At 72.0% G+C, this 57,671-nt stretch carries 49 protein-coding genes (1 of these 49 only partly in view); 14 read left to right on the top strand and 35 right to left on the bottom strand.

Translation table 11 applies throughout. The features are described 5' to 3' along the window. The 7 genes from SM447_RS07430 to SM447_RS07460 all read right to left on the bottom strand — a co-directional run. Positions 1 to 1,628 (bottom strand): lipopolysaccharide biosynthesis protein (locus tag SM447_RS07430; RefSeq protein WP_474571994.1); only part of this gene is annotated, 1,628 nt, incomplete at its 3' end. After that, positions 1,625 to 2,959 (bottom strand): O-antigen ligase family protein, encoded by a 1,335-nt coding sequence (locus SM447_RS07435; protein ID WP_474571995.1) that lies wholly within the window; start codon positions 2,957 to 2,959, stop codon positions 1,625 to 1,627. The genes SM447_RS07430 and SM447_RS07435, both read right to left, overlap by 4 nt. Positions 2,960 to 2,962: 3 nt before the next feature. Continuing rightward, a complete protein-coding gene (locus SM447_RS07440; protein ID WP_474571996.1) occupies positions 2,963 to 4,564 on the bottom strand; it encodes a lipopolysaccharide biosynthesis protein in 1,602 nt (533 codons plus the stop codon). Continuing rightward, positions 4,557 to 5,099 (bottom strand): acyltransferase, encoded by a 543-nt coding sequence (locus SM447_RS07445; RefSeq protein ID WP_474571997.1) that lies wholly within the window; start codon positions 5,097 to 5,099, stop codon positions 4,557 to 4,559. The genes SM447_RS07440 and SM447_RS07445 overlap by 8 nt, the downstream gene beginning before the upstream one ends. 94 nt (positions 5,100 to 5,193) lie before the next feature. Beyond that, complete coding sequence (locus SM447_RS07450) at positions 5,194 to 7,194, bottom strand: hypothetical protein (protein WP_474571998.1); 2,001 nt, start codon at positions 7,192 to 7,194, stop codon at positions 5,194 to 5,196. A gap of 168 nt (positions 7,195 to 7,362) precedes the next feature. Next, positions 7,363 to 9,066 carry a glycosyl hydrolase gene (locus SM447_RS07455; RefSeq protein ID WP_474571999.1) on the bottom strand — a complete coding sequence of 568 codons (1,704 nt, stop codon included), beginning with the start codon at positions 9,064 to 9,066 and terminating at the stop codon, positions 7,363 to 7,365. A 202-nt stretch (positions 9,067 to 9,268) separates the two neighbouring features. Next, positions 9,269 to 10,114, bottom strand: coding sequence for a shikimate dehydrogenase (locus tag SM447_RS07460; RefSeq protein WP_474572358.1), 846 nt, complete (start codon positions 10,112 to 10,114; stop codon positions 9,269 to 9,271). A gap of 132 nt (positions 10,115 to 10,246) precedes the next feature. On the opposite strand from SM447_RS07460, the gene SM447_RS07465 reads away from it, so the two are divergent. Next, on the top strand, positions 10,247 to 11,512 hold the full coding sequence (locus SM447_RS07465; protein WP_474572000.1) for an endo-1,4-beta-xylanase: 1,266 nt from the start codon (positions 10,247 to 10,249) through the stop codon (positions 11,510 to 11,512). Between the two features lie 69 nt (positions 11,513 to 11,581). Here SM447_RS07465 and mltG read toward each other — a convergent pair whose 3' ends face one another. The 8 genes from mltG to SM447_RS07505 all read right to left on the bottom strand — a co-directional run bounded on the left by mltG (position 11,582) and on the right by SM447_RS07505 (position 21,903). Further along, a complete protein-coding gene (gene mltG / locus SM447_RS07470) occupies positions 11,582 to 12,778 on the bottom strand; it encodes an endolytic transglycosylase MltG (RefSeq protein ID WP_474572001.1) in 1,197 nt (398 codons plus the stop codon). Beyond that, entirely contained in the window at positions 12,775 to 13,236 is a 462-nt protein-coding gene (ruvX, locus tag SM447_RS07475) for a Holliday junction resolvase RuvX (protein ID WP_474572002.1), read from the bottom strand. The genes mltG and ruvX overlap by 4 nt, the downstream gene beginning before the upstream one ends. A 73-nt stretch (positions 13,237 to 13,309) precedes the next feature. Beyond that, positions 13,310 to 15,988 (bottom strand): alanine--tRNA ligase, encoded by a 2,679-nt coding sequence (gene alaS / locus SM447_RS07480; RefSeq protein WP_474572003.1) that lies wholly within the window; start codon positions 15,986 to 15,988, stop codon positions 13,310 to 13,312. Beyond that, the gene (locus SM447_RS07485) at positions 15,985 to 16,290 is read right to left on the bottom strand and encodes a hypothetical protein (protein WP_474572004.1); all 306 of its coding nucleotides are present in this window, start codon (positions 16,288 to 16,290) and stop codon (positions 15,985 to 15,987) included. The genes alaS and SM447_RS07485 overlap by 4 nt, the downstream gene beginning before the upstream one ends. 24 nt (positions 16,291 to 16,314) lie before the next feature. Beyond that, complete coding sequence (locus SM447_RS07490; RefSeq protein WP_474572005.1) at positions 16,315 to 16,776, bottom strand: DUF948 domain-containing protein; 462 nt, start codon at positions 16,774 to 16,776, stop codon at positions 16,315 to 16,317. A 136-nt stretch (positions 16,777 to 16,912) separates the two neighbouring features. Continuing rightward, entirely contained in the window at positions 16,913 to 17,521 is a 609-nt protein-coding gene (locus SM447_RS07495; RefSeq protein WP_474572359.1) for a hypothetical protein, read from the bottom strand. Between the two features lie 2,576 nt (positions 17,522 to 20,097). After that, on the bottom strand, positions 20,098 to 21,618 hold the full coding sequence (locus tag SM447_RS07500) for a replication-associated recombination protein A (RefSeq protein ID WP_474572006.1): 1,521 nt from the start codon (positions 21,616 to 21,618) through the stop codon (positions 20,098 to 20,100). A 75-nt stretch (positions 21,619 to 21,693) separates the two neighbouring features. After that, positions 21,694 to 21,903 carry a hypothetical protein gene (locus tag SM447_RS07505; protein ID WP_474572007.1) on the bottom strand — a complete coding sequence of 70 codons (210 nt, stop codon included), beginning with the start codon at positions 21,901 to 21,903 and terminating at the stop codon, positions 21,694 to 21,696. 128 nt (positions 21,904 to 22,031) lie between these two features. On the opposite strand from SM447_RS07505, the gene SM447_RS07510 reads away from it, so the two are divergent. After that, the gene (locus SM447_RS07510) at positions 22,032 to 22,766 is read left to right on the top strand and encodes a GNAT family N-acetyltransferase (protein WP_474572008.1); all 735 of its coding nucleotides are present in this window, start codon (positions 22,032 to 22,034) and stop codon (positions 22,764 to 22,766) included. Here SM447_RS07510 and SM447_RS07515 read toward each other — a convergent pair. The 6 genes from SM447_RS07515 to SM447_RS07540 form a co-directional block, all read right to left on the bottom strand. After that, entirely contained in the window at positions 22,724 to 24,052 is a 1,329-nt protein-coding gene (locus tag SM447_RS07515; RefSeq protein ID WP_474572009.1) for an MFS transporter, read from the bottom strand. The two genes, SM447_RS07510 and SM447_RS07515, sit on opposite strands and share 43 nt — an antisense overlap. Then, on the bottom strand, positions 24,049 to 24,648 hold the full coding sequence (locus tag SM447_RS07520; protein WP_474572010.1) for a helix-turn-helix domain-containing protein: 600 nt from the start codon (positions 24,646 to 24,648) through the stop codon (positions 24,049 to 24,051). The genes SM447_RS07515 and SM447_RS07520 overlap by 4 nt, the downstream gene beginning before the upstream one ends. A 94-nt stretch (positions 24,649 to 24,742) precedes the next feature. Continuing rightward, positions 24,743 to 25,552: an SDR family oxidoreductase gene (locus SM447_RS07525; RefSeq protein ID WP_474572360.1), complete on the bottom strand. Its 810-nt coding sequence runs from the start codon at positions 25,550 to 25,552 to the stop codon at positions 24,743 to 24,745. Between the two features lie 135 nt (positions 25,553 to 25,687). Further along, positions 25,688 to 27,490: an aspartate--tRNA ligase gene (gene aspS / locus SM447_RS07530; RefSeq protein ID WP_474572011.1), complete on the bottom strand. Its 1,803-nt coding sequence runs from the start codon at positions 27,488 to 27,490 to the stop codon at positions 25,688 to 25,690. A 119-nt stretch (positions 27,491 to 27,609) separates the two neighbouring features. Further along, positions 27,610 to 28,239 carry a hypothetical protein gene (locus SM447_RS07535; RefSeq protein ID WP_474572012.1) on the bottom strand — a complete coding sequence of 210 codons (630 nt, stop codon included), beginning with the start codon at positions 28,237 to 28,239 and terminating at the stop codon, positions 27,610 to 27,612. 136 nt (positions 28,240 to 28,375) lie between these two features. Further along, positions 28,376 to 29,428 (bottom strand): S1 family peptidase, encoded by a 1,053-nt coding sequence (locus SM447_RS07540; RefSeq protein ID WP_474572013.1) that lies wholly within the window; start codon positions 29,426 to 29,428, stop codon positions 28,376 to 28,378. Positions 29,429 to 29,674: 246 nt separating this feature from the next. On the opposite strand from SM447_RS07540, the gene SM447_RS07545 reads away from it, so the two are divergent. After that, positions 29,675 to 30,505: an SGNH/GDSL hydrolase family protein gene (locus SM447_RS07545; RefSeq protein ID WP_474572014.1), complete on the top strand. Its 831-nt coding sequence runs from the start codon at positions 29,675 to 29,677 to the stop codon at positions 30,503 to 30,505. A gap of 108 nt (positions 30,506 to 30,613) precedes the next feature. On the opposite strand, the gene hisS is transcribed toward SM447_RS07545, so the two are convergent. Together hisS and SM447_RS07555 are read right to left on the bottom strand one after the other, a co-directional pair. Further along, entirely contained in the window at positions 30,614 to 31,945 is a 1,332-nt protein-coding gene (gene hisS / locus SM447_RS07550) for a histidine--tRNA ligase (protein ID WP_474572015.1), read from the bottom strand. Between the two features lie 53 nt (positions 31,946 to 31,998). Next, the gene (locus tag SM447_RS07555) at positions 31,999 to 32,718 is read right to left on the bottom strand and encodes an MBL fold metallo-hydrolase (RefSeq protein ID WP_474572016.1); all 720 of its coding nucleotides are present in this window, start codon (positions 32,716 to 32,718) and stop codon (positions 31,999 to 32,001) included. Positions 32,719 to 32,964: 246 nt separating this feature from the next. Here SM447_RS07555 and SM447_RS07560 point away from each other — a divergent pair, with 246 nt between their 5' ends. Next, complete coding sequence (locus SM447_RS07560; RefSeq protein ID WP_474572017.1) at positions 32,965 to 33,882, top strand: peptidylprolyl isomerase; 918 nt, start codon at positions 32,965 to 32,967, stop codon at positions 33,880 to 33,882. A gap of 65 nt (positions 33,883 to 33,947) precedes the next feature. Then, entirely contained in the window at positions 33,948 to 34,781 is an 834-nt protein-coding gene (locus tag SM447_RS07565; protein ID WP_474572018.1) for a peptidylprolyl isomerase, read from the top strand. Between the two features lie 193 nt (positions 34,782 to 34,974). On the opposite strand, the gene SM447_RS07570 is transcribed toward SM447_RS07565, so the two are convergent. The 8 genes from SM447_RS07570 to ruvC all read right to left on the bottom strand — a co-directional run bounded on the left by SM447_RS07570 (position 34,975) and on the right by ruvC (position 44,367). Next, positions 34,975 to 37,413 (bottom strand): RelA/SpoT family protein, encoded by a 2,439-nt coding sequence (locus tag SM447_RS07570; protein WP_474572361.1) that lies wholly within the window; start codon positions 37,411 to 37,413, stop codon positions 34,975 to 34,977. A gap of 196 nt (positions 37,414 to 37,609) precedes the next feature. Then, positions 37,610 to 38,176 (bottom strand): adenine phosphoribosyltransferase, encoded by a 567-nt coding sequence (locus tag SM447_RS07575; protein ID WP_474572019.1) that lies wholly within the window; start codon positions 38,174 to 38,176, stop codon positions 37,610 to 37,612. Positions 38,177 to 38,281: 105 nt separating this feature from the next. Beyond that, positions 38,282 to 39,478 (bottom strand): protein translocase subunit SecF, encoded by a 1,197-nt coding sequence (secF, locus tag SM447_RS07580; RefSeq protein WP_474572020.1) that lies wholly within the window; start codon positions 39,476 to 39,478, stop codon positions 38,282 to 38,284. Position 39,479: 1 nt separating this feature from the next. Beyond that, entirely contained in the window at positions 39,480 to 41,354 is a 1,875-nt protein-coding gene (gene secD, locus SM447_RS07585) for a protein translocase subunit SecD (RefSeq protein WP_474572021.1), read from the bottom strand. 283 nt (positions 41,355 to 41,637) lie between these two features. After that, positions 41,638 to 41,976, bottom strand: a complete 339-nt coding sequence (gene yajC, locus SM447_RS07590) for a preprotein translocase subunit YajC (protein ID WP_474572022.1) — start codon at positions 41,974 to 41,976, stop codon at positions 41,638 to 41,640. A 138-nt stretch (positions 41,977 to 42,114) separates the two neighbouring features. Continuing rightward, entirely contained in the window at positions 42,115 to 43,185 is a 1,071-nt protein-coding gene (gene ruvB / locus SM447_RS07595; RefSeq protein ID WP_474572023.1) for a Holliday junction branch migration DNA helicase RuvB, read from the bottom strand. A 55-nt stretch (positions 43,186 to 43,240) separates the two neighbouring features. Further along, positions 43,241 to 43,843, bottom strand: coding sequence for a Holliday junction branch migration protein RuvA (ruvA, locus tag SM447_RS07600; protein ID WP_474572024.1), 603 nt, complete (start codon positions 43,841 to 43,843; stop codon positions 43,241 to 43,243). After that, on the bottom strand, positions 43,840 to 44,367 hold the full coding sequence (gene ruvC, locus SM447_RS07605; RefSeq protein WP_269738820.1) for a crossover junction endodeoxyribonuclease RuvC: 528 nt from the start codon (positions 44,365 to 44,367) through the stop codon (positions 43,840 to 43,842). The genes ruvA and ruvC overlap by 4 nt, the downstream gene beginning before the upstream one ends. A gap of 189 nt (positions 44,368 to 44,556) precedes the next feature. Between ruvC and SM447_RS07610 the strand changes: the two genes are divergently transcribed. Together SM447_RS07610 and SM447_RS07615 are read left to right on the top strand one after the other, a co-directional pair. Further along, positions 44,557 to 45,339 carry a 3-hydroxybutyrate dehydrogenase gene (locus SM447_RS07610; RefSeq protein WP_474572025.1) on the top strand — a complete coding sequence of 261 codons (783 nt, stop codon included), beginning with the start codon at positions 44,557 to 44,559 and terminating at the stop codon, positions 45,337 to 45,339. Between the two features lie 17 nt (positions 45,340 to 45,356). Next, complete coding sequence (locus SM447_RS07615) at positions 45,357 to 47,276, top strand: helix-turn-helix domain-containing protein (protein WP_474572026.1); 1,920 nt, start codon at positions 45,357 to 45,359, stop codon at positions 47,274 to 47,276. Between the two features lie 42 nt (positions 47,277 to 47,318). Here the strand turns inward: SM447_RS07615 and SM447_RS07620 are convergent, their stop codons facing one another. Next, entirely contained in the window at positions 47,319 to 47,918 is a 600-nt protein-coding gene (locus SM447_RS07620; RefSeq protein ID WP_474572027.1) for a TetR/AcrR family transcriptional regulator, read from the bottom strand. A 19-nt stretch (positions 47,919 to 47,937) separates the two neighbouring features. Further along, the gene (locus SM447_RS07625) at positions 47,938 to 49,500 is read right to left on the bottom strand and encodes an MFS transporter (protein ID WP_474572028.1); all 1,563 of its coding nucleotides are present in this window, start codon (positions 49,498 to 49,500) and stop codon (positions 47,938 to 47,940) included. 226 nt (positions 49,501 to 49,726) lie between these two features. Here SM447_RS07625 and SM447_RS07630 point away from each other — a divergent pair, with 226 nt between their 5' ends. From SM447_RS07630 to SM447_RS07660, 7 genes are all read left to right on the top strand, one after another. Further along, positions 49,727 to 49,960 carry a hypothetical protein gene (locus SM447_RS07630; RefSeq protein ID WP_474572029.1) on the top strand — a complete coding sequence of 78 codons (234 nt, stop codon included), beginning with the start codon at positions 49,727 to 49,729 and terminating at the stop codon, positions 49,958 to 49,960. Between the two features lie 78 nt (positions 49,961 to 50,038). Beyond that, a complete protein-coding gene (locus SM447_RS07635) occupies positions 50,039 to 50,470 on the top strand; it encodes a phage holin family protein (RefSeq protein WP_474572030.1) in 432 nt (143 codons plus the stop codon). After that, on the top strand, positions 50,467 to 50,922 hold the full coding sequence (locus tag SM447_RS07640) for a DUF3618 domain-containing protein (RefSeq protein ID WP_474572031.1): 456 nt from the start codon (positions 50,467 to 50,469) through the stop codon (positions 50,920 to 50,922). The genes SM447_RS07635 and SM447_RS07640 overlap by 4 nt, the downstream gene beginning before the upstream one ends. A gap of 178 nt (positions 50,923 to 51,100) precedes the next feature. After that, entirely contained in the window at positions 51,101 to 51,781 is a 681-nt protein-coding gene (locus SM447_RS07645) for a hypothetical protein (RefSeq protein WP_474572032.1), read from the top strand. Further along, entirely contained in the window at positions 51,778 to 52,179 is a 402-nt protein-coding gene (locus tag SM447_RS07650; protein ID WP_474572033.1) for a phage holin family protein, read from the top strand. Before SM447_RS07645 ends, SM447_RS07650 begins: the two co-directional genes overlap by 4 nt. Before the next feature lie 16 nt (positions 52,180 to 52,195). Beyond that, positions 52,196 to 52,894 carry a DUF3618 domain-containing protein gene (locus SM447_RS07655; protein WP_474572034.1) on the top strand — a complete coding sequence of 233 codons (699 nt, stop codon included), beginning with the start codon at positions 52,196 to 52,198 and terminating at the stop codon, positions 52,892 to 52,894. Positions 52,895 to 53,038: 144 nt separating this feature from the next. Next, a complete protein-coding gene (locus SM447_RS07660) occupies positions 53,039 to 53,896 on the top strand; it encodes an SPFH domain-containing protein (RefSeq protein ID WP_474572035.1) in 858 nt (285 codons plus the stop codon). Positions 53,897 to 54,032: 136 nt separating this feature from the next. Here SM447_RS07660 and SM447_RS07665 read toward each other — a convergent pair whose 3' ends face one another. Then, on the bottom strand, positions 54,033 to 55,070 hold the full coding sequence (locus SM447_RS07665; RefSeq protein WP_474572036.1) for an aminotransferase class V-fold PLP-dependent enzyme: 1,038 nt from the start codon (positions 55,068 to 55,070) through the stop codon (positions 54,033 to 54,035). Positions 55,071 to 55,196: 126 nt separating this feature from the next. Beyond that, positions 55,197 to 57,671: the 3' portion of a DNA polymerase III subunit alpha gene (gene dnaE, locus SM447_RS07670; RefSeq protein ID WP_474572037.1), read on the bottom strand. The gene runs 1,059 nt beyond the window's last position; the window shows 2,475 of its 3,534 coding nt (coding positions 1,060–3,534); the start codon falls outside the window, past its right edge — the gene reads right to left on this strand; the stop codon is at positions 55,197 to 55,199.

Below are 57,671 nucleotides of genomic sequence, written 5' to 3' on the forward strand. Positions count from 1 at the left end.
GTCCTCACGCCCCCCCCCCCCCCCCCCGCCCCGTCCGGCGGCGGGGGGGGCCCCCCCCCCCCCCCCCCCCCACGGATCTGCACCATGGTCACCCGGATGCCGCGCCGCACCCGGGGCAACGTCAACAAGCCGACGCAGCCGGTGGCGAGCACGGCGACCGCCGTCACCAGCCCCGCGATACCGCGTCCGCCGACCGTCAGGCCGGCCACCGCGGCCAACCCGACCCCGGCCACGGTGACCGCCGCCGCGGCCAGCATCCGGGCGTCCGCCAACCGCTCGCGCACCACCAGCCGGGCGAAGGTGGCCGCGCCGAGGTTCTCGGTGACGATGCCCGCGGCCCACGCCACCGCCGCGCCGGTCGCGCCGTGGGCGGGGATCAGCACCAGTCCACCACCGACGGTGACCACGAGCCCGGCCACCGCCGCGGCCAGGTGCAGCCCGCTGCGCCCGCCCATCAGCAGCATGCTCTGCACGTTGCCGACCCCGGTGTTGACCAGCATCGCCAGCGCGAGCACGGTCATCGCGGCGGCACCGGTGGTGAACTCCGGGCCGAACAACGCCAGGAAGGCCGGCGCGAAGACGGCGAGCAGCAGGTACACCGGCCAGGAGAGCACCAGCCCCCAGCGGGTCAGCTGCCGGTGCACGGCCGCGGCGGCGGCCCGCTCCCCCCGGCCGAGCAACCGCGACAGCTGCGGGGAGACCGCCACCCGTAGCCCCTGCATCGCCAGTTGACCGGCGAGGACGTAACGACCGACGGCACCGAAGACACCGGCGTCGGCGGGGTCAGCCAGGGCCGAGGTGAGCAGCACGCCGATCCACATGCTGCCGGCGTCGATCGCCGCCGAGGCGGCGCGGGGCAGCGCGAAGCGCCAGAACGTGGACCAGTCGCCGCGCTGCGGACGCAACCGGGCACCGGCGCCCACCCCGAGCGGCCCGGCGACCAGGATCAGGCACACCAGCAGCGCCACGGCGGCGGGCACCAGCCAGCCCGTCATCCCCGCCAGCAGTCCGCCGCCGGCGAGCACCGCCGCACCGACCAGCAACGGTCGGGCGATCGGCAGCAGCAGGAACTGCACCGAGACGTAGGCCCGCACCGGACGCACGCAGCGGACGACGGCCAGCAGCAGGTTCATCGCGACGACCACCGGTACCGCCGCGAAGGTCACCACGAGCAGCGGTTCACCCGCCGGTCCCAGGAGCCGACCGGCGAGCGGCCCGGCGACCAGTGCCCCGCCCGCCGCGACCAGCGCGGCGACCAGCAGCGGCGGCACCAGGGCGACCGGCAGCACCCGAGCGCCGTCGCCGGTCGCGCCGACCCGCCGCCTTGGCAGGGCCCACATCAGCCCGGTCTCCGCACCGAGCGTGCAGACCGCGGCGGCGACGGTGACCACGCCGATGGCGGCGAAGAACGCACCGGATCCGGCGGTGCCGTAACCGCGGGTGATGACCACCGCGAGCACGAAGCCGAACAGCCCGCTGGTCGCCGCGCCGAGCAGCCCGGCCACTCCGCTACGGGCACTGCGCCGGGTCTCCGCCGTGCCGTCCATCCGCGCGGGGCCGGCATCGACGACGGCACCGGGCGTACGCCCGGGCCCCTCCCCCGCCGCAGGGCTGGTGGTCGCCGTCACGCCGACATCACCGCCGTCCGTCGCGGCCGGCCGCGTCGCTCCCGCTCGGTGAGGGCCATCGCGAAGGCCACCGCGAAGAAGGCCACGGTGAGGTTCTGGTTGGCCATCCCGTAGAAGGGCACCTGCACCAGGCAGACCACCGGCACGACGGAGAGCCACTGACCGGCCGCCGAGGTGGCCCGGGCACAGACCAGCGCGGCGGCGGCGAACCAGGCCAGGAAGCACAGCAGCGCCGGTACGCCGTGGCTGAACAACACCATCCACAGCTGCCCCTGGGTGCCGATCGGCGCGTCGGCGGAGACGGTGTCCACCTCCATCGGAGCGCCGTAGCCCAGCCAGGGCGAGTCACCCACCCGGCGCAGCACCTCGGAGTAGAGCGAGAGCCGGTCGGTGTTGGTGTCACTGGATTCGACCCGGTTGCCGATCAGCTCGGCGACCGGGATGAACAGGCTGGCGACGCCGCCGAGCACCACCACTCCACCGATGGAGGCGGCCACCCGGGTGTTGCCACGCAGCGCCGCCCGCACCCCGAGCACCGCCAGACCGACACCGAGACTGAGGAACATCGCCCGGTTGAGCGTGAGGAACGCCGGGACCAGCGACACCGGCAGTGACGCCAGCACCGCCCACCGCAGCAGACCCCGACGGCGCAGCATGGTGTACGCGACGACGCACGGCAGGGTCATCGCGTACGCGCTGCCGTAGTTGTTCGTGTACGCGTACGGTGCCGCCGGGCGGTAGATCGGGTTGAGCGACCGGGTGCTGTACTCCGCGGTGTTCAAGTGGACCATGTCGGCGATGAACGGAACGCGCGCCACTGCGGCGGGCAGCAGCGCCTCGACCGGAGTGGTCAGTTCGAAACGGGGGATCAGCACGCCCAGCCAGCCGAGGGCGACCAGTCCGAACCAGAACGCGCAGAGCGGCACCAGCACGACGGCCTGGTCGGGGCGCTCGCGGGCGACCGTGTAGACGTACACCGCGACGATCAGCGCGGTCAGGTAGAACGTCAGCCGCAGCACGAAGGTGGGCAGCGAGGACGGCGACGCCAGCCGCGTCGCGCTGGCCACCACGATGGCCAGGAACAGCAGCCAGATTGCGGTGCCGGGCGGCAGCGGAAGGCGCCCCCGGGTGGCCAGCAGCGTGAACAGCAGCGCACCCAGCAGCGGCCAACCGAGGTAGAAGCCGCCCACCACCCACCAGAGCGGGACCAGCCCGAACATCGCCGCCAGCGGCCACAGCGGCAGTCGGGGCGGCAGGACCGGCGCGGGCTGGGCGGGCGCGCTGGCCGGCCGGGGCGGCTCGGTGGTCGCCGGGGCGCGGGTGACCGGCACGCCTCAGCTCCGCCCGCCGCGGCACAGCACGAACCCGAGCGGGTTGACCCCGGCCGCCCGCAGCCGCTCGGCGAGCCGGCGCAGGTCGGCCTGGCGGGTGCGGTCGCGCTCGACCACGACCACGGCGGTGCCCTGCCGGGCCACCGCCACTCCCCGCTCGTCGGCCTCGGCCGGCGGTGCGTTGTAGAGCACGAGACGCTGGTCGGCACCCTGTCGCCAGGTGCCGAACCGCACGCTGCCGGCACCCACCACCACCCGCTCGGGGCCGGTCACCCGACCGTTGTCGGCACCGCCGACCGTCTTGGCGACGCGGGGCAGGGTGAGCGTGGCCTCCGGGTCGGTCGAGGGTCGCGCACCGACCGGGTGTGGAGAGGGTCGTCGGGTGATGACCTCGGTGGGGCCGTCGTCGTTGTCCGGAGCGGCGGCTCGCGGTTTCGGCACGGCGGGTCGGGTCGGGTCGATGCCGGCCGGCAACCGGTCCCGGTCGGTGAGCACCGCGGCGCGCAGTCGATCGGTCCGACCGCTGTCGTCGGCGACGAACACCTCCCGTCCGGCCACGGCCAGGGCCACCGCGAGCCCGGCGGTGATGGCGGTGGCGTCCTCGCGGGCGGTCACCACGGCGACCCGGGCGGGTTGGCGTACCCGCTCGGCGACGGCCATCGCGACGTAGCGGACGTCGGCGTCGACCGCCCGACCGCGCAGTCCGCTACGACGCACGGTGCCCAGCAGCGGCAGACCGGTGCTGTCCCGCGCGTCGGCCACGCTGCGGATCCGCCGGTCCACCGACTCCCACACGAAGGCGAGTACCAGCCCGATCAGGGTCCCGCCGAGCAGCCCGCCGGCCACCAGCAGCGACGGGTTGCCGGCCGTCGTGGTCAGCGCCCGCTCGGCGCTGCGGGTGACCCAGCCGGGGTTCACGTCCACCGCGGCGATCTCCGTGCGGGCGGAACTGAGCTGGGTGAGCTGGTTGTTGATGCCGCCGAGCTCGGCGACAGCGGCGTTGGCGGCGGTGGTGTCCCGGGCGTTGTTGATCCGCCGCTGCACCGCGTTGCGCTGGGCGACGATCTTCTCGATGCTCTCGTCGTACGAGCGCAGCATCTCCTCGCGTTGCTTCTCGTACATTCCCCGTCGGACGTCCAGGTAGCCCTGCGCGGCCAGGTTGGCACCGGCCACCGCCCGGTCGGCGTCGCCGGCCTGGTAGACGAAGCGCAGGATCTGACCGCCGGCGGGCACCTCGACCTCGAGGGAGTCGCGAACCGTGCGTTGGTCAGAGCCGAACGTCTCCGCCAGCTTCCCGATGACCTCGGTGCCGGTGGCGATCCCGCTCTCCACGTTCATGTTCACCGCCCGGTCGGCGGCGGCCCCGCTGGGTGTGAACGCGTCGGTGACCACCGGCCGGACCGCCACCACCGCGTTCGCCGTCACGGTGGCCGGAGCCACCAGCACGTAGCCGACCGCGCCGAGCAGCCCGCAGACCGCCACCGCCGCGACCAGCCGGATCCGGTGCAGCGGCACCCGCACCACGTCGGTGATGGTGACGGTACGCGACGACGAGGCGGCGGCGGTGCCGTCGCCGGTCCAGGTGCTGGGCGCGGCCTCAGTCATGGAACTTCTTCGCTATCTGTTGTGGGTTGCCGATCACCACGACCCCCGGCGGCACGTCGGTGCGGACCACCGCCGCCGCGCCCACCACGCTGTCCCGGCCGATCCGCACACCCTTCATGACCAGGGCGTGCGCGCCGATCCACACGTTGTCCTCGATGGTGATCGGAGCCCGGGTGGCCGCCGTGGGCGGGTCGTGGCGGCGATCGGGGGTGAGGTTGTGGAAGTCGTTGTCGAGGAGTTCACAGTCCGACAGCAGGCACCGGTCGCCGATGGTCACCGACGTCCAGGTGCCGATCCAGGTCGCGTTGAGCAGACAGTTCGCACCGACCCGCACCTCGCCGGGCCCGGCGAAGCGGACCAGCTTGTTCACTCGGGTGTGCTCGCCGATGCTGACCCGTACGCCGCGCCGCAACCGGATCCGGCCGCGGATCTCCACGCCCTCGCCCAGGTGCAGGCGCGGGTAGCGCAGCCGGTACCAGCCACGCTTGACCGCGAAGACGGTACGCACGACGAGTCCACGCCGGATGCCGGTCAACGAGCCTCCCCCACCTTTCTCGGACCGGTGGCGGGTGTCCCGCCACCGACCCGAGGTGAACAAACTACCGGTGATTCGTTACGAACGGTGAACGCTACTGCACGGAAAAGAACATCGACGCGGTCGACCAGCTCAGCTCCGGCGTCGCCGCCGCGATGAGGGTCGAGTCGGCACCGGTGACCACGGCGGCGGGAGCCAGGGTCGGGTCGAACGGCACGCTGCGCAGCGACCCGTTGGTCGCCCCGTAGACGATCCGCCCGTCCACCCAGGCCATCCCGCGCACCGCCGACCAGGTCACCCCCGTCGTCGGGAGGGTGAACTCGGTGGCACCCAGGTAGCCGCCGTCGATCTCGAAGTAGCGGTAGTAGAGGTTGTTGGCGCCGCTGCGGGTGTAGTACAGCCGGCCGTCCAGGAAGAACGCACCGGTCAACAGCGCCGGGTTGTACCAGTCGTTGTAGCCGGACGCCTCCCAGGGCGCGCCGATCGCGGCGCCGTTGAAGAGTGAGATGTCGATCCGGCTGCCGGTCGGGGTGCCGGCGACCACATGCGACCAGAAGATCCGGTCGTCGACCCGCCAGGTCGCGCCGGCACCGGTGTAGTTCGGCTGGCTCACCACGGTGACGTTGTCGGTGTCCAGGGACGTGCCGTCGAAGGGCACCTTCGCCACTTCACCGGCGGCGACGTTCAGGTAGAGGTGACCGCTGCTCTCCGTGGGCGGGTTCTTGGGTTGGATGGTGCGTCCGCCCTGGAGCGGGAACATGCCGAGCCGGCCGTGGTACTCGTTGCCCATGCCGTCGGAGTTGTGTCCGAAGTAGAGGCCGTCGCTGCCGCGCCACAACACCGGCACCGACGATCCCCACGAGCTGGCGCCGGAGGGCAGCGCGGAGCCGCCGCTGCGACGCGGATTCCAGTTCACCGGCATGCCGGTGGCCGGGGTGACCGCGCCGATGCCGAGCCGGTCGATGGCGCCGTTGCCGGCCCGGTCGCTGGCGTTCGGGTTGTTCAGCCAGCGGAAGTGCCCGCCCAGGTAGATGATGTTGTCGGCCACCTCGACCGAGGTGATGGTGTCGTTGCCGGTGAAGTTGACCCAGGTGGCGAGCTGGTTGGGCCCCCGGGCGGCGGTCTCGAACCGGACCAGGGCGTCGCAGTACGCCGCCGGCCAGCCGGAGCCGCCGTTGGTGCCCACCACGAACCAGCTGCCGTCACCGCCGAAGCGCACGTCCTGCACGTAGTGCACGAACGTCGCCGGGTTGGCGCACGGTGGCACGAACCGCTCGGTACTCCAGTCGATCACGCTCGGCGTGCCGGTGAGGTCGACCAACGCCATCTGGTTGCGGGGCAGGTCGTTGACGTAGAGGAAGTTGCCGCCCACGGCGAGGGTGCCGCCGTCCGGTGAGACGTCGATGGTCCAGACGTACATGCTGGTGCCGTGCCGCCCCACGCTGGTGTTGATGTTGAAGGTGGGATCGATGGCCCCGGTCGTCGCGTTCAGCCGGCCGAGTCCGGCGTGTGCGGTGCCGTTGAGCCAGTTGAAGGCACCGGCCACGTAGAGCCAGTTGCCGTGCAGCACCAGGTCGCGCACGGTGCCGCCGTCGGAACGACCGACCCAGCTGTCGATGATCATGCCGGTGGCGGGGTCGAGCGCCACCAGGTTGCGCCTGGCCACCCCGTTGACGTTCTTGAAGGCCCCGCCGACGATCAGGGTTCCGCCGGGGCCGGCGATGAGGGAGTTGACCGCACCGTCGAGCACCGGCAGGAACGCCGTCGAGATCGTCCCGCTGGTCCGGTCGTACGCGAAGAGATAGGGGCGGGCGGTCCACGCCGAGCCGACCGTCTGGCGGATCTGGGTGAAACTGCCGCCGACGAAGATCGTGTTGCCTATTTCCGCGAAGGCGCGAGCCTCACCGTCGCGGGCGTGCGGGGTCTGGTCGGCCGGGTTGGCCGACACCAGGGTCGCCGGTTCGGGAACCGGTACGACGGCCGCGGACGTCGCGGTGGGCACGGCCAGTACGGCCGCGACGGTCACCAGCGCGACAGTTGCGACCCGGGCTCGATGCCGCCGGGTGGTACGCCACGACAAGGAGAATCTGGGCACGCTGCGCCTCCAGAGTGGACGAGAATGCACGTAGCGTGCCCGCTCCACGCTGGAGGGCGACATCCGCCGATTGGGCGGTCGGTGGATCAGTAAACGGACAACCTCGTCGACCGTCGGATTTCCGACAGTCGACGGGCTGGCCTGTTTCGCGGATCAGCTCACCTCAGTTCAGCGGCCACCTCCGGTCGGTTGCCGCAGGTAGCTGTCCCGTCCGGCGGCGGCGAATCCGGCCACCGCCGCCGCGTCCTGGTTCATGGTCATGTTGCAGGTGTTGGTGGTCTTCGTCATGCCCGGCGAGTTGAAGTAGATCGCCGCCTTGATCTTCGGGTGGGCCTTCAGCGCCGCCGGGAACTCCTCGAACCACCGCCGCTTGGCGTTCGGGTCGGCGGCGTCGAAGTTGGTACCGAACTCCGCCAGCATCCGGGGCTTGCCCGCACCGATGCCGTTCTCGTCGAGCCACCGGTAGAAGGAGCCGATCGTCGTGGCCGGGCTCTTCCAGAGCGTGCTGCCGTTGCAGACGTGGAAGTTGTACGGGTCCCAGGCCACCCAGTCGACGTAGCGGTCACCGGGGTAGAGCCCGGCGTATCGGTGGTAGTGGCCGGACCAGCCCATCATCGTCCACACCCAGACGGCGTTGTCGACCTTGGCGTTGGCGAACCGGTCGTGGATGTACCGCCAGGCCCGGACGAAGTCGGCGTCACTGCCCTTGGCCGGCTCGTCCTCCGGCTCGTGGTCGAAGCCCATGAAGACCGGCTGGCCCACCGCGCGGATCCGACCCGCGACCGCGTCGATGGTCGAGTCGTACCGCCCGCTGTAGACGTCCTTCCAGGTCAACACCGTGCCCGAGGAGAAGACCCGACTCTCCCAGGCGAAGAACATCAACCGTCCCTCGCGCATCTGCTGCTGCTGGAACTCGTCCGGGAAGGCGCCGTTGCTGCCGGCGTTGGAGAAGTCGTGGTAGCGGTGGACGATGTCGAAGGTCCGGCCAACCTGCTTCTCCACGTCGGTGATCGACTTACCGTGGTCCCACCCGGTCGACGCACTGGACGGCGAGTACATCCCCCACCAGGCCCCACAACCGGGGACCAGCTTCGCCGAGACCGTCCCGCACTTGCCCGACTCGGGCGGCGGCGGGGTCGTGGGGCTGGGCCGGGCGGGCGTCGGGCTCACGCTGGGCGACACGGTCGGCGTCGCCGCCGGGCGGCTGGGACTGGCCGACGGCGTCGGCGCGGCGCTGGGCGAGGCGGACGGCGGCCGGGCACCCACGCCGTAGCTGAGCGCCAGGCGGGGACGCAGGTCGGCGTTGCGGTGCTCACCGGAGGCCCAGTAGATGCGGGTGTCCAGGCCGGCCTGCGCCAGGGACAGGGTCCAGATGCCGTTTCCGGTCACCAGACCCGAGACGTCCCACTCGTTGAATCCCTTGGCGACGCCGCTGACCGTGTCCAGCGCCGCGCCGACCGGCGTAGGCGCTGGACGGGCCGCCCGGGCGTCCAGCCGGGACTCGTGCGCGGTCACCGTCGCGTCGAACTTCTGCCAGGCGTGCACCCGCAACGTCGCCCGCACGTTCACCGCGTTCGCCGGCAGGGAGGCGACCAGGAAGGTGAGCACCGCCTCGCGGGCCCCACGCGGGTTACCGTCGCAGGGCGCGGGACAGGTCGCCAGCGTCGTCTTGACGCTGTTGTCGCCGTCCTGCGGCACCGCCGTGGCGGTGGTGTCGGCCACCACCGGAATCGACAGGTCGTCATCGGCGAGCAACGGCACCATGGTCGCGCCGAGACCCAGCACCACCGTGGTGCCGATGACGCCGAGCACCAGGGCCTTTCGCCGGGGGCCGCGGTGCGGGATCAGGCGGTGCAGTCCGCGACTGGTCACGGATACTCCTCGTGTCTAAAACGATGACGCTGAGCAGCGTATCGATGTACACAACAGAGCGTGGGGATGACCGCAGGACCTAAGCGCGTCTTAAAGGTCGCCTAAGCCCCACCCAACTCACGCGCCCCTCGTCCCGACCTGGGCCGCAACGAATCTGGAGCGAAACCGCCCTGCCGGGGGCGCTTTCGTTCCACGATCCTTGCTAGGAGCGGGTGGCGGTGGTCAGGGCGGCGGCCATTGCCGGGCGGGGGGCGGGAACGCCGGTGAACTGCTCGAACTGGCCGATCGCCTGGGCCAGCAGCAGGTCCAGCCCGGAGACGATCCGGCAGCCGGCGGACGCGGCGGACGCGGCCAGGGCGGTCGGCCACGGATCGTAGATGGCGTCGAAGACCACCGTGCCCGCCCGCCAGCGCACCGTCGCGGCCAACTCGTCGGCGGCCCCCTTGGGCACGGTGGAGATCAGCACGTCGACGCCGTCGAGCGGAGACGCCGCGGACCGCGGTGCCGCCGGTCGCGAAGGCTCGGACCACGACGCTCCCGGCCACGGCTCGCTCGCCATCGCCAAGCCCAGAGCCGCCGCCACCGGCTCCAGCTCGGCGACCGCCGCCGGGCGGCGGGCCAGCACGGTGACCCCGGCCGCGTGCAGCCGAGCGGCCGCCGCGAGGGCGGCCCGCGCGGTACCGCCCGCGCCGAGCACCATGACGGTGGCGCCGGGGCGTACGCCCGCCTCGGTCAGCACCTCGACCATGCCGGTGACGTCGGTGTTGTCGGCGTACCAGGAGCCGTCGGGGCGGCGTACCAGCGTGTTGGCCGCGCCCACGGCGGCGGCGACCGGCGAGACCTCGGCGGCCACCGTGAGCGCCGCCTCCTTGCCGGGCATGGTCACCGACAGCCCGGCCCATTCCGGGCCGAGACCGGCGACCAGGGCCGGCAGCTCGGCCGCCGCGCACTCGATCCTGGTGTACGACCACCCGGTCAGGCCGGCGGCGGCGTAACCCGCGTTGTGGATCACCGGTGAGAGCGAGTGCGCAATCGGTTTGCCCAGCACCGCCGCCCTACGCACCGACGCTCCCGTTGCCGACGCCCCGGGTGCCGAAGCCGCAGGGGCTGACGCCGCGCTCCCTGACTCAGCCAACATCGCTCCTCAGCAGCAGGCACACCTGTCACCTAACATCCAACAATGTCTGACAGCAGTCTGCGCCACCGCAAGGGCGAGATCACCCTCACCGTCCGGAGTTCCGCCGGGGAGCCGCTCGCCGATCAGGTGGTGACGGTCGCCCAGCATCGGCACGCCTTCGCGTTCGGCAACATCGGCTTCGACTTCGTCGACCTGGTCGGCGGTCCCGGCCCGGAGGGCAGCACGGACGTCGAGAGCTTCGGCCGGACCAGCCACCTGGACCTGGACCGGCTCGGTGAGCTGTGGCTGGACGTGTTCAACACCGCGACGCTGCCGTTCTACTGGGGCCGCTACGAGCCCAAACGCGGCGCACCCGACACCGAACGCCTCACCGCCACGGCGCGGTGGCTGGCCGAGCGGGGCGCCACCGTCAAGGGTCATCCGCTGGTCTGGCACACCGTGCAGCCGTCGTGGCTGCTCGACCTCGACCTCGACGAGGTCGAGCGGCTGTTGCGGGCCCGGATCCGCGACCTGGTCGGCGGGTTCGCCGGCCTCATCGACACCTGGGACGCGATCAACGAGGCGGTCATCATGCCCGTCTTCGACAACGGCGACAACGCGATCACCCCGCTGGCCCGGGCGCGGGGCCGCATCCACATGGTGCGGCTGGCCTTCGAGGAGGCCCGGGCGGCCAACCCGGCGGCCACCCTGGTGCTCAACGACTTCGACCTCAGCTCGGCCTACGAATGTCTCATCGAGGGCGTCCTCGAAGCCGGCGTACGCGTCGACGCGATCGGGTTGCAGACCCACATGCACCAGGGCTACCGGGGCGAGGAGTACATGCAGCAGATGCTCGACCGGTTCGCCCGGTACGGGCTGCCGCTGCACCTGACCGAGACCACCCTGGTCTCCGGCCACCTCATGTCGCCCGAGATCGAGGACCTCAACGACTACCAGATCCCGGACTGGCCGAGCACCCCCGAGGGCGAGGCCCGGCAGGCCGAGGAGATCGAGCGGCACTACCGGTCGCTGGTCGCCCACCCGTCGGTCCAGTCGATCAACTACTGGGGGATCACCGACCGCGGCGCGTGGCTCGGTGCTCCGGCCGGCCTGGTCCGCACCGACGGCAGCCCGAAGCCGTCGTACGACGCCCTGAAGGCGCTCGTCAAGGGCGAGTGGTGGCTGCCGCCGACGGAGATGCGCACCGACGCGGACGGCACCGTCACCGTGCAGGGGTTTCTCGGCGACTACACCGTCACCGCTGCCGGCCATACCGCCCGCTTCACCATCGACGCCCCCGACACCACCGCGACGGTCGACCTGTCCTGACGATGAACTGAAGCGGCGACGGGGGTGGAGACCTGGTCTCCACCCCCGCCGTTCGTTGGCTTCCCACGATCAGATGATGCCGGCCTCCCGGGCCTTGGCCTCGTTCTTGAGATGATCCTGGTAGGTCTCGGCGAACGCCGAGTTACCTTCCTTGTCGATGGCCACGAAGAAGAGCCACCCGCCCTTGGGCGGATCCATGGCGCCCTCGAGAGCGTCCTTGCCCGGATTGTTGATCGGAGTGGGGATCATGCCGCGCAGCTTGCGGCTGTACGGGTTCTTGGTGTCGAGTAGCTCGTCCCGGGTCATCTCGGCCGACGTCTTCGTCTTCTGGCCGGTCAACTCCAGGTAGTAGTTGACCGTGACGTCCATCTCCAGGCACCCGCAGTCGAAGGTCTGCGAGTAGACCCGGTTGTACGCCACCCGGGCGACCTTGCCGAGGTCCTCCTTGGTGCCGGCCTCGGCCTGGGCGAGCGACGCCACGATCAGCGCCTCGTACGGGCTGATCCCGCCGCGTTCCTTCTGCACCCGATCGGCGAACTCCATCTCGCCGGTCACGGTGAGGAAGTGGTCGACCATCTGGCCGAGGATGGCCTCGGCGGTGCTGTCCGGCGGGATCTCGTAGGTGTCCGGGAAGAGGAAGCCCTCGATCGACTTCTTGGGCTTCTTGCCGTCCTCGCGCTTGAACCACCAGTCCGGTACGCCGAGCTTCTCCGGGTCCTTCGCGGCGGCCTCGAACTCCTTGACCGGGATCTTGGTGTGGTCGCTGAGCAGCTTGAAGATGCTCTTCGCGGTGCGCCCCTCGGGGATGGTGAGCCCGTTGACGACCCGGTTCTTCGGGTCGAGCATCGCCGCGAGGGCCAGTTCACCGCTCATCTGCTTGCGCAGCTTGTAGGTGCCGGGCTGGATGTTGCGGCTGCGGGAGTTGTCGTTCGCCGCCTCGATGAACGCCTTGGTGCTCTTGATCACCCCGGCGTCGTACAGCGCCACCGCCATGTCGGCGAGGAAGGCGCCCTGCGGGATCTGGACGGTCACGTCCTCGCTGCCCGCGCCGTCATAGTCCGGGGTGACGAAGTAGTTCTGGATCCGGTCGAAGCCGTAGAAGGCACCACCGCCGATGCCGCCGAGCAGCAGCACCGCCAGCAGCAGGGCGAAGATCGTCTTGCCCCGCCCACCGCCGGACCGGCCGCCCTTACGGCGCCCCCGGCGGTGCTTGCCCTTCTCCCCCCGCTCCTGCTCGTCGAACCCGAGGTCCAGATCGTCCATCATTGCGTCCGCCTCCGCTGCGCATCCAGCCAGCTCTGCAGAATCTCCACCGCGGCGGCCTGGTCGACCACCGCCCGTTGTCTCTTCCCCCGGACACCACGCTCGGCCAGCCTACGGCTCGCCACGACCGTGGACATCCTCTCGTCGGTGAGCGTCACCGGGACGGGAGTTATCACACCAGCCAGTTGTCGAGCGTACGCCTTCACGTGTTCCGCCGCCGGGCCATGTTTGCCGGCCAGGTTCACCGGAAGGCCCACCACCACCTCGACGGCCTCGTGCTCGGCGACCAGCGCCGCGAGTTCGGTGACATCCGACGGTACCGCCTCTGGCCTGGGCTTCTGTTCCCGCGCGAGGGTGACCAGCGGGGTGGCCAGCACGCCGTGCGGGTCGGACCGGGAGACCCCGATCCGCACCTGCCCGACGTCCACTCCCAGCCGTACCCCCCGGGGCGAGTCACTCACGCCGCGTCACCTTCCCCGACAGACGGGTCAGGGCGGACCGACCCGGTCCGCCCTGATCCGCAGTGCTGACGACTCACGCCTCGGCGACCGCCCGCTCGACCGTGAGCAGGAGCCGCGGCACCTCCGACTCCGGCAGCCCGCCACCCTGCGCCAGCTCGGGGCTGCCGCCGCCGCGCCCGGAGAACGCGGCCTTGACCAGGTCGTTCGCGGCGATCCCCCGGCTGCGCGCGGCCGGGTTGACCGCCACCACCAGGGACGCCTTGCCGTTGGCCCGGGCGGCCACCGCGACCACTCCCGGCCGGGACGGATCGATCCGGCCCCGGATCTCCTGGGCGAGCGTGCGTACGTCGTTGCCGGCCGCTCCCTCGGGCGCCTCGGTGCCCACGAAGGCCACCCCCTGCACGTCCTTGGCCTGGGCGGCGAGCGCCGCCGCACCGCCGAGCACCAGCTGCGCCCGCAGCTTCTCCAGCTCCTTCTCGGCGTCGCGCAGCTGGGTGACCGTCTGCTCCACCCGGTCGGCGACCTGCTCGGAGGGGACCCGGTACAGCTCGGCGAGCCGGGCGACCAGCAGGTGCTCGCGGGCCAGGAAGTTGAACGCGTCCATCCCGACGAGCGCCTCGACCCGGCGCACGCCGGAACCGATGGACGACTCGGAGAGGATCTTGACCAGGCCGAGCTGGCCGGAACGGGCCACGTGGGTGCCGCCGCACAGTTCGCGGGCGTAGTCACCGACCTCGACCACCCGGACCTGCTCGCCGTACTTCTCGCCGAAGAGGGCCATGGCACCGATCCGCCGCGCCTCGTCCAGCGAGGTGATGAAGGCGTGCACCTCCAGGTCGGCCAGGAGCACCTCGTTGACCTGCTGCTCCACGTCGCGCAGCACGCTCGGCGCCACCCCGGTGGCGGTGTTGAAGTCGAACCGCAGCCGACCCGGGGCGTTCAGCGAACCGGCCTGGGTCGCCGACTCGCCGAGGAAGTTGCGCATCGTCTGGTGCACCAGGTGGGTGGCGGTGTGCGACCGGGAGATGGCGCGCCGACGGCTGGTGTCGATCTCGGCGTAACCGGTCTCCCCCGCGCGCACCTCGCCCCGCAGCACCCGGGCCCGGTGCACGATCAGGCCGGGCACCGGCTGCTGCACGTCGAGCACCTCGACCTGGCCGCCGCCCACCGTGATCATCCCGAGGTCGGGCTGCTGACCACCGCCCTCGGCGTAGAACGGGGTGGTGTCGAGCACCAGCTCGACGGTGTCACCCTCGACCGCCGCCGCGCGCGGACCGTCGGTGCCGAGCACCGCGCGGACCGTCGACTCGCGGGCCACCTCGGTGTACCCGGTGAAGGTCACCGGACCACCGGCGTCGAGCACCGACCGGTACGCCGACAGGTCGGTGTGCCCGGTCTTGCGGGCCTGCGCGTCGGCCTTGGCCCGGGCCCGCTGGTCGGCCATCAGCCGGCGGAAGCCCTCCTGGTCGACGGTGAGCCCCTGCTCGGCGGCGATCTCCAGGGTCAGGTCGATCGGGAAGCCGTACGTGTCGTGCAGCTGGAACGCCTGCTCTCCGGAGAGCGCGCTGCCCCCGGCGGTACGGGTCTGCGTGATCGCGGTGTCCAGGATCGTCGTACCGGCCCGCAACGTGGCCAGGAACGCGTCCTCCTCGGCGTACGCGTACGCCGAGATCCGGTCGAAGTCCGCCGCCAGTTCCGGGTACGACGGGGCCATGCAGTCCCGGGCCACGGGCAGCAGCTCCGGCAGCGCCCGCTCCTGCCAGCCGAGCAACCGCACCGCCCGGATCGCCCGACGCATGATCCGCCGCAGCACGTACCCGCGGCCCTCGTTGGACGGGGTCACCCCGTCGCCGATCAGCATCAGCGCGGTCCGCACGTGGTCGGCGATCACCCGCAGCCGCACGTCGTCGGGGTGCGACTGGTTGGCGGCGTGACCCGAGTGCGCGCCGTACCGCTTGCCGGTCAGCTCCGCCGCCCGGTCCAGGATCGGGCGGACCTCGTCGATCTCGTAGAGGTTGTCGACACCCTGCAGGATCGACGCCATCCGCTCCAGGCCCATGCCGGTGTCGATGTTCTTCGCCGGCAACTCACCCAGGATCGGGAAGTTCTCCTTGTCGGTGCCCGGGCCCCGCTCGAACTGCATGAACACGAGGTTCCAGAACTCCAGGTACCGGTCCTCGTCGACCTCCGGGCCACCCTCGGCGCCGTAGGCCGGGCCCCGGTCGTAGTACAGCTCCGAGCACGGGCCGCACGGTCCGGGGATGCCCATCGACCAGAAGTTGTCCTTCTTGCCCCGACGCACGATGCGCTCGTCGGGCACCCCGGTACGCCGCCAGATCTCGTACGCCTCGTCGTCGTCGAGGTAGACCGTCGCCCAGATCCGCTCCGGGTCCAGCCCGAACCCACCGGCGTCGACCGACTTGGTGGCCAGGTCCCAGGCGAGCGGGATCGCCCCGTCCTTGAAGTAGTCGCCGAACGAGAAGTTCCCGTTCATCTGGAAGAACGTGCCGTGCCGGCTGGTCTTGCCCACCTCGTCGATGTCCGGCGTACGGATGCACTTCTGCACACTCACCGCACGCTGGTACGGCGGCGTCTGCTGGCCCAGGAAGTAGGGGACGAACTGCACCATGCCGGCGTTGACGAACAGCAGGTTCGGGTCGCTGATGGCGGGCAGCGGAGCGGACGGCACCACGGCATGACCGTTCGCCTCGAAGTGGGCGAGATACCGCCGCTTGATCTCCGCCGTCTTCATCGCTGGTGTTCCTCCGGAAAGATCTGTCGGTCGCCGAGGCGCGGGTCCTCCCGCAGCTCTGCGAACTGGTCGTCGAACGCCTCGCCGTGAGCGAACGCCTCGTGGATCTCCTGCTCCCGCTCGGCCATTCCGGCGCGCACGTCCGCCACGAAGCTACGCAGTTCCTCGACCAGGCCGCCAGCGGATTGCGACAGGTTGTCGGCGATGCCGGCCGGGGTGTACGCGTGGGCGGCCCGGGTCGCCTTGCGCACCACCACGACACCGACGGCCAGCCCGATACCCAGCCAGAAAAGTCGCCTCATGCTCGTACCTCCCGGTGGGTCGGGTCAGCGGTTCCCGCGCCGGGCGGCGCGTCGCTGGGCCTTGATGGTGTCCCGTACCTCGCGCTCGGTCTCGGCGTGCCGGCGGGCGGCGGCTGCCTTGCGCACGCCGTAGCCGAAGGCGGCCACCTTGACCAGCGGGTTGGCCGCGGCGGCGGAGACCACGGTGACCAGGTTGGCGACGTTGGCGGAGATGTTCTGCGCGTGGCCGGTCATGGTGTCGACCTTGGCCAGTTGGAGGTTCACACCGTCGAGCGAGGTCTGCACCTGCTCCAGCGTCACGTTGACGTTGCGGACCGTCGTGTTGACCTCACCGAGCAAGGGCGCCGTCCGGTCGTTGAGGTCGTTGATCATCCGGGTGGTGGCGTCCACGGTGTGCCGCAGCCGCAGGATGGGCAGCGTCAGGATCAGCACCAGCATCGCGAACGCGATCGCCGCGATCAGCGCCGCGACCTCCAAAAAGCCCACGCCTGTCCTCCTCAAACAGTGCCTTCGGGGAGCAGTCCCCGAGCCGCACGACCGTCTCGCCCACGTCAACGCCGGTGCCCGGCCGACGACCGGTCACCACCAGCACCTGACCCTACCGTCCGTGATGACGATCGGCTCAGGACGGTGGTGACGGCGTCAGTTCGCCCAACGGGTCGTCGGTCAATGTCGGGAAGGGATCCTCACCGGTCAGTGACGGATCGGTGCTCGGCTGTGGCCGCGTCCGCTCGTCGTCGATCGCGTTGCGCACCTTCACCGAGACCAACGATCCGGGACAGTCCTGCGCCGCGGCGGAGGGGTCGGGTGCCGGCACCACCGCGGGTTCGCCGTCCACGGGTGGCGGCACACAGGTCCGTTCCCGCACCCAGAGGTCGAGAGTGAGCTCGTCCCGCCGCCAGCACGTGTAGCTGCCCTTCTCCTCCTGTTCGGGGCAGTAGTTGGGCGTCCACCGCTGCCAACCGTCGCGGATCAGCGCGGCCTCGTACGCCTGCGCCGTCTCCTCCGGCGACCGGTCGGAGGTGACGGTGCGCTCCCGCAACCGGCAGTCGAGCAGGCACCACTGGCTGCCGCTGACGTCGTCGACCGGATCGACCGCAGCCCAGGTCGGCACCTCCAGATCGTCGAGCGAGGCGAAGACCGGGTCCCGGTTCATGGTCTGCAGACCGAAGAACGCCGGCAGGACACCGAGCAGGAGCACGCTGGCCAGTACCAGGATGGCGGTGCGCAGTCGCGGGGAACCGGGCGGCTGCCGGTGCGGCTCGCCGCCGTCTCCGGTCGGGTCGTCCTCAGCCCGGTCGACCCCGGTGAACTCCGGCTCGCCCGAACGTCGGACCGCCGGTTCTCCCCCGGGACGGGACCCGCCCGGGTCCACCGGTGCCACGGCAGCCGCGGCGCGGGCCACCGCGGGCACCTCGCCGGACCGCGTCGGCGGCACCGGCGGCACGCCGGAGGGTTCGGGACGCGCCGGATTCCGGTGCGGCGGAGCCGCCCGGCCGGTCAGTCGATCTTCCGGGCGTACCGGCGCGCCGGCCCGAGCCGCGACCGGCGATCCGGCCGGTCCGGCGCCGGTGGGGCGACCGGGGTCGGCGCCGCCGGGCGGGCCGGCGTCGGGCCGGACCGCGCCGCGGGCGGGGCCCGGTGGCGACCCCCCTGGGCGACCGGGCCCACCGACCGTCCCGTCGGGACGGACGGGCCCGCGCGACGGGACCGCGGAGGCACCATCGGGTCGAGCGGTGCCCCGCGGCGGGGTCACGGGCGAACCATCGGGGCGGGCCGCGCCACGCGGCGGGCCGACAAGCGGCCCATCCGGGCGGGGAACCGGGGCGGTGCCGCCGCCGATCCGCGGCAGGGCGCCGGACCGCCCGGCCGGCTCGGGTCCGTCCGTCCCCCCGGCCGGACCGGCCATGGGAACGGTACGACCGCGGCCGGTGGGGGGCCCGTCGGCTCGACGGGCGGCACCGGGTCCAGGCCGTTCCGGTCCGGGTTCGACACCGCGTCCGTCGGCCGGCGGGCGGGCCGCTGCCGTCCCCGCGTTCGGCCGGCCGGCCGGGGCACCGGCGTCCATGCCCCGGCGGTCGCCGACCGTCGGCGTGCCACCGGAGGGGGTGCCGACCACGCGACCGGGCGGCGCGCCGGGCGCAGTCGGCGGGCGCTTGCTGATCGTGGGCAACGCGGGGTCGGTGTGGTGGGTCCGCCCGGCCTGCCGGAGCCAGTCAGCCGGCCGCTCCGGGCGCCCGGCCCGAGCCTCGCCGGGCCGCCCCACGGGTGGCGTTTCGGCGGCACCGGCGACCGCGTGTCGGCCGGCCGGTTCCCCGTCCGGCGCTCGCCGGCCACGAGCCGGCGCGTCGTCCGAATCGGGGGCGCGGCGTTCCCGCCGCGCACCGGCCGTGCCGTCCGGGCCACGGCCGACCGGCGGCGGCACCTCGGGAGCCGCCCGACGGCCCGAGGCCGCGGCGGCCGGGCCCTCCGGCCCGACCGAGCCGGGCCCGATCCGGCGGTCCCGGTCGGCGGCGTTCGGCTCCGTGCCACCTCCACCGGGGGCGGAGCGAGCGGGTCCAGCGACTGCGGGGCCGGACGGCACGCCCGGAATCGGTGGCGCGTTGCCGGACAGCGGCACGACGGGCCGCTCCTCCTCCGGCTCGGCGGCTCGCCGGCGGCCGGAGCGCCGACCGGCGGCCGGAGCACCGACCGGCCGACCGGCGGCAGGCGCCAGACCCGGCGCCCCGCTGACGGGGGTGGTGTCCGGTCCGGGTCGATCGGTGACCTGACGGCCGGTCGGGTCGGCGACCGGGTCCGGTGCGCTGCGTCGGTTCCGTCGCGGCGACGTCGGATCCGCGACGCCCGGCGGAGGCGATCCCACCGGGGTGTCAGCCGCCCGGGGTCGACCCGGCCCGGCGAACCGCCCAGGACGGCCGTCGGAGATCCGGCCCGGGTCGGTGCGGTCCGGAGGAAGCGGACCGGTGACCCGCTCCGGCGGTGCCGTGGCGTGGCCCGGTTCGGCTTCCGGTGGCAGCCGATGAGGACCGGCAGGTGCGGCGTTCGGCCGGACGCCGGGCATCCGGCGCTGCCCGAGCGGGCCCGGCCCGGGGGCTGGCGGCGGGCCCGGCACCACACCGGACGGCCCACCCGGACCAGCCGGTGCACCCGAGACCGGGCCGGCTTCCGGGGCCGGCCGGTTACCGGCCGGACCGCCGGGAACGGGCTCACCTGGCTGCGGTCGACGGGAACCCGGCCCGGCGGCGGGGGGTTGTTGTGGCCAACCGGGTGGCGGGGTGTTCGGCTCGTGGCGTCCGGCGTCCGGCGTCCGGGCGGCGAACGGCGGTGGGGCCGGCTGCCGTTCCCGACCGGCGACCGGCGGGCCGGCGGGCGGCCGTGGGCCCGAGCCACCCGGCCAGGGACCGTCGACCGGACGCGCTCGTGGGGGTTCGGCCGGCCCCCGACCGGGCGCGACACCGACGGGTGGGCCGGCCGCCGGATCCGGCGGCGACGGCCGACCCGGCGGCACCGGTCCACGGCCGGGCGGCACCGGTCCGTCCGGTCCCGGGCGGTGGACAGCGGGGCCGGGACGCACGGGAGGGTCCTGGCCGGGGCGCTCCGACCCGCCTCGGGGCCCGGCGGGCGGCTCACCGGCGGCACCGTCGGGACCCAGCTCACCGCGTTGCTGCTTGGCCGAGCGCAGGTCGTCGATCCAGCCGAACTCCTCGCCGACACCCGGATCCTCCGGCGCGGCCTCGGATCTGCCGCGACCCCAGCGGCGGCCCTTGCGCCGCGCGTCCGGGCCCTCGTCCGGTCGGTCCGACGATTTCACTGTTGACCCCTCCCGTCGGCGCTCGCGCCGACCTCTTCGGCCACTTGGGCGTCCGTGGCCGTACGACGATCGCCATCGTCCCCCCCGGACGACGTCGCAGTGTTCCCGCCCTTTGCCGGCGTGTCCGTGCGGGCGGGGGCGGGCAGCCCGCGGACGATCCGGCGCAGCAGCGGCAGCCGGGTGGCCACCGACCGCTCCGCGCCGTGCTGGCTGGGCCGGTAGTAGTCGGTGCCGACCAGGTCGTCGGGCACGTACTGCTGGGTGACCACGCCCCGCTGGTCGTCGTGCGGGTAGCGATAGCCGATGCCGTGCCCGAGCCCGCGGGCACCGGAGTAGTGGGCGTCGCGCAGACCCCGCGGCACCGCCCCGCCCCGGCCGGCCCGCACGTCGGCGATCGCCGCTGAGATGGCGGTGGTCGCCGAGTTCGACTTGGGTGCGGTGGCCAGGTGGATCACGGCCTGGGCGAGATTGAGCTGTGCCTCGGGCAGGCCGACGTACTCCACCGCGTGCGCCGCGGCGGTCGCCACACCCAGCGCCCCCGGGTCGGCCATGCCGACGTCCTCGCTGGCGAAGATGACCAGCCGTCGCGCGATGAACCGAGCGTCCTCCCCGGCGACCAGCATCCGGGCCAGCCAGTGCAGCGCCGCGTCCACGTCGGAACCGCGCATACTCTTGATGAAGGCGCTGGTCACGTCGTAGTGAGCGTCCCCCGCCCGGTCGTAACGCACCGCCGCGGTGTCCACCGCCCGCTCGGCGGTGGCCAGGTCGATGCGGTCGTGGCCCAGAGCGGTCGTCGAGGCGGCCGCCGCCTCCAGCGCCGTGAGCGCCTTGCGGACGTCCCCGCCGGCCAACCGGACCAGGTGCTCCTCGGCCTCCGGTGCGAGGGTGAGCGCCCCGGCCAGCCCGCGCTCGTCGACCAGCGCGCGGTGCAGCAGCCCGCGTACCGCCTCGTCGTCGAGGGGCCGGAGGGTGAGCAGCACGCACCGGGAGAGCAGCGGAGAGATCACCGAGAAGTAGGGGTTCTCCGTGGTGGCCGCCAGCAACGTGACCGTCCGGTCCTCCACCGCGGCGAGGAGCGAGTCCTGCTGGGTCTTGCTGAAGCGGTGCACCTCGTCGATGAAGAGCACCGTCGGGGGGCCTCCCGAGCGTCGTTGCCGCCGAGCGGTGTCGATCACGGCGCGGACGTCCTTCACCCCGGCGGTCAGCGCGGACATGGCGACGAAACGCCGGTCCGTGGCGGCGGCGACCAGGTGGGCGATGGTGGTCTTGCCACTGCCCGGCGGCCCCCAGAGGATGACCGACATCGGCGCGCTGCCGGCGACGAGTTGCCGCAACGGCGCCCCCGGGCTGAGCAGGTGTTCCTGCCCGACCAACTCGTCCAGATCGGCCGGGCGCATCCGGACCGGCAGCGGGGCGTCCGGTCCGACCGGGGTGAACCCGCCGACACCGACGGACCCCGCCTGCGCACCGGGTGCGGTGGCGGGTTCACCGAGGGTGAATAGCGCGTCGGACTCCATCACGAGAACAGTACCGGGCTCGGCCGACGGCGCCGGAATCGCGCCGTCGGCCGAGCCCGGGATGATCGTTTCCGGTCAGCCGCGTCCCGGCCGGCGGCCCCGGTACCAGCGGCCACCGCCACCGCCCGGCCCACGGCCGACGCCGGCCAGGTAGAGCGAGAGCAGCAGCAGACCGATCAGCACCAGGGTGTCCCAGTTGAACAGGTCCGGTGCGCCGAGGTCGGTGTCCAGCAGCTCGAGCAGCAGGGCGAAGCCGAAGACCACGGCTGCGGTGATGGCGAGCATGGCGTTCCTCCGGTGGGGGTTTCCAGTAGGCCGGCGCGGGATGTACCCGATCGGTCGGTCCGCCAATCTCCACGGTGGATCACGCGGCCGTCGCCGCCACCGCGACGGGTCAGGCCTAGGCTGGCGACATGATCATCGTCGACGAGGTCCTCGACGGGCGGGACGCCGTCCTGGCCGCGACGGGCCGGCACCCGTTCGTCCGACACTCACTGCCGTGCCATGAACCGGCACGAGGCTGGCGACGCGGCGACACCGTGTGCTGGCTGCTCCCGGTCGACCAGGGGCCGATCGGCGGCGCGGTCGGTCCGGCGGGCACGGCGATCGACCTGGTCAGCGCCTTGGCGGCGGAACGGAGGTTCGACACCGAGCGGTGGGTGCACCTGCCCCGCACGGATCCGGCGTCCATCGGGGCGGCCGTGGCCGGGTACGAGGACTGGGACTTCCTCTGGACGGCCACCGCGCCGCCGGCACAGCCCGGCGAGGAGCGGGTGGTCCGGCTGACCGAGGCGGACCACCCGGCCCTGACCGCACTGATCGACGAGGCGTTCCCGACCAGCACCGCCCGCCCCGGCAGCCCTCAGGTGCGCGACTGGTACGGCATCCGCGACGGCGACGGGCTCATCGCCTGCGGCGCCGACCGCACCCGGGGCGAGGTGGGTTTCCTCGCCGGGCTGACGGTGGCGCCGCGGCACCGGGGGCGCGGTCTGGGGGCGGCGCTCACCGCCGGGATGACCCGGGCCCTGCTGGCCCGGTACGACGTGGTGGCGTTGGGCGTCTACCCGAGCAACGTCGGGGCGGTACGGCTCTACCGGCGGCTGGGCTACACCGCCACGTTCCCGCTGACGTCGGTCCGCTTCGCCTGATCGCCAGCGGGCCCGTCGGCCGCCCCGCCGCCGGTCGACCTCCCGGAGGCGGCCGTCCGGCCGGCTCGCCAGGCCGGCAGGTACAGCGGCGCGGCGACCGCCAGTGCGACGGCACCGACCAGCATCGCCGTGCTCACCCCCGCCCGGTCGCCGATGTAGCCGAGCAGGACGCCGCCGAGAGCAGCGGCCGGCATGGCCATCATCGAGTTCACCGAGATCACGCTGGTCCGGTACGGGCCGTCGACCTGCCGGTGCAGCAGTCCCATGTGCAGCGGGTTCGACGCGCCGTGCACGGCGTGGCAGGCGAAGAAGGCGATCAGCACGCCGACCGGACCGGCGAGCAGGGCCATCCCGACCACGGTGCCGCCCTGCACGATCCGCAGCAGCGCGGCACCGGGCGCGGCACCGAGCCACCGGATGAGCAGCGGGGTGAGCGCCGCGCCGCCCGCGGAGGCCAGCCAGGCCACGGTGCTCGCCGGGCCGAGCAGGGCGGCGGCCCGGTCGGCGTCGCCGATCACCTCGGCCAGCCGGACCGGCAACAGGCTTTCGAAGGTCACCATGCCGAAGCCCCAGAACAGCTCGACCGCGACGAGGGCGAGCAGCACCCGGGAGCGACGCAGCAGGCCCAGCGCCTCGCCGACCATGCGCGGGGCGGCCCGGACCGACGCCCGCAGCGCTCCGGGCCCGCTGGCCGGTCGCCGTTCCACCATCAGGGTCAGCAGGGCCACCAGCGCGACGCCCTGCAGGCCGACGGCGGCCACCACCGGCAGGGTCAGGGCGCTGAGCGGCCCCAACGGACCGAGGGCGACGAGGCCGCCGCTGAGCAGGGCGCCGGCCGCGATGCTCAGGCCGAGCACGGTGCCGCCCTGGCCAAGCCCCTTCTCGTACGCGGCGTCCGGGTCGACGGCCAGGGTGCTGTCGACGTACCACGACTCCAGGGGGCCGCTGTCCAGTGCGCGGAACACGCCCTGCAAGGCCCAGACCGCGGCCAGCAGGGCGAACGAGTCCGCCACCACCAACAGGGCCAGCGAGACGAGGCCGACCGAGTTGGCCAGCACCAGCACCGGCCTGCGGCCCAGCGCGTCGGCGAACCCACCGGTCGGCAGCTCCAGGGCGAGCACCACCGCCCCCTGGGCGGCGGCGGCCAGACCGATCTGGGTCAGGGTCAGGCCCCGCTCCTGCATCAGCAGGATCACCACGGGGATCAGCAGGCCGGTGGGCAGCCAGCGCAGCCCGTGCAGGACCAGGAAGCGACGCCGGATCTGGCGTACGGAAAGCTCACTCACGGCTTCCGCGCCTCCCTTCCGAGCAGCATCGGGAGGGAGGCCAGGAAGATCTGCACCTGCTCGGCGCCGGGCTCATCGGGATCGGCGTCGGCCCGGTAGCGCTCCAGGATGCGCCACAGCTCCGCCTTGAGCTCCTCCAGCCGGTCCACCGGGATGGTCATGAAGATGTCGCCCATGCCGAAGGCGTCACGCCACTCCGGCGACCACCGGTCCCGGGCGGCGAACCACCGCTCGGTGTGCTCGACGAAGTGGCGCACCTGCTCGGCCTGGATCCACTCGATCGCGGCCCGGGCGTCCGGGTCATCGTCGAAGTCGGTGTTCTCCCAACTGGTCACGTCGTGGGCGGCCCGCCACCAGCGCTGCCGCCCGGTGCCCCGGTCGGGCTCCTCGACCACCAGACCCACCTCGGCCAGCTGGCGCAGGTGGTAGCTGGTCGCGCCGGTGTTGGTGTCGAGCAGTTCGGCGAGGGTGGTCGCGGTGGCCGGACCGTTCACCCGCAATGCGCCGAGCAGCCGGCTGCGAAGCGGGTGCGCCAGGACCCGGACCTGCCGGTGGTCGATCCGGACCTGGCGCTGGGGCGGTCTGTTCTCTCCCATGGTTGCAGAGTAACTATGCACAACTCTTATGCACAAGAGTTGTGCATAAGCTCGGTGCGACCTTCAGATGACGATCATGATCAGCGGGACTGCGTCAGGACAGCAGCTCGGAGACGCCGCGCAGCCGGGTGCGGAGCAGACGGGCGGCGCGGGAGGAGTCGAGGCGAACCTCGGTGGGGCGCACCACACCGGCGGCGGCGCCGGTGGTGGTCTTCAGGCCGGCCGGGTCGATGCCCTCCCGCCGGGCCACCAGCAGACCCAGCTCCGCCCGGCTGACCGCGTCCGGACCGGCCACGTTGAGCGGGCCGGCGACATCGGAGTCCACCAGTTCCAGCACGGCGGCGGCGAGATCACCCACGTCGACCGGGCAGCGCAGCTCGTCGGTGAACAGGGTCGCCCGACCGGCCAGGGCCTCCCGGCAGAGCTGGATCTGCTTGCTCCCCTCCCCCAGGATCAACGAGGTACGCACCAGCACGGCCCCCGGGTCGACGGCCCGCACCGCCGTCTCCGCAGCGGCCTTCGCCGCCCCGTACGGGAAGATCGGGGTGGGTGGGTCGTCGTCGGCGTACGCCTCGGGTCGCCCGGCGTGCAACGCGTCGCTGGAGATGTGCACCAGGCGAGCCCCCAACCCGGCGGCGGCGTACGCCACGTGCGCCGCCCCGTCGGCGGTCACCGCCCAGTCGCCGTACCGGTAGGGGGTGGCCACCACGGCGTCCGGCCGCACCGCCGCGACCAGGTCGATCACCGCAACCCGGTCGGTCACGTCCAGCCGACGCACCTCGACGCCGGCCACCCCGACCTCACCCGAGTGACACGTCCCCACCACCCCCCACCCGGCCCGCACCGCGAGCCGGCAAACCTCCCGCCCCAGAAACCCACTCCCACCCACCACCAGCACCCGCACGGTCGCCTCCCTCACCCGAGTGCCCACATCGTCGATCATGAACTTATTGCCGTGACACGCTGAGACACGCCGGTCCACGAGACAACAAGTTCATGATCGACGGGGAGCGTCCTGGGTCGGAGACAGCGACAGGGGTCAGGTGGGGTCGGCGACGGGGGCAGCGGGGCCGGCGGTGCCGGGGGTGGCCGTAGCCGGCTTGGGTTTCGCGTCGATGCCGGCTTCGGTGCGCTGCTGGGCGGTGATGGGGGTGGGGGCACCGGTGAGGGGGTCGAAGCCGCCACGGGTCTTTGGGAAGGCGATCACCTCACGGATCGAGTCGGCGCCGGCCAGCAACATGCAGACCCGGTCCCAGCCGAACGCGATGCCGCCGTGCGGCGGCGGGCCGTAGCTGAACGCCTCCAGCAGGAAGCCGAACTTGTCCTGCGCCTCGTCGGGCGTGATGCCGAGCAGGTCGAACACGCGCTGCTGCACGTCACGGCGGTGGATACGGATCGATCCGCCACCGATCTCGTTGCCGTTGCAGACGATGTCGTACGCGTACGCCAGAGCCCGGTCCGGCGCCTCCTCGAACCGGTCGACCCACTCCGCGTTCGGCGAGGTGAACGGGTGGTGCACGGCGGTCCACCCACCCTCGTCCGTCTTCTCGAACATCGGCGCGTCCACCACCCAGCAGAACGCCCAGGCGCTCTCGTCGACCAGGCCGGCCCGCCGCGCGATCTCGATGCGGGCCGCGCCGAGCAGCTCCTGTGCCTCGCGGGCCTCAGCTGCGGCAGCGAAGAAAATCGCGTCGCCCGGCTTCGCGCCGACCGCGTCGGCCAACCCGGACAGGTGCTCGGCCGACAGGTTCTTCGCCACCGGTCCGCGCGCCTCGCCGGTCTCGGCGTCGAGCACCACGTACGCCAGGCCCTTGGCCCCGCGCGCCTTGGCCCAGTCCTGCCAGCCGTCGAGTTCCTTGCGGGTCTGGCTGGCGCCGCCCGGCATGACCACGGCACCGACGTAGCCGCCCGCGTCGATCGCCGCGGCGAAGACCCGGAACTGGGTGCCGCGCAGGTAGTCGGTCAGCTCGGTCAGCTCGACCCCGTAGCGGAGGTCGGGCTTGTCCGAGCCGTACCGGGCCATCGCGTCGTGCCAGGTGATGCGCGGGATCGGCCGGGGGATCTCGTAGCCGGCCAGATCCGACCAGAGCGCGGCGACGATCGCCTCGCCGAGGTCGATCACGTCGTCCTCGGTGACGAAGGACATCTCGATGTCGAGCTGGGTGAACTCCGGCTGCCGGTCGGCCCGGAAGTCCTCGTCCCGGTAGCAGCGGGCGATCTGGTAGTAGCGCTCCATGCCGCCGACCATCAGCAGCTGCTTGAACAGCTGCGGCGACTGCGGCAGCGCGTACCAGCTGCCGGGTTGCAGGCGCACCGGGACCAGGAAGTCGCGGGCGCCCTCCGGCGTGGACCGGGTCAGCGTGGGCGTCTCGATCTCCAGGAAGTCCCGCTCGTGCAGCACCGAGCGGGCCAGCTGGTTGGCCCGCGACCGCAACCGCATGGCCCGGGCCGGGCCGCCGCGACGCAGGTCGAGGTAGCGGTACTTGAGCCGGACGTCGTCACCGGCCACCACCTGGTCGTCCACCGGCAACGGCAGCGGCGCGGCCTCGGAGAGCACCTCCAGCTCGGCGGCGGTCACCTCGATCTCCCCGGTGGGCAGTTCCGGGTTCTCGTTGCCCTCGGGCCGCCGGGTGACCTCACCGACGACCTTCACGCAGTACTCGTTGCGCAGCGCGTGCGCGTCCTCCTCACGGAAGACCACCTGCACGACGCCGGAGCCGTCGCGCAGGTCGACGAAGATGACACCGCCGTGGTCGCGCCGGCGGGCCACCCACCCGGCGAGCGTCACCGTGGTGCCGGCGTCCGTCGCGCGCAGGCTGCCGGCGTCATGGGTACGGATCACGACGTGCGTCTCCCTCGTCTGTACTACGTTGCCTCCCGGCATTCTGCCCGCCCCCGCCGCGCGGGTGTGAGGAAGGGGCCCTTGTTAACGCCTGCGGTAGCGGAGGAGCGCCCGATACCTCAGCTGACGGACATGACCCTCGGGTCCGCCGAGTAGCGGCGCGCGACATCGTCGGCGTCGCCGGCGGTGGCGCCGGGATCGAAGAGCACCTCCAGGCACGAGGGGTGCGCCTCGTCGTACCCGAAGCCCGCGATGACGTGATCGGGATCGAAGCGGTGCCCCTCCCGGGTCAGCTCGTCGACGGACTCTCCCGGCCGTACGCACACCACCGCCTCGGGCTGGCTACCGCCCCAGGCCAGGGCGGGAGCCGACACGCCGATGGTGAACACGAGGGCCAGCCCCACGCCGATCACGGTCGGCCGACCGGGCGCCGGACGGCCGGCCGGCAGGGCCACCGCCGCCAGGGCGGCGACGGCGTACGCCCACAGGGCCCGCTTGTCCGCCGTGTCGTACAGGGCCAGCGCGACGATGCCGGCACCGATGGACTGGGTGACCAGGGCGACGAGCCGGAACTCCGGCGAGCCGGCCAGGGCCGCTGGTATCGCGAGCACACCGAGCAGCAGGAGCAGCCCGACGAACCAGTACGGACTCCATTCCTGGCGCGCGTCCACAGTGAGCAGCCCCCAGGCGAACACCTGCCCGCCCACGACAAGAGCGGGGCGGAGCTGCGCCAGAAATCGCACGGCCATGGGACGACGGTATCCGTCGATGGCGCGGCTCGACCGCGGGACCCCGGATCGGCCTGCTCCGCACACGACGGCGGGCCGCCGGAGGAGGAATCCGGCGGCCCGCTGGCTGAGGAGGAACTGCTCCCGTACGCAGGGATCAGTAGACGCTGACGCCGTAGCGGCTCAGCACCGGTCCGATCGGCTGGAAGTAGGTGGTGCCGCCGGTGGAGCAGTTGCCGCTGCCGCCGGAGGTCAGGCCGAGCGCGGTGCCGCCGCTGAACAGCGAGCCGCCGCTGTCACCGGGCTGGGCGCAGATGTTGGTGCGGATCAGACCGCGGACCTGACCCTCGGCGTAGTTGACCGTGGCGTTCAGCCCGGTCACCGAGCCGCTGCGCAGCCCGGTGGTGCTGCCGGAGCGCTGCGCCGACTGGCCGACGCTCGCGTTGCCGGCCCCGGTGATGTCGCGGTAGCTGCCGTTGTAGAGGTAGACGTTGCCCGGCTGCACGGTGCTCTGGTTGCTGTACCGCACGATGCCGTAGTCGCTGCCGGGGAAGACGCTGCCGGCACGGGAGCCGAGCAGCGAGGTCTGGCCCGAGTTGCTGTACCAGTTCGCGGCGATGTTGGTGCAGTGCCCGGCGGTCACGAAGTAGTAGGTGCTGCCGGCCCGCACGTTGAAGCCGAGCGAGCAGCGCCCGCCGCCCTGGGCGTAGATGGCCTCGCCACCGGAGATGCGGGTGCTCAGCACGCCAGCCTCGGCCTCGATGCGCACCGCGCCGTTGGTGCGCGCGGCGGCGGCCTTGACCCGCTCCAGCTTCGCGCCGGTCACGGTGCTGTCCACGGAGACGACGACCTGGTTGGTGGTCGGGTCGACCCACCAGGCGGTCCCCGGGATCGCGGCGGAGCGGTCCAGCTCGGCGGTGGCCCGGTTCAGTTCGGCGGCGCCGCGCTTGACGACCTTGGGGGTGGCCCCGGCGGCCGCCACCTGGCGGGCGGCGACGGAGTCGGTGACGGCGACGACCATCTTGCCGGCGGCATCGACGTAGGTGCCGGCGGCACGGTCGCCGAGCCGCTCGGCCAGGGCCGCGGCGGCGTCGGGTGAGGCGGAGCCGGGTGCGGCCTGGGCGGGGGTGCCGGCCAGCACGCCGGCGACCAGGGTTCCGGCAGCGGCGACGGTGACGACGCGGCGAAGCATTGACCTTGTGGGTCGCATGTAACAGCCTCCCGGATGGGGGTTGAGGGCCCTGTCATGCCGACAGGGGCGGGGGCAACTCGGCCACCTGGGGAAATGACCAAGCGAGGGAAAGTATTCACATATTTAAGATCGTAAGCAAGACCCCCGTTTGCCCGAATTCACCCACCAGCCCCGGGTAACCTCTGCGCAACATTGTGGACACAGAAAGTCATCTATACGCTCCGGTAACCGCCGCTGTCCGGCACCTGTGAACCGGAGGCCACCATGACCCTCGTCCGACGCGCGCTGGCCACCCTCGCCGGCGTCACCGCCCTCGTCCTGCTCGCCACCAGCCCCGCGACGGCCGATCCCGGCCCACCGCCCACCTCGATGGCCAGCCTCGGCGACTCCATCACCCGCGGCTTCAACGCCTGCGGGTGGTACGTCGACTGCACCAGCCGCTCGTTCAGCACCGGAGACGACTCCACCGTCAACAGCCACTACCTGCGCATCCGGCGGGTCAACTCGGCCATCAACGGGCGCAACCACAACGCCGCCCGCACCGGCGCGAAGTCAGCCGACCTGCACGGCCAGGCCGGCACCGCGGTCAGCCAGGGCGTCGGGTACGTGACGATCCTGATCGGCGCGAACGACGCCTGCACCAGCTCGGAGTCGACGATGACCACGCCGGCCACCTTCCGGGCGAACATCGACTCCGCGCTGAACCGGCTGAAGACGGGCCTGCCGAACGCCAAGGTCTTCGTGATCAGCATCCCGGACGTGCACCGGCTCTGGGCGGTCGGCAAGGACAGCGGCAGCGCCCGCACCGCCTGGTCGCTCTTCGGCATCTGCCAGTCCATCCTGGCCAACCCGACCTCCACCGCCCAAGCCGACGTCGACCGGCGCAACCGGGTCCGGCAGCGCGTGATCGACTTCAACGGTCAGCTCGCGGCGGCCTGTGCCGCGTACGGCTCGAACTGCAGGTACGACGGCAACGCCGTCTTCGGTTACCCGTTCACCCTCGCCCAGCTCTCCGGCTGGGACTACTTCCACCCCAACGCCACCGGCCAGCAGGTCCTGGCCACCGTCTCCTACCCCGCCGGCTTCGCCTGGTAGCCCCCACCCCACCCGCCCCGCGATCTTGCCCTTCTCGTCGCCGCGAACCGGGATGCAACACCCGTAACGGCGACCGAAAGTGCAAGATCGCGGGGGACGGTGGCGGGGTCAGCTCACCAGGGGCTTGAGGTCCTCGCGTGGGGGGGTCCACTCGCCCGGCGACGCGGCGAGCTGTTCGCCGGAGCGGATGTCCTTGACCTCGTGGGGGGCGTCGTCGACGCCCGGGAACCAGACGTACGGGATGCCGCGCCGCTCCGCGTACCGGATCTGCTTGCCGAACTTCGCCGCGCTCGGCGACACCTCGGTGGGGATGCCCCGGGACCGAAGCGCCTCGGCCACGGAGTTGCTGGCCGGCCGCAGATCCTCGTTGGTCACCGCGACCAGCACGCAGGTCGGCACGTCCCGGGACACCGCCAGCTTGCCCGCGCCGAAGAGCAGGCCGAGCAACCGGGTCACCCCGATCGAGATGCCCACCCCGGGGAAGCGGACGTTGCCGGCGCTGGCCAGGTTGTCGTACCGGCCGCCGGAGCAGATCGAGCCGAACCGCTCGTACCCGACCAGCTGCGTCTCGTAGACGGTGCCGGTGTAGTAGTCCAGGCCCCGGGCGATGCGCAGGTCGGCCACGCAGAGACCGGGCGAGTGCGCGGCGGCGGTCTCCACCACCCGGACCAGTTCCTCGACCCCCTCGTCGAGCAGCGGGTGGCCCACCCCGAGCGCGCGCACCGCGTCGGCGAAGGAGGCGTCCGGCGCGGAGATCTCGGCCAGTGCCAGGCACGCCTTCGCCTGCGCCTCGCTCGCCCCGGCGGTGGCGGCCAGCAGCTCGACCACTCCGGCCGGTCCGATCCTGTCGAGCTTGTCGACCGCGCGCAGCGCCGCCTCCGGGTCGGTCAGCCCGATGCCCCGGTAGAAGCCCTCACAGATCTTGCGGTTGTTGACCTGGATACGCACCGGCGGGATCGGCAGCGAACGCAATGCGTCGCCGACGACCAGCGGCATCTCCGCCTCGTGGTGCGGTGCGAGGGTGTCCCGGTCGACGATGTCGATGTCGGCCTGGACGAACTCCCGGTAGCGCCCCTCCTGCGGGCGCTCGCCGCGCCAGACCTTCTGGATCTGGTAGCGGCGGAACGGGAAGGTGAGCTTGCCGGCGTTCTCCAGCACGTACCGGGCGAACGGCACGGTCAGGTCGAAGTGCAGGCCGAGGGTGTCGTCGCCGGCCGCCGCCTCCTCCGGGTCGGCGTGCAACCGCCGGATCACGTAGACCTCCTTGGAGGTCTCCCCCTTGCGCAGCAGCTGGTCCAGCGGCTCGACCGCCCGGGTCTCCAGGGGGGCGAAGCCGTACAGCTCGAAGGTGGACCGGATCCGGTCCAGGACGTACTGCTCGATCATCCGCTGGGCGGGCGTCCACTCCGGGAAGCCGGAGATGGGCGTGGGCTTGCTCATGATGCTCCGTTCGGAAACCCGCACGCTCCGCGCGGGTCAGCGTGGGCGCGGCGCTACAGGCCGCGGCTGGGTGCCGCCGGTCGCGTACCGCCCATCCCCGCCACCTCGGCGAGGTACGGGTTGGTGGCGCGCTCGCGGCCGATGGTGGTCGCGGGGCCGTGGCCGGGCAGTACGACGGTGTCGTCGGCCAACGGAAGGATCTTGTCCCGCAGGCTGGTGAGCATCGTCGGCATGCTGCCGCCCGGCAGGTCGGTGCGGCCGATCGAGCCGGCGAAGAGCACGTCACCGGAGAGGCAGAGCTGCTCCGCCTCCCAGGGCGAGCCGGCGCCGGGCAGCCGGAAGAGCACCGACCCGCCGGTATGGCCGGGCGCGTGGTCGACGGTGATCTCCAGCCCGGCGAGGGCGAGCGTCGTACCGTCGGCCAGCTCGGCCACGTCCTCCGGCTCGGCGTACGGCAGCCGCCCGCCGAAGAGTTGGGTGAGGTCCATCGACAGCGCCTTCGCCGGGTCGGCCAGCAGTTCCCGGTCCTCCGGGTGCACGTACGCGGTGATCCCACGCGCCCCGCAGACCGGCGCCACGGAGAAGGTGTGGTCCAGGTGGCCGTGGGTGAGCAGCACCGCGGCGGGGTGCAGGCGATGCTCGGCGAGCAGCGCGTCGAGCCGGTCGATCACCCCGATGCCGGGGTCGACCACCACGCACTGTTCCCCCGGACCGGCGGCGACCACGTAGCAGTTGGTGCCGAAGGCGTCCGCGGGAAAGCCGGCCACGAGCACGTCCGCTCCCCTTTCCGTCGAGTCGTCCTCTCCGGGCAGCCTACCGGCGGCACGGTGTGGTCCGCCCGACCCGCCGGCCACCCGGTGGCGCACTGACGAATCCCGATGAAGATGGGCACCGACCTCGTACACCACTTTCCCAGCCGGTACCCGTACACTCTGGCGGGCGTGTGGCGTGGCGCACCTGCCGCCCGACGGGTACGCGACCACCAGGTGACGACCAGGGTAGAGGAAAGGGGAGCACGGGTGGCTTCCAGCAGGGACCGGCAGCGCAAACTGGCGCGGGCCAAGCTCGACCGGCAACTGGCCCGCCGGGCCGCCGCGGCCAGGCGCCGCCGACGGATCCAGGCCGGTGTCGGCACCGCGCTGATCCTGGTGCTGGTCGTCGCCGGCTCCGCGTGGGCGCTCGGTGCGTTCGACCGGGAGCCGACCGAGGACACCGCGACCAACGAGGTCTGCCTCTGGACCCCGCAGAACACCGAGGGGAACAGCAACCTCAAGGACGTCGGCGAACCCCCGACCACCGACCTGCCGGTCACCGGCACCCGACCGATGACGATCGTCACCAACCAGGGCGCGCCGATCTCCGTCGAGCTAGACCTCGCCAGCGCCCCGTGCGCCGCCGCCAGCATCGCCCACCTGGCCAGCCAGTCGTTCTACGACAACACCAAGTGCCACGAGATCACCGCCGACGGCGCCGTACGCTGCGGCGACCCCAGCGGCACCGGTATGGGCGGCCCGGCCTACTCGTTCTACGACGAGAACGTGCCGACCGGGTCGGAGGCGTCGCCGGAGCCGAGCCCGGCCCCGGACGAGCCACCGACGTACCCCAAGGGCACGGTCGCGATGATCGCGAACCCGCCGGGCGCCAACGGCAGCCAGTTCCTGATCTTCTTCAAGGACTTCACCACCGCCGAGCCGAAGTTCCCGATCATCGGCCGGGTCACCGAGGGGCTCGACACCGTCGAGAAGATCGGTGCCCTTCCGACGGTGGACAATGGGGCCGGGGAGAAGGTCAAGCCAAAGGACGACGACGTGGTCATCCAGAGCCTGACCGTCGGCGAGCCCGTGCTGGATCCGGCGTCACCCGCCGATCCGGCGCCCACGGGCACGCCGAGTCCGGAGGCCTCCGGCGCGCCCGAGGCCAGCGCCAGCGCCGGCTGATCACGGGAGCGACCGGGCCCACCCCACCGCAGCGGCATTCACATACAGTCCAGGAGGATCGAGGCGTGACGTCCACCAGAGAGCGGCAGCGCGCGGCGGCCCGCGCCCGGCTCGAGAAGGAGATGGCCGAGCGGGCTGCCCGGGCCCGCAAGCGCCGCCAGACGCAGGCGGTGGTCGGTGCCGGCGTGGTCCTGCTGCTGGTGGTCGCCGGCACGGCCTGGCTCGCCAGCAACATGCTCGGCGACGACAGCGGCACCGACAACGCGGCCCAAGACGCGAACTCCGTGCAGTGCGAATGGGTCGAGCTGCCCGAGGGCGAGCGCACCCCGCAGGTCAAGGACGTCGGGCTGCCGGACACCCAGCAGAGCAAGGTGGGCGTCCAGACCATGACGATCACCACGAACCTCGGCCCGATCACCGCCCGGATCGACCGGTCCGCGGTGCCGTGCACGGCGGGTAGCTTCACCCACCTGGCCGAGCAGAACTTCTTCGACAACACGAAGTGCCACCGGCTGGTTACCGAGGGCATCAAGGTGCTCCAGTGCGGCGACCCGAGCGCCACCGGGGAGGGCTGGCGGGAGACCGACGGCACCGGCGGCCCGAGCTACCGCATGGCCGAGGAGAACCTGCCGGCCGACAAGCGGCCGCCGTACCCGGAGGGTGTCATCGCGATGGCCAACTCCGGCCAGCCGTCCAGCAGCGGCAGCCAGTTCTTCATCGTGTACGGCGACTCGCCGCTCGACCCGAACTACACCGTCCTCGGCACCATCACCGGCGGCATGGACATCGTCAAGCAGGTCGCGGAGGCCGGCGACGACGGCGCGTTCGCCCAGCAGGCCGGCGGCGGCCACCCGAAGAAGGAGGTCGTCATCACCGACCTCACCATGACCGACGCCTGACCCCGCACCACCCGAAGCGCCCGCCGGCCGAGCCGACGGGCGCTTCGCCGCACCCGCACCCGCACCCGCACCCGCACCCGCGATCTTGCAGTTTGTGTCGCCGCGACAAGGCCTTTGTCCCCTTATGTGGAGACGGAAAGTGCAAGATCGGCGCGGGTCATCACCGGCGCGCGGCTGCGGGGTGGGGTGGGGGTTAGGCGCCGGAGGTTACGCGGTAGGCGTCGAAGACGCCGTCGACCTTGCGGACGGCGGCCAGCAGGTGGCCTAGGTGCTTCGGGTCGGCCATCTCGAAGCTGAACCGGCTCACCGCCACCCGATCCCGGGTGGTGGTGACGGTGGCGGAGAGGATGTTGACCCGCTCGTCGGAGAGCACCCGGGTGACGTCCGCGAGCAGCTTGTGCCGGTCGAGCGCCTCCACCTGGATCGCCACCAGGAACGTCGAGGCGGAGGTCAGCTTCCAGCTCACCTCGACCACCCGCTCGCCCTGGGCGCGCAGGTCCTCGGCGTTGGCGCAGTCGTCGCGGTGCACGCTCACCCCGCCGGAACGGGTCACGAAACCGAAGACCGAGTCCGGCGGGACCGGGGTGCAGCAGCGGGCCAGCTTGATCCACACGTCGCTGACGCCGCGGACGACCACACCCGGGTCGTGGCTGGAGGCGCGGCTGCGCGGCGGCCGGGTGGCCACGGCGGTCTCGGCGATGTCCTCGGCCGCGCCCTCCTCACCGCCGTAGGAGGCCATCAGCTTCTGCACCACCGACTGGGCGGAGACCTGGCTGTCCCCGACCGCCGCGTAGAGCGACGCCACGTCGGGCAGGTGCAGGTCCCGGGCGATCGCCATCAGGTTGTCGGAGGTGAGCATCCGCTGCAACGGCATGCCCTGCTTGCGCATCGCCTTGACGATCGCGTCCTTGCCCTCCTCGATCGCCTCCTCGCGGCGCTCCTTGTTGAAGTACTGCCGGATCTTCGTCCGCGCCCGGGGGCTCTTGACGAAACCCAGCCAGTCCTGCGTGGGGCCGGCCGTGTCGGACTTCGAGGTGAAGATCTCGATCACGTCACCGTTGGACAGCGTCGACTCCAACGGCACCAGCTTGCCGTTGACCCGCGCCCCGATGCACTTGTGCCCCACCTCGGTGTGCACCGCGTACGCGAAGTCCACCGGCGTCGACCCCGTCGGCAACGGGATCACGTCACCCTTCGGGGTGAAGACGTACACCTCCTGGCTGGACAGGTCGAAGCGCAGCGCGTCGAGGAACTCGCTCGGGTCGGCGGCCTCCCGCTGCCAGTCCAACAGCTGCCGCAGCCAGGTCATCTCGTCGATGTGCGCGGGCGGGCCGACGATCTGGGTGCCCTTGTGCTCCTTGTACTTCCAGTGCGCCGCGATGCCGAACTCCGCCGTACGGTGCATCGCGTACGTGCGGATCTGCATCTCCACCGGCTTACCGGTCGGCCCGATCACCGTGGTGTGCAACGACTGGTACATGTTGAACTTCGGCATGGCGATGTAGTCCTTGAACCGGCCCGGCACCGGCTGCCAGTTCGCGTGGATCACACCCAACGCCGCGTAGCAGTCCCGCACCGTGTCGACCAGGATCCGCACACCCACCAGGTCGTAGATGTCGTTGAAGTCCCGGCCCCGCACGATCATCTTCTGGTAGATCGAGTACAGGTGCTTCGGCCGCCCGGTGGTCTCCGCCTTGATTTTGGCGGCCTTCAGGTCCGTCTGCACCTTCTGGGTCACCTGCCGCAGCAACGCCTCCCGCTGCGGCTGGTGCTCCCCGATCAGCCGGTTGATCTCCTCGAACCGCTTCGGGAACAACGTCCCGAACGCCAGATCCTCCAGCTCCCACTTGATGGTGTTCATACCGAGCCGGTGGGCCAGCGGGGCGAGGATCTCCAGCGTCTCCTTCGCCTTCTGCTCCTGCTTCGGGCGCGGCAGGAAGGTCAGCGTCCGCATGTTGTGCAGCCGGTCGGCCAGCTTGATCACCAGGACGCGCGGATCCTTGGCCATCGCGACGACCATCTTGCGGATCGTCTCGGCCTTCGCCGCGTCGCCGAGCTTGACCTTGTCGAGCTTGGTGACCCCGTCGACCAGCAGGGCCACCTCGCCACCGAAGTCCGCGCGCATCTGGTCGAGGGAGTATTCCGTGTCCTCGATGGTGTCGTGCAGCAGCGCGGCGACCAGCGTGGTGGTGTCCATGCCGAGGTTGGCCAGGATGGTCGCCACCGCGAGCGGGTGGGTGATGTAGGGATCACCGGACTTGCGGTACTGACCGGAGTGCCAGCGCGCCGCCGTGTCGAAGGCGCGCTGCAGCAGCCGCGCGTCGGCCTTCGGGTGGTTCTCCCGGTGCGACGAGATCAGCGGCTCCAACACCTCGCTGACCTGGGACGACTGCCACGGCGCGTTGAACCGCGCGAGACGCGCCCGGACCCGCCGACCGGTGGGCGCGTGGGACAGCGCGAAACCAGTGGCCGCCGAGGAATCGCCAGCGCCACCCCCTGGCTCGGCGGACGAACGAGCCGCGTCACCGGTCGGCTGCGCCGCGCCGGACCCGCCACCCGACGCCGATGCGGCGCCGTTGCGGTCGGTCAGCGAGCCATCCGCGTCACCTGTCGGGTGCACCGTGCCCTCCACCGGAGGGACGACATCGTGGGACACCGGCCTCCTCACCGCTCGCCGGGACAACACCGACCGTGCGCCGGCCGGTCTGGTCTAGCGCCGCTCAGACGGGTCACCGCCCGGTCAGCAATGGGCAATGCTACCCCCACCCGGGGTGCCGTGCCGCTCCGCCGGACGGTCCGTGCCGGGTCCGCCCGGTGTCGGCGTCGTCTCAAACGGTCAACAGGGCATGCACGGGACGCGGGGCCAGCCGGTCCCGCCCGCCGAGGAACGACAGCTCCAGCAGCACGGTGAAGCCCGCCACGGTGCCGCCCGCCCGCTCCACCAGATCCAGCGTCGCCGCCGCCGTGCCACCGGTGGCGAGCACGTCGTCGACCACCAGCACCCGGTGACCGGAGGTGAAGGCGTCCTGGTGCACCTCCAGCGTCGCCTCGCCGTACTCCAGCTCGTAGGAGGCGGCGTACGCCGGGCGGGGCAGCTTGCCGGCCTTGCGCACCGGCACCACACCGACTCCCGTCGCGTACGCGATCGCCGCGGCGACCACGAACCCCCGCGCCTCGATGCCCACCACGGTGTCGAAGGACTCCCGCCCGTGGTACGCGACGATTCCGTCGATCACGTCACGGAAGGCGTCACCGTCGGCGAACAACGGCATCAGGTCCTTGAACATGACACCCGGCTTGGGAAAGTCGGGCACGTCGAGCACCCGGCTGGCCACCAGCCGGGCCGTCTCGGGCCCGCTGTCTCCGCGTACCCCGGTGCTGTGGGTCTCCGTCACGGCAGTTCCGCTCCCCTTCCACACGACGGCGGCGTCCCGCACGCTGCTCGCACAGCATGCAGGACGCCGCCGGTACCAGTTCCTACCGGGTGGTCCCCGACGTCCTCAGCGTCGCTTGCCGCCGCCGGGACGGTTTCCGCCGCCGGGACGTCCGCCCCGGGCGCCGCCGGAGCGCTTGCCCGCCGGCCGGGCACCCACCTTCGGCGCTGCGGCACCCGCGAGGGCGCCGGCCTCCGCGGTGACCGGTTCCTCGTCCGGCTCGGCCGGGCTGGGCGTGCCGGCCGCCGCCTTCGCCGGCGTCTCGCCCCGGCTGACCGTGGTACGCCGGGCCCGCACCCGCTTGTTGTGCGCCTGGATCCGCGGGTCGCGGTTCTTCAGCACCACCAGCAGCGGGGTGGCCAGCGTGATCGAGGTGAGGAAGGCCATCGCCATACCGACGAACAGCACCAGGCCGAGGTCCTTCAGGGTGCCCGCACCGAGCAGGCCGGCACCGATGAACAGGATGCCGCCGACCGGCAGCAGGGCGACCACGGAGGTGTTGATCGACCGCATCAGGCTCTGGTTGACGGCCAGGTTGGCCGCCTCGCCGTACGTCTGGTTGTTGTTGGCGGTGATGCCTCTGGTGTTCTCCTGCACCTTGTCGAAGACCACCACCACGTCGTACAGGGCGAAGCCCAGAATGGTGAGGAAACCGATGATCGTCGACGGGGTGACCTCGAACCCGACGATCGAATAGATGCCGGCGGTGAGAGCCAGGTTCATCACCAGGGCGAAGATGGCCGCCACGGCCATCTGCCACTCGAAGCGCAGGACCAGGTACACCGTCACCAGGGCCAGGAAGATCACCAGACCGATCAGCGCCCGGTTGGTCACCTGGCTGCCCCACGCCTCGCTGACCCGGTTGCTGGCGATCTCCGCCGGGTCGATGTTGAAGAGCCGGCCCATCTCGGCCCGGACCGCCTCGGCCTGCTCGGCGTCGAGCTGCGTGGTACGCAGCTCGTAGAACTCGCCGCCGCCACCGCCGACCCGCTGCGCGGTGACCACCCGGGCACCGCCGCCCGCGCTGGTCAGCGCCTCGTTCGCGCCGGTCTCCGCCCGCTCCATGGTGCCGACGCTGGTCGGCACCTGGAACGAGTTGCCGCCCTCGAACTCGATGCCGAGGCTGAACCCACGGAAGATGACGCTGCCGAGGGCGATCGCCACCAGCAACGCGGCGACGGTGAACCACACCTTGCGCCGGCCGACGATGTTGAGGCCGGCCTCGCCTCGGTAGAGGCGGGCTGCCAGACCAGTCTCAGCCATCTCAGGCCTCCTTGACGCGCTGGTTGCGGGGCGGGGCCTGCTCCGACGACCGGGCCGGGAGTGCCCGGCCGAGGCCGCTGACCCGCGGGGACAGGAACGCCCGGCTGCGGGCGAGCATCGTCATGATCGGATGGCGGAAGAGGAAGACCACCAGCAGGTCGAGCACCGTGGCCAGGCCCAGGGCGAAGGCGAAGCCCTTGACCGTACCGACCGAGACGATGTACAGCACCAGCGCCGACATGATCGTGATCGCGTTCGCCGAGATGATCGTCCGGCGGGCCCGGATCCAGGCCCGGGGCACCGCGCTACGCGGGGTACGCCCCTCCCGGATCTCGTCCTTGAGTCTCTCGAAGTAGATGACGAACGAGTCCGCCGCCACACCGAGGGAGACGATGATGCCGGCGATGCCGGCGAGGGTGAGCGTGAAGCCGATCTGCCGGCCGAGCACCACCAGGGCGCCGAAGAGCAGCAGCGCCGACAGGATCAGGCTCAGGAAGATCACCGAGCCGAGCAGGCGGTAGTAGAAGAACGAGTAGATGATGACCAGCAGCATGCCGATGCCGGCCGCGAGCAGACCGGCCCGCAGGTGGCTGGCGCCCAGGGTGGCGGTGACGTTCTGCTGCTCCTGCGCCTCGAAGGTGACCGGCAGGGCACCGTAGCTGAGGAAGCCGGCCAGCTCGCTGGCCTCGGCGTTGTTGAAGTTGCCGGTGATCTGCGAGTTGCCGGTGAGCACGCCCTGGATCTGCGGCGACGAGATGATCTTGTTGTCCAGCACCACGGCGACCCGGCACTTGCCCTCGTCACCGAGCGCGGTGGCGTCGCACGCCTGACCCTCGTTGTTGAACGCCTCACGGGTCAGCGCGGTCCACTTCTCCTGGCCGGAGCTGGTGAAGTTGAGGCTGACCACCCACTGGCTGGTCTGGTCGCGCACCGCACTGGCGCCCGAGACGTCGGTGCCCAGCACCTTCGCCACGTCCAGCAGGTTCTTGGCGTAGCCGCCCTCACAGGCGACGACCTGCTGCTCTGGGTCGGCGACGGACGCCGGGGGCCGGTCGTCGAGCTGGACACAGCTGATCGTCGGCACGTTGAACTGCATCTGCGCCGGCAGCACGGCGACCTCACGACCGGTCAGCTCGGCGAAGGGCTTGAGCTTGTCGGCCAGCGACGGGTCGGCGCTCAGGTCGGCCGGCGCCTGCAGCCCGCTCGCGGCCGCCCACGCCTCCGCGCCGACCTTCTGCTCGACGGCCCGGCGCAGCTCCTCGATGCTCTGCGGCACCTCCTCGTCCGCCGTCGGCGACGGGGAGGGCGAGGGCGTCTCCGCTGGCGCGCCACCGCCCTGACCGGCCGGCGACGGCGACGAGGTGGCCTCGGCGTCGGGCGTGGGGCTGGCGGTGCCCGACGGGGTCGGGCTCGGGGTACCGGACGGGGTGGCCTCGGGACTCTCGGTCGGCGCCGGCGACGGGATCGAACCGCTGCCGTCGGCGATCTTCAGCACCTTACGGAAGCGCAGCTCGGCGGCGTTCCCGACCTCGTTCAGGTCGCGGTTCTCGCCGGGCAGGGAGATGACGATGTTGCGGTCGCCCTCGGTGACCACCTCGGCCTCGGCCACGCCGTACGCGTTGACCCGGCTCTCGATGATCTGGCGGGCGCGCTCCAGGTTCTCGGCCGTCGGGGCACGACCGTCGAGGGTGTTGGTGGCCTCCAGCGTCAGCCGCGTGCCGCCGACCAGGTCAAGGCCCAGACGGGGCTCGAGCCGGTCCTTCCAGCCACCGCTGGCGCCGCCCGAGAAGAACACCAAAAGATAGAGGACGACGAAGATGCCCGCGAGCACGGCCAACTGCCGTCCCGGGCGCATCTGTCCCTGAGGTGGTGCCACGGCTGTCCTGTCTCCCTGTGGTCACGCCGCCGCGGGCGCGGCGGCGGGTCGGCCGGTTACCCCGACCGACGGTCTGCCTTCCGACGGCGCCCGGGCTGGCGCCGCCGCCTCGGGTGGTCGACGCGGGCGCGTGGACCGGGACGGGCCGGCGCGCCGACGCCCGGCGTCGGCCTTCTATCCAATTGTCTCAATACGCGCGTGGTGAATGGCGCCCGCCCGGGGACGCGCGCGGACGCCTCCCACCCGGGCCGCCGACGCGGCGGTGACCCGGATGGATCCGACGTCACTCCTTGACGGAGTCGGTCTCCTCGGCCACCGGCTCGACCGGGCGCTCCGCCGGGGTGACCACCCGGGCGATCGCCGGACGCGCGTATCGGGTCTGCACTCCGGGAGCGACTTCCAGCAGGACGCTGTCATCCTCGACACCGGTGACCGTGCCGTAGAGCCCGCCGATGGTGACCACCTCGTCCCCCGGGGAGAGGGCGGCCTGCATCGCCTCGGCCTCGCGGCGGCGCTTCTGCTGCGGACGGATCATCATGAAGTACATGACGCCGAAGAGCAGAGCGATCATGAGGATCGGCGTGAAGCCTCCCGCTCCGCCGCCTTCTGCTGCGTAGTGCACGGTTGTCGACCTTCCCATTGGCCTCCGGACCGGCGGGTCAGCGCCGGAACGGAGGCGGATTTTCACATCCTGTACAGACCGCGGCGAGTCTAGTCGCTCTGTCTGGGAACGCCGAATGCGGCACAGATCACGAACAGATCACGGCTGGTCGGTGTCCACCGAGAACAGATCGGGCACGGAAGGAGCTTCGGCGGCAAATGTACCATTCGGTGGCGTACGCCCCAGATGGTGCCAGGCGGCCTCGGTCGCCACCCGTCCGCGGGGCGTACGCGCCAACAGCCCGGCCCGCACCAGGAACGGCTCGCAGACCTCCTCCACCGTGTCCGGCTGCTCCCCCACCGCCACGGCCAGGGTCGACAGGCCGACCGGCCCGCCCCGGAACGACTCCACCAGGGCGGTGAGCACCGCCCGGTCGAGCCGGTCCAGCCCGAGCGCGTCCACGTCGTACACGGTCAGGGCCGCCCGGGCGGTCTCGACGGTGACCACACCGTCGGCGCGTACCTCGGCGAAGTCACGCACCCGGCGCAGCAGCCGGTTGGCGATCCGGGGCGTGCCCCGCGACCGGCCGGCGATCTCCGCCGCCCCGTCGTCGGTGATCGGCACCCCGAGGATGCGCGCCGAGCGGTGCAGCAGCGTCTCCAGGTCGTCCGGTGCGTAGAAGTCCAGGTGCGCCACGAAGCCGAACCGGTCCCGCATCGGGCCGGTGAGCAGGCCGGACCGGGTGGTCGCGCCGACCAGGGTGAACGGCTCGACGTCCAACGGGATGGCGGTGGCACCCGGCCCCTTGCCGACCACCACGTCGACCCGGAAGTCCTCCATCGCGCTGTAGAGCAGTTCCTCCGCCGGCCTGGCGATCCGGTGGATCTCGTCGATGAAGAGCACGTCACCCTCGGCGAGGGAGGTCAGGATCGCCGCGAGGTCTCCGGAGCGTTCGATGGCCGGCCCACTGGTCACCCGGATGCCGGTGCCCAGCTCGGCGGCGACGATGTTGGCCAGGGTGGTCTTACCTAAGCCAGGGGGCCCTGACAGAAGGATGTGGTCGGGCGGGGAGCCGCGCCGCATCGCGCCCTGGAGCAGCAGGTCGAGCTGGTCCCGGACGCGGTGCTGGGCGATGAACTCGTCCAGCCGCTTCGGCCGGACGCTGACCTCCGCGTCCCGCTCCGCGTCGTTGACGTACGCCGAGACCAGTCCGCCGTCGGGGCCCGTCACGGTGACTTCTTCATTCGCGACCGCGGGGCTCGCAAACCCGGCTCACTCCTCGCGCTCATCGGGTACGCCCCAGCAGCCGGATGGCCTGCTTCAACAGCACCGGCACCGGCGGGTTGGGACCGTCGACGGTCTCGGCGACGGCGGCGACCGCCTGGTCGGCCTGGCCGGCCGTCCAACCGAGCCCGATCAGCGCCTGGCGGACCTGCTCGGGCCAGCCGCCGCCGGTCACCCCGGCCGCTCCGTCGACGCCCACCGGCACCGGACCGATCCGGTCGCGCAGCTCCAGCACCAGGCGTTCGGCACCCTTCTTGCCGATGCCGGGCACCCGGGTCAGAGCCGCCGTGTCGGCGTTGGCGATGGCCTTGCGCACCGCGTCGGGGGTGTGCACGGCGAGCACCGCCTGGGCCAGGCGCGGGCCGACCCCGCTGGCGGACTGCAACAGCTCGAACAGAGCCTTCGCATCATCGTCGGCGAAGCCGTAGAGGGTGAGCGAATCCTCCCGGACGACCAGGCTGGTGGCCAGTCGGGCGGGCTGGCCGACCCGCAGGTCGGCGAGGGTGCCGGGGGCGCACTGCACGGCCAGGCCGACCCCACCGACCTCGATCACCGCATGATCGGGACCGGTGGCGGTCACCACGCCACGCACACTGGCGATCATCTCGCTCCTCCTCGTCTGACCCGGTCCGCCGCGGCGGCCAGCTTCGACCGGGTGCCGCCGCGCCACACGTGGCAGATGGCCAGCGCGAGGGCGTCCGCGGCGTCGGCCGGCCGGGGCGGTTCGGGCAGCCGCAGCAGCCGGGTGACCATCGCGGTCATCTGGGCCTTGTCCGCCTGGCCGGACCCGGTCACCGCCGCCTTCACCTCACTCGGGGTGTACGTCTGCACCGGCAGCCCGGCGCGCGCCCCGGCCAGCACCGCGATCCCGCTGGCCTGGGCGGTGCCCATCACCGTACGCACGTTGTGCTGGCTGAACACCCGCTCGACGGCCACGCTGTCCGGCCGGTGCTCGGCGACCAGCTCGGTGAGTGAGCGGTCCAGGTGCAGCAGGCGGGTGGGCAGTTCGTCGGCGGGGTCGGTGTAGACGACGTAGTAGGCGATCAGCGTGCAGGGCCGCCCAGGCACCCCCTCGACCACGCCGACCCCGCACCGGGTCAGTCCCGGGTCGACGCCGAGCACCCGCACGCCGCCTCCTCCCGCCACCGGCCAGTACGTGTGTTCGACACCCTACCGATGCCGTGGCCACGCCGCGTCGCGGGACACGCCCGTCGGGACGGGCGGGCCGGGAGTGTAGGGGCTGGCCACACAGTACGGTGGGAGTATGTGCCGCAACCCCATGTGCGCCTGACCACACAGCTCGTAACTTCATGCGCCATGACGGCAGAACCCGTGGCGGTCCCCCACGTCGTGAACGTCGACCTGGCCGGTCGCACCGCCCTCGTGACGGGCGGAGGCGGCGGCATCGGCCGCGCCTGCGCCCTGCGGCTGGCCGCGGCGGGCGCCACGGTCGTGGTGGTCGACCGCAACGTCGAGGCTGCCAAGCTGGTGGCCGCCGAGGCCGGCGGCCGGGCCGAGGGGGTGGACCTCGCCGACCCTGCCGCCGTGGACGCGCTCGACGCCGATGTCGACATCGTGGTCAACAACGCCGGCCTGCAACACGTGGCACCGCTCCAGGACTTTCCCGTCGAGCGCTTCGAGCATCTCCAGCGGGTGATGGTGGAGGCGCCGTTCCTGCTGATCCGACGGGCGCTGCCGCACATGTACGCCAGGGGGTGGGGCCGGATCGTCAACATCTCCTCGGTGCACGGGCTGCGCGCCTCGCCGTACAAGGCGGCGTACGTCTCGGCCAAGCACGCCCTGGAGGGGCTGTCGAAGGTGGTGGCGTTGGAGGGGGCGGCGCACGGGGTGACGGCCAACTGCATCAACCCGGCGTACGTGCGTACCGCGCTGGTGGAGAGCCAGATCTCCGACCAGGCCACCACGCACGGCATCCCGGAGACCGAGGTGATCGAGAAGATCATGCTGGCCCGGGCGGCGATCAAGCGGCTGATCGAGCCCGAGGAGGTCGCGGAGCTGCTGGCGTACCTCTGTTCACCGCCGGCGGCGTTCCTGACCGGTGCCTCGATCGCCCTCGACGGGGGCTGGACGGCGAATTGACGCCGGCCACCAGCAGAATGTCGGTCATGTCGTCGCCGGTGGAGTTCCTGGAGCTGCTCGCCCGGGAGGCGGCCGCGGTCGAGTTCGAAGGCCCGCTGGTCGCCGCCCGCTCGGCGGGGCTGTCGGCCGAGCGGATCGCCGAGTTGGAGCAGGCGAAGACGGTGGCGCTGCGGGTCCGGGCGCTGCTGGAACGCCGCCGTCGCCGGGAGAGCGAGCTGTCCGGCCTGTACGACACGGTCAGTGACCTCGCGGGGCTGCGCGACCTGGACGAGGTGCTGCACGCGATCGTGCACCGGGCCCGCCACCTGCTCGGCGCGGACGTCGCCTACATGACGCTCGACGACGCCGAACGCGGCGACACCTACATGCGGGTGACCGACGGCTCGGTTTCCGCCCGGTTCCAGCGGTTGCGGCTGCCCATGGGTGCCGGGCTGGGCGGCCTGGTGGCCCAGTCGGGCGCACCGTACGTGACTGCGAACTATCCGGAGGACGAGCGGTTCCACCACACCCGGGAGATCGACGCCGGGGTGGGCGAGGAGGGGCTGGTGGCCATCCTCGGGGTGCCGCTGCGGCTCGGCTCGACCAGCATCGGCGTGCTCTACGCGGCCAACCGCTCGGCCCGGCCGTTCGCCCGCGAGGAGGTGGCGCTGCTGCTCTCGCTGGCGGCCCACGCCGCGGTGGCGATCGACACCGCGCGGCTGCTGGCCGAGACCCGCTCGGCGCTGGAGGAGTTGTCGTCGGCCAACACCACCATCCGCGCGCACAGCAGTTCGGTGGAGCGGGCGGCGGCCGCCCACGACCGGATGACCGCGCTGGTGCTGCGCGGCGGCGGGGTGGAGGACGTGGCCGCGGCGGTCACCGACGTGCTCGGTGGCGCGCTGCTGGCGCTCGACGCCGAGGGGCGGTGCCTGGCCCGGGTCGGTGAGATCGACGAGCCGGACCGGGCGGAGATCGTCGAGGCGGTCGCCGCGTCGCGGACCGAGGGGCGCAGCGTGCGGCGGGGGACGCAGTGGTACTCCGCCGTGGTGGCCGGGGCGGAGAACCTGGGCGTGCTGGTGTTGCGTCCCGACGGCGAACCGGCCGACGCCGACCAGCGGATCCTGGAGCGGGCGGCGCTGGTGACGGCCCTGCTGCTGCTGTTCCGGCGTACCGTCGCCGAGGCGGAGGGCCGGGTCCGGGGCGAGCTGCTCGACGACCTGATCGCCCGGCCGCTGCGCGACACCGACGCGCTGCGCAGTCGGGCCCGGCGCCTGGGCGTGGACCTGGACGCGCCGCACGTGCTGGTGGTCGTCGGCGACGACGCCATCGCGGCGACCGGCTCCGCCCGGCAGCGGGTGTTGTCCTGGGCCACCACGTACGCCTCGACCCGGGGTGGGCTGGCCGCGGCGCGGGACGGCAGGGTGGCGCTGATGCTGCCCGGGCAGGACGCCGGAGGCAGCGCCCGGGCGGTGGCCCGGGACCTGTCCCGGATCACCGGCCGGCCGGTGACGGCCGGGGCGAGCAGCCCGTCCACCGGCCCGGCGGCGCTGGCCGCCGCCTTCCGGGAGGCGGACCGCTGCCTGACCGCGCTCGGCGCGCTGGGCCGGGCGGGGCAGGGGGCGAGCAGCGCCGAGCTGGGTTTCGTCGGGCTGCTGCTGGGTGCCGTGGATGACGGCGGCGACGCCGACGTGAGCCGGTTCCTCACCGCGACCATCGGGCCGGTGATCGACTATGACGCCCGGCGGGGCACCGCGCTGGTGCGGACCCTGGAGGCCTACTTCGGGGTGGGTGGCAGCCTGGCCCGCGCCGCGGAGCAGCTGCACGTGCACGTCAACACGGTGACCCAGCGGCTGGAGCGGGTGGGGCAGCTGCTCGGCGCCGACTGGCAGCGACCCGACCGGGCCCTGGAGGTTCAGTTGGCCCTGCGCCTGCACCGGCTGCGCGCGCCGGCCGACTGAGGCGACAGTCGGTATACCGCACAGCTTTCGGTGACGCGTCGGTCAGCGAGCGCTGATGCCGGCCAGGACGCCGTCGACGACCCGCTCCGGGAGCGTCGCCTCGTCGAGGTCGGGGTTCCAGTTCAACACCCGCTGAATGAGCATCGGGCCGGTGAGCATCGCCATCGTCACCTCGACGTCGAGGTCGGCGCGGAGTTCCCCGTCACGGACGCCACGACGCAGCACCTCCCGCATCACCGCCCGGCGGGGCTCGACGATGCCCTGGTAGAACGCGTACCGCTCGGGGCTGCGTTTCATCTCCGGCACCAGGCAGGGCATGATCTGCGCCGCCCGTGGGTCGACGTTGTGGCCGATCGCGCTGACCAGTGTGATCAGGTCTTCGCGGACGGACCGCCCGGCCGGCTGCGGCGGATCGCCCTTGAGCCTGCGCAGCGCGTCGCGCAGCAGCGCGTCCTTGCCCGGCCAGCGGCGGTAGATGGTGGCCTTGCCCACCCCGGCCCGCGCGGCGATGGCCTCCACCGAGATCGCCTCGATGGTGCTGCCCTCGGCGAGGAGGTCCAGGGTCGCCTCGATGATCGCCTCGTCCGCGCGGACGCTCCGCGGTCGCCCGGGCGGCCGCGGAGCGTCTGCCGTGGTTGCCATGGCCCCAGTGTCGCTGACGTTACGCGGCACCGGCCAACTCGGGCTCCCCGACCGGCCTCGGCACGCCCATGTCCGACCGGCCCGGCAGCCAGCGCAGGGCCACCAGGACGCCGGCCGCCGCGACCAGCGCGGCCACCGCCGCCGCCAGGTGCATGGCCGAGACGAAGGAGTCGTTGGCCGCCGCGATCAGTTGCGGGCCGGCCGGGCCGAGCTGGGCCGCCGCGGCGTACGCCCCGGAGATCGACTCGCCGGCCGCCTGGCCGGCCGCCGGGGGCAGGTCGGTCAGGGCGGGCTGGATTTCGCCGCGGTAGCCGGCCGCCAGCACGGAGCCGATCACGGCCACGCCGAGGGCGGCGGCCACCTGCCGGATCGTGTTGCTGACCGCCGAGCCGACACCGGCCTTCTCCCGCGGCAACGCCGCCATCACCGATTCCGTGGCCGGCGGCATGATGTTGGCCATTCCGACGCCCTGGACGAAGAAGGCGAGCAGCACCACCCAGATGGGTGTGGCCGCGTCGACGAGGGCGAAGGCACCGAACGCCCCGGCGGCCAGCAGCAGCCCCACCGTCGAGACGGTCCGGGCGCCGTATCGGCGCACCGTCGTGGCGCTGAGCGGGGCGAAGACGAGCTGGGCGACCGCGAAGGGCAGGAAGAGCAGCCCGGTCTCCAGTGGGCTGTAGCCGCGTACCAGTTGCAGGTAGAACGAGCCGAAGAACATCACGCCCATGGCGGCGAAGAAGACCAGCCCGATCATGGCCACCGGGGCGGCGAAGCGCGCCACCCGGAACAGGCGTACGTCCAGCGACGGGTGGCTGCTGCGCCGTTCGTGGGCGACGAACCAGGCCAACACCGCGAGGCCGCCGACGATGCAGGCCCAGACCAGCGGGCGACCGAACCCGTGCTCGCCACCGTCGATGATGCCGTAGCAGAGGGTGATCAGGCCGACCACCGAGAGCAGGACGCCGCGCACGTCGACGCGACCGGGGCGGGGATCGCGCGACTCCGGCACCAGCAACGCCACCAGGAGCAGGCCGACCGCCACCACCGGCACATTGATCAGGAAGACCGAACCCCACCAGTAGTGTTCGAGCAGCAGACCGCCGAGGACCGGCCCGATCGCCACCGCCAGGCCGACCGCACCGGCCCAGACCCCGATCGCCCGGCCCCGCTCCCGGGGGTCGAAGACGTTGGAGATGATCGCGAGGGTCGCCGGCATGATGGCCGCGCCGCCGATCCCCATCAGCGCGCGGGCCGCGATCAGCTGGGCGGGGCTCTGCGCGTACGCCGAGAGCAGTGACGCCAGGCCGAAGAGGGCGAGCCCGATCAGCAGCATCCGGCGTCGGCCGGCCCGGTCGCCCAGTACGCCGAAGGTGAACAGCAGGCCGGCGAAAATCAGGGTGTAGGAGTTGATGGCCCACTCCAGCTCGCCCTGACTGGCCCCGAGCCCGTGTACCGGATCGGCGAGCGTGCGCAGCGCCACGTTGAGGATGGTGTTGTCGAGGACGACCACGAGCAGGCTGACGACCAGCACCCCGAGGATCGCCCACCTCCTCGGGTGTCCGGTGTGCTCGTTCGGTGACATCTGGTCCCATTCCCCTCGCTCGCCCAACGGGTTCCGACACGGCGGCTCGATCCACGGCCGACCCCCGCCACAATACGATACGGAACTGGTCCGTATTGATAATTCCCGGCTGGTGGTCGCGTCAAGTCCCTGTCTGACCTGCATGCACGTGCGCCGATTAGCCCGACAGCCCGGCCGCCAGAAGGGACAATCGGGATAAGAGGAATATTTGACTCAAGGAGCGATCATGGCACGCAGGAGGACACCGAACACCCGACCCGCCCTGGTCCTGGCCTTCGCGATAGGCAGTCTGGCCGGTGCGGCGGGCACGCTGACGCTGCGGCGTCGTGCCCGGCGCGGCGCCGGCTTCGCGGGCGGGAACTCCGGGATCGCCGACGGCACCAGCACCGCCCTCGACGGGCGCTTCGACCGTGCCGCACCGACCCCGGTCGGGGTGCCGGTAGCGGTCGAACAGGGCTGAGCCGTGCATTACACAGCAACCTCGCCGGTCAGGTCATCGGTGTCGGCCTGGATCCTGTGCGGGAACGGGTAGGGCGCCATGGCCGACGGAACGAGTGGCGGCCCGGGCGCCGCCTCCCCGGACACACCGGTCGCCGAGTTGGTGCAGCGAGCCGTCGAACAGATCACCCGCCTGGTGCGCGACGAGTTGACACTGGCCCGCGCGGAGATGGCGGCGAAGGGTAGACGTGCCGGTTCCGGTGCCGGGATGCTCGGCGGCGGCGCCATGCTGGGCCTCTACGCCGGCGGTGCGCTGGTCGCCGCCGCAGTGCTGGTTCTGGGTGCGTTCATGCCAGATGCGCTCGCCGCACTCGTCGTCGGGATCGTCCTGCTCATCGCGGCCGCAATTGCGGCCCGCCGCGGCAAGAAGCAGGTCACCGAGGCCATGCCGGCCACTCCAACTGCCACCAGGGACAGCGTGCGTGCCGACGCCGAGACCATCCGCAACGCGGCGAACAGGAGGCGATCATGAGTGCGGCGAACGGCAGTGGCGACCCGGAGCAGGTCCGTCAGGAGATCCAGCAGACGCGTGAGCAACTCGGGGACACCGTTGCCGCGCTGGCCGCCAAGTCCGACGTCAAGGGTCGCCTCCGGGCGAGAGCGGGCGGAGTCGCCGACGGGCTCCGGCAGCAGGCCACCGAGGCCCGGTCGACGGCACGAACCACCATGACCTGGGCGACGCGCGAGATGAGCCGGAAGGCATCCGAACGGGCCACCGCCCTGACCCGGACGGTTCGCCGCGCGGCCGACACGGCCGGCTCGACGGTGTCCAGTGAACGGACAGCCGTCCTCACGTCGGCCCGTGGCGCGACGGCCCGCATCGGTGCCTCGGTCCGTGCCAGGCCCGTGCCGATCCTCGCCGCCGCCGGTGCCGCAGCAGCAGCCCTTGGCCTCGCGGCCTACCGCCGCCGCCGGGCGAGGTGACCGTCGGCCCGCGTGGCGGTGCTACGCCCGGCCACCGCTGTTCATGAAAGCTCTCGGGTCCAGCCGAATTCCGCCTCTTTGCCCAGGTGGGGCAGGCCGCCGGCGGACGAGTACATCGGGATCGTGAGGGTAAGCGTCCCCGTGCTCGTCGCTGGCGGGCCCGAAGAGGGGAGATCGAATGACAGCGGTTGGGAGAAGCGGCTCCCCGCCTGACAGGTCGGGCGGTGACGGGGTCGGCAAGGTCCGGCAGGAGGCTACGCAGGTCGGGCGGGAGACGGCACAGGCCGGCGGACAGCTCGCCCACGAGACGGCCGAGCAGGGCAGGGAGGTGGTCGCGGAAACCCGCCACCAGGCGCGCAACCTGGTCAAGGAGGTTTCCTCACAGGCGCGAACCCAGGCTCAGGAGCAGCAGAACCGTGCAGCCGAGAGCCTCCGCACGCTCGGGGACCAGCTTCGGTCCATGGCCGACTCGGGTGATCAGAGCGGCATGGCGACCGAGGTCGCCCGGCGCGGTGCCCAGGCGGCCCAACAGGCGGCCGGCTGGCTCGACGAACGGGAACCCGGAGACCTGGTACGGGAGGTGCGCGACTACGCCCGGCGGCACCCCGGCACGTTCCTCGCCGGTGCAGCGATCGCCGGTCTGCTCGCGGGACGGCTCGGTCGTGCCCTCACCAGCGGCGAGGACGGCCAGGAGGACCACGGCGAGCAGGGGCCACCCCCTGACCAGATCCGTCCGACCGGGCGCACCGTGCCGCAGGGGCCGCCGATGCCGCCGAAACCGCACCCGCCGCAGATGCCGCCGGTCGGTCCCAGCGCGCCCGTGCGCCCCGGCCCAACCGGCCGCGAGGTGGGACCGTGAGTGCGCCCGCGGGTGGTGGCACCGACCGGACGCAGGCATCCATCGGTGAACTGCTGTCCGACGCCAGCCGCAACTTTTCCACCCTGTTGCGTAAAGAGGTCGACCTGGCCAAGGCCGAGCTGCGCCAGGAGGCCCGCGGCATCGGAAGCGTGGCGGGAATGTTCGCCGCAGCCGCCGTCGCCGGGCTGCTCACCCTGATTTTCGTGTCGCACGCCCTCTGGTGGGGCCTGTCCAACGTGATGGACCAGGGCTGGGCCGCGCTCCTCGTCGCCGTGATCTGGGCCGTCATCGGCGCCGTGCTCGCGTCCCGGGCCCGCAAGCAGCTACGCACCATCAAACCCCTTCCGCGCACGAGGCAGACGGCGCAGGAGATACCCGACGCGGTGAGGGGCCGCTGAGCCGAAGGGAGCCATCATGTCCAGCGATCCGGAGCAGATCCGGCACGACATCGAGCACACCCGAGCCGAGTTGAGCAACGACGTCGACGCGCTGTCCCACAAGGTGAACCCGCGCCGGATCGCCAGCGTCCCGGTGACGCGCGCCCGCGGCCGGCTCAGCCGCATCGTCGACCGGGTGATGGGTACCGCGAGGCACACCCGGGACGTCACGATGCACCAGGCCCACGACGTCGGCCACCGCGTCTCGGACACGGTGCACCAGGGAACCGGGGCGGTGTCGAACGCGGCGCACCAGACCTCGGACGCCGTGTCGAACGCGGCGCACCAGACCTCGGACGCCGTCTCGGCGGCCGGGCATCGCGCGCAGTCGCTCGCCCACGCCTCGAAGGAACGGGCCGAGGGCAATCCGCTCGCCGCCGGGGTGATCGCCTTCGGGGTGGGCATGCTCGCCTCCGCCCTCCTGCCACCCAGCCGGAAGGAACAGCAACTCGCCGAGCGTGCCCGGCACGAGGCCATGGAACACGCCGACCAGGTGAAGCAGAAGGCCGGCGACGTGATGCACCAGGTCCAGGACAACCTGCGCGAGCCTGTGCAGGAAGCGTCGCAGGCGGTCAAGTCCACGGCCTCGCGGGGCGCCGCCACCGTGCGCGAGGCGGGCACCGAGCAGGCCCAGCACGTACGCGACGACGCGCGTCAGGCGTCCCAACGGTTCTAGGACGCGTCGCACGCGCTCGACACCGCGTCCGCCCTGGGCAGCCGACCCGGGGCGGACGCGTGTGGTCGCTCGCCGGCGCCTGCGACGGGCTTGCCGCGCTCGACTACCTTGATCCACACCCCTGCTGGGAAAGGTGTCGAGCGCATGCCCATCGGCTTCACCCTTGCGATCATCAGCGCGATCGTCGCGGCGGTCGCCGCCGCCGTCGCCCGCTTCGGGCCGGCGCGGACCGTAGGACGTACCGGTGCGTTGGTGGCGCTGAGCGCCCTGCTCGTGGCGGTAGGTCTGCTCGCCATGTCGAGCGCCCACTCCGTCCCGATCCGCTCGGTGGGCATCGTCACCAGCTTCGGCAAGCCGACCGGTGAAATCACCGGCTCCGGCCTGAAGTGGGTGATGCCGTGGCAGCGGGTCGGCGAGTGGGACGCCGGGCGGCAGAAGTACGACCACATCGGCACCAACCAGTGCGTGCGGGTGCGTACCGGCACCCTGGCCGACGCCTGCGTGGAGGTGCTGGTCGAGTGGCAGGTCCAGCCGGAGAACGCGCCCAAGCAGTTCATGGACTACAAGGGCGACTTCGACAGCTTCCGGGGGCAGCGGGTCGGCGTCCAGCTCGACAGTGCGGTGAACGACGCCTTCGCCACCTACAACCCGTTGGAGCGCATCGACTCGCGGACCGGCAACCTGAACGTCGACCTCAAGCCCTTCTCCGAGAGCATCAAGTCCAACGCCGAGGGCCGGCTGGCCGACGATGTCGAGATCCTGTCGGTCACCATCACCCGGGTCAACCACGACGAGAAGACCGAGGGCAACATCAAGGCGTTCCAGGACAAGCTCGCCCAGACCCGAAACCTGGAACAGGACCGGCGCAACGCCGAGATCCAGAAGCAGATCACCGAGACCAACGCCAAGGTGGACAAGGTGACCCGCTGCCTGGAGATCGCCGAGAAGAACGGCAGCACGCCGGGGCTCTGCATCAACCCGGGCATCGTCACCGGCAAGTGAGGCACCGGGTCACCGCCCCGCCGGCACACCGCTGCGCTGGTGGTGCCGCCCGCCCTCGCCGGTCAGGTGGCGAGGACGGGCGGCGGGCGCCGGCCGCACACCGGCGAGCCGTCCGGTGCGGCGAGGGTCGGCGCGGTCAGGAGGTGAGTGCGTCGAGGGCCAGGTCGACGTCCTCAACGGTGGAGTAGAGGTGGAAGGAGGCGCGGACCCGGCCGGCCCGCACCGCCGCGCGTACCCCGGCACGTTCCAGCTTCTCCTGCGCGCCCGGCACCTCGACGGTGACGATCGCGCTGTTCCCCGGCGGCTGCCCCAGCCCGGCGAGGAACCGGTTGGCCAGCGCCACGTCGTACGCCCGCACCTGCTCGACCCCGATCTCCAGCAGCAGTTCCAGCGCCGGGGCCGCGCCCACCCAGCTGAACCAGGCCGGCGAGAGGTCGAACCGGCGGGCGTCGTCGGCCAGCCGCAGCGGCGGACCGTAGTAGGAGGCGTGCGGATCGCGACCCGCGTACCAGCCGGCGGCGTCGGGCCGCAGCCGGTCCCGCAGCTCGGGCGCCAGGTAGGCGAACCCGGTGCCGCGCGGACCCATCAGCCACTTGTAGCCGCCGACCACCACCACGTCGGCGCGGGCCGCGTCGAACGGCAGCCAGCCGCAGGCCTGGGTGGCGTCCACCGCGACGAGGGCGCCGTGGGCCCGGGCCGCCGCGACGATCTCGTCGTACGCGGCGACCGTGCCGTCGGCGGACTGCACCAGGCTGAACGCCACCAGGTCGGTGCCGGCGTCGACCGAGGCGGCCAGTTCATCCAGCGGGACGGTACGGACCTCCACCCCCCGTTCCGCCTGCACCAGCCAGGGGAACAGGTTGGAGGTGAACTCGACCTCGGGGACGACCACCCGAGCGCCGGTGGGCAGCGCGGCGGCGACCGGTGCCAGCAACTGGGAGACCCCGACGCCGACCGCGACGTCGGCCACCGGTACCGCGACCAGCCGGGCGAACGCCGCCCGACACCGATCGGTCGCGTCGCCCCAGTTCTCCCACGACCCCCGCCCCGCCCGCCACGCGGCCAACGCGTCCTGCAACGCGTCCCAGGCCGGGTCGGGCGGCAACCCGTAGCTGGCGGTGTTCAGCCAGCCCGGCTGCGGTTGCCACAGCTTCTGTGCCTGCTCCAGTTCCACGCCCCGACGCTAGCCGCCCTGGCAGCCACCCCTAAGCGCCAATCCCACCCCCGTGGCCCCCACCCCCCACCCCACCCACCCGCTCCTGTTGATCATGGGGTGGGAGGTAGCCCGGGGGGTACCGGGTCAGGTGACGTTGGCGGGGCCTAGGACGCTTTTCAGGTCGGCCATGAGGGCGGTGGTGGCGGCCACTCGGACCGGGCTCAGGCGCAGGGTGGTGGTACGGGTGCCGTTGAGGAGTTTGACGTGCACCTCCGCGTCGCCGGGATGCAGCACCAGGGTCTCCTTGAGCCGTTCCACCAGCGGCGGGGTGCAGCGGGTCACCGGGATGGTCAGGGTGACCGGCTTGTTGGCCGTGCTGGTACTGACGTCCGGCAGGGACATGTCCATCGCCATGATGCGCGGGGTGTCGTCGCGCCGGTCGACCCGGCCCTTGACCACCACGATCGCGTCCTCGGCGATGTACTGCCCGATCACCTCGTAGGTGTTCGGGAAGAAGAGCGTCTCCACGCCACCGGCGAGATCCTCCAGGGTCGCCGAGGCCCACGCCCGCCCCTGCTTGGTGACCCGTCGCTGCACGCCGGAAAGGATGCCGGCCAGGGTGACCACCGCGCCGTCGGGCACCGTGCCCTCCTCCGAGAGCGCCGCGATGGTGGTGTCGGCCGCCGCTCCGAGGATGTGTTCCAGCCCGAACAGCGGATGGTCGGAGACGTACAGGCCGAGCATCTCCCGTTCGAAGGCGAGCTTGTCGCGCTTGTCCCACTCCCCCTCGGCGATGGTCGGCATGACCGTGGTGGTGGTCGCCGTCTCGGTGTCACCGAAGCCCGCGCCGAACAGGTCGTACTGCCCGACGGCCTCCTTGCGCTTGACGTCGGCGTACGCGTCGATGGCGTCGGCGTGCACCGCGAGCAGGCCCTTACGGGGATGCCCCAGCGAGTCGAAGGCCCCCGCCTTGATCAGGGATTCGATGGTCTTCTTGTTGCAGACCACCGCGTCCACCTTGGACAGGAAGTCGTAGAAGTCGGCGTACTCGCCCTTCTCCTCGCGGCAGCGCATGATCGCCGTGACCACGTTCGCGCCGACGTTGCGGATCGCGCCGAGGCCGAAGCGGATCTCCCGGCCGACCGGGGTGAACGGGCCCGCCGAGGTGTTCACGTCCGGCGGCAGGACCTGGATGCCCATCCGCCGGCACTCCGACAGGTACATGGCCATCTTGTCCTTGTCGTCGCCGACGGAGGTCAGCAGCGCCGCCATGTACTCGGCCGGGTAGTTGGCCTTCAGGTAACCGGTCCAGTACGACACCAGGCCGTACCCGGCGGTGTGCGCCTTGTTGAAGGCGTAGTCGGCGAACGGGACGAGGATGTCCCAGAGGGTCTTGATGGCCTCGTCGGAGTAGCCGTTGCTCTTCATCCCGTCGCGGAACGGAATGAACTCCTTGTCGAGGACCTCCTTCTTCTTCTTGCCCATCGCGCGGCGCAGCAGGTCGGCCTTGCCGAGGCTGTACCCGGCGAGGACCTGGGCCGCGCGCTGCACCTGCTCCTGGTAGACGATCAGGCCGTAGGTGGGGCCGAGGATCTCCTCCAGGGGCTCGGCCAGCTCCGGGTGGATCGGGGTGATTTCCTGGAGCCCGTTCTTGCGCAACGCGTAGTTGGTGTGCGAGTTGGCGCCCATCGGGCCGGGCCGGTACAGCGCCAGGACGGCGGAGATGTCCTCGAAGTTGTCCGGCTTCATCAGCCGCAGCAGGGAGCGCATCGGCCCGCCGTCGAGCTGGAACACGCCGAGGGTGTCGCCGCGGGCCAGCAGCTCGTACGTCGGCTTGTCGTCCAACGGCAGCTTGAGCAGGTCCACCTTGCGACCGTGGTTGAGCTCGATGTTCTTGAGCGCGTCGTCGATGATGGTCAGGTTGCGCAGGCCGAGGAAGTCCATCTTCAACAACCCGAGCGACTCGCAGGTCGGGTAGTCGAACTGGGTGATGATCGCCCCGTCGGCGTCGCGGCGCATCAACGGGATGTGCTCGATGATCGGCTCGGCGGACATGATGACGCCGGCGGCGTGCACCCCGGTCTGCCGGATCAGCCCCTCGATGCCCTTGGCGGTGTCGATCACCTTGCGGACGTCGGGGTCGGACTCGTACAGGCCACGGATCTCGCCGGCCTCGGCGTAGCGGGGGTGCTTCGGGTCGAAGATGCCGGTCAGCGGGATGTCCTTGCCCATCACGGCCGGCGGCATCGCCTTGGTGATCCGGTCGCCGACCGCGTACGGGTAGCCGAGCACCCGCGCCGAGTCCTTGATCGCGGCCTTGGCCTTGATGGTGCCGAAGGTGGCGATCTGCGCGACCTTGTCCTCGCCCCACTTGTCGGTGACGTACTTGATCACTTCACCGCGCCGACGCTCGTCGAAGTCGATGTCGACATCCGGCATGGAGACCCGCTCGGGGTTGAGGAACCGCTCGAAGATCAGCCCGTGCGGGATCGGGTCCAGGTCGGTGATGCCCAGGGCGTACGCGACCAGGGAACCGGCCGCGGAACCACGGCCGGGACCGACGGCGATGCCCTGCGCCTTGGCCCACTGGATGAAGTCGGCCACCACGAGGAAGTACGA

The organism is Micromonospora aridisoli, assembly GCF_056150025.1.

Bases quoted from the DNA above. Each gene is read 5' to 3' on its own strand.
- SM447_RS07440 (WP_474571996.1), bottom strand. From the start codon at position 4,564: ATGACTGAGGCCGCGCCCAGCACCTGGACCGGCGACGGCACCGCCGCC.
- SM447_RS07465 (WP_474572000.1), top strand. From the start codon at position 10,247: ATGTCTGACAGCAGTCTGCGCCACCGCAAGGGCGAGATCACCCTCACC.
- mltG (WP_474572001.1), bottom strand. From the start codon at position 12,778: ATGATGGACGATCTGGACCTCGGGTTCGACGAGCAGGAGCGGGGGGAG.
- alaS (WP_474572003.1), bottom strand. From the start codon at position 15,988: ATGAAGACGGCGGAGATCAAGCGGCGGTATCTCGCCCACTTCGAGGCG.
- SM447_RS07485 (WP_474572004.1), bottom strand. From the start codon at position 16,290: ATGAGGCGACTTTTCTGGCTGGGTATCGGGCTGGCCGTCGGTGTCGTG.
- SM447_RS07500 (WP_474572006.1), bottom strand. From the start codon at position 21,618: ATGGAGTCCGACGCGCTATTCACCCTCGGTGAACCCGCCACCGCACCC.
- SM447_RS07505 (WP_474572007.1), bottom strand. From the start codon at position 21,903: ATGCTCGCCATCACCGCAGCCGTGGTCTTCGGCTTCGCCCTGCTGCTC.
- SM447_RS07510 (WP_474572008.1), top strand. From the start codon at position 22,032: ATGATCATCGTCGACGAGGTCCTCGACGGGCGGGACGCCGTCCTGGCC.
- SM447_RS07520 (WP_474572010.1), bottom strand. From the start codon at position 24,648: ATGGGAGAGAACAGACCGCCCCAGCGCCAGGTCCGGATCGACCACCGG.
- SM447_RS07535 (WP_474572012.1), bottom strand. From the start codon at position 28,239: ATGGCCGTGCGATTTCTGGCGCAGCTCCGCCCCGCTCTTGTCGTGGGC.
- SM447_RS07540 (WP_474572013.1), bottom strand. From the start codon at position 29,428: ATGCGACCCACAAGGTCAATGCTTCGCCGCGTCGTCACCGTCGCCGCT.
- SM447_RS07545 (WP_474572014.1), top strand. From the start codon at position 29,675: ATGACCCTCGTCCGACGCGCGCTGGCCACCCTCGCCGGCGTCACCGCC.
- hisS (WP_474572015.1), bottom strand. From the start codon at position 31,945: ATGAGCAAGCCCACGCCCATCTCCGGCTTCCCGGAGTGGACGCCCGCC.
- secF (WP_474572020.1), bottom strand. From the start codon at position 39,478: ATGGCTGAGACTGGTCTGGCAGCCCGCCTCTACCGAGGCGAGGCCGGC.
- ruvA (WP_474572024.1), bottom strand. From the start codon at position 43,843: ATGATCGCCAGTGTGCGTGGCGTGGTGACCGCCACCGGTCCCGATCAT.
- SM447_RS07610 (WP_474572025.1), top strand. From the start codon at position 44,557: ATGACGGCAGAACCCGTGGCGGTCCCCCACGTCGTGAACGTCGACCTG.
- SM447_RS07615 (WP_474572026.1), top strand. From the start codon at position 45,357: ATGTCGGTCATGTCGTCGCCGGTGGAGTTCCTGGAGCTGCTCGCCCGG.
- SM447_RS07620 (WP_474572027.1), bottom strand. From the start codon at position 47,918: ATGGCAACCACGGCAGACGCTCCGCGGCCGCCCGGGCGACCGCGGAGC.
- SM447_RS07625 (WP_474572028.1), bottom strand. From the start codon at position 49,500: ATGTCACCGAACGAGCACACCGGACACCCGAGGAGGTGGGCGATCCTC.
- SM447_RS07630 (WP_474572029.1), top strand. From the start codon at position 49,727: ATGGCACGCAGGAGGACACCGAACACCCGACCCGCCCTGGTCCTGGCC.
- SM447_RS07635 (WP_474572030.1), top strand. From the start codon at position 50,039: ATGGCCGACGGAACGAGTGGCGGCCCGGGCGCCGCCTCCCCGGACACA.
- SM447_RS07640 (WP_474572031.1), top strand. From the start codon at position 50,467: ATGAGTGCGGCGAACGGCAGTGGCGACCCGGAGCAGGTCCGTCAGGAG.
- SM447_RS07645 (WP_474572032.1), top strand. From the start codon at position 51,101: ATGACAGCGGTTGGGAGAAGCGGCTCCCCGCCTGACAGGTCGGGCGGT.
- SM447_RS07655 (WP_474572034.1), top strand. From the start codon at position 52,196: ATGTCCAGCGATCCGGAGCAGATCCGGCACGACATCGAGCACACCCGA.
- SM447_RS07660 (WP_474572035.1), top strand. From the start codon at position 53,039: ATGCCCATCGGCTTCACCCTTGCGATCATCAGCGCGATCGTCGCGGCG.